Below are 55,564 nucleotides of genomic sequence, written 5' to 3' on the forward strand. Positions count from 1 at the left end.
GGCGCAGCGCGGCGGCTACTTTCTGCGCCACGTCCGTCTTCGGAAAGGCGCGCAGGGTGACCACGACCTTCGCATTCGTCTCGCGCAGGATGGCCGCGATCTGGTCGGCCTCCAGCAGCGGATTGATCGGGTTCGCGATCCCCGCGACGGACCCGGCGAGCAGGACGGTCGCCGCCTCGGTGCAGTTCGGCAGCACGTAGGCCACCGTGTCCGTCTCGCCGACGCCGAGCGACCGGAACAGGTTGGCGCCCTGCGTCACCTGTTCGTGGAACGCGCGCCAGGTCAGGGTCTCGGCGAAGTCCTTCGGGCCGGAGAAGAGTTGGTAGGAGAGGGCCGGCCGGTCGCCGTGGGCGTCCTTCGTCTTCGTCAGGAGTTCATAGAGCGTCTTCGCCGGCTGGACCGTTTCCCAGGGCTCCGCCGCCTCGATGTCGAGGATGTCCTGCTTGGTGACGAATGATGCCATCGTGTCCTCCCCTCGGCTCGAAGCCCCCCGCCCCGAAATTGTCGCGTCACGATGAAGGACGGGCCGCACGCTGACAAGCCGGACGCGGCGTGGTGGTTATTCCGCCGCCAAGCCCTCCGTGAACTGGAGCCGCGCCAGTCGCGCGTAGAGGCCGCCCTGCCCGACCAGTTCCTCGTGCGTGCCCTGCGCGACGATCCGACCGTCCTGCAGCACGACAATCCGGTCGGCCTGCTTCACGGTGGCGAGGCGGTGGGCCACGATGATCGTCGTGCGCCCCTCGGCCAGACGCGCCACCGCGTCCTGCACCAGCCGTTCGCTCTCTGCGTCGAGCGCGGAGGTGGCCTCGTCCAGAAGCAGCACGGGCGCGTCGCGCAGGATCGCGCGGGCGATGGCGATCCGCTGCTTCTGCCCGCCCGAGAGCATCACGCCACGCTCGCCGACATAGGTGTCGTACCCCTCCGGCAGCGCCGTCAGGAAATCGTGCGCGGCGGCGGCACGCGCGGCGCGCTCCACATCGGCGTCGCTGGCCTCCGGGTTGCCGAAGCGAATGTTGTCGCGGGCGGAAGCGGCGAAGATCACCGGGTCCTGCGGCACCAGCGCCATCCGCGCGCGGAACGCATCCCGGTCGAGGTCGCGCAGGTCGATCCCGTCCAGGGTCACGCGTCCGGAACTCGGGTCGTAGAAGCGCTGCAGCAGCTGGATCATCGTGGACTTGCCCGCGCCCGACGGGCCGACGAGCGCCACAGTCTCGCCCGGCTCGACCGTCAGCGTGATGCCGTCGAGCGCCGCCGTGCCGGGCCGGGCCGGGTAGGCGAAGCGCACGTCCTCGAACGCGACCGCCTCGCCGTTCCGTCGTCTCGGGGGCAGCGGCCGGGCCTCGACCGGGTCGCGCACGTCGTCCTCGATCTCGAGAAGCTCCACCAGACGTTCCGTCGCGCCGGCCGCGCGTTGCAACTCGCCCCAGATCTCCGACAGCGCGGCGACGGCGCCCGCCACCATGATCGCGTAGATAAGAAACTGGATCAGCATGCCGATGGTCATGGTCTCGGCCCGCACGTCCCGCGCGCCGATCCACAGGACGCCGACGATGCCGGTGAAGGTCAGCAGGATGACGATCGCCGTCATGATCGCCCGCACCCGGATGCGCGTCCGGGCGCTGCGGAAGCTCTTTTCGGTCACGTCGTCGAACCGCCGCCCGGCCTCGCCCTCGTAGGTATAGGCCTGCACCGTCTGCGCCGAGAGCAGCCATTCCGACGCCCGGCCCGAGGATTCCGCGATCCAGTCCTGGTTCTCCCGACTGAGCTTGCGCAGGCGCCGCCCGAGGACGAGGATCGGCACGACCACCGCCGGAACGATGAGGAGGACAAGCGCGGAGAGCTTGGGCGCCGTCCACAGCATCAGCCCGAGCCCGCCCGCGAATATCAGCACGTTGCGAAGCGCGACGCTGACCGACGATCCGATCACCGATAGAAGCAGCGTCGTGTCCGTGGTGATCCGCGACAGGACCTCGCCCGTCAGGATGTTGTCGTAGAAGGCCGGCGACATCCCGATCATCCGTCGGAACACGGCCTTGCGGATGTCGGCCACGACGCGCTCGCCCAACCGCGTCACGAGGTAGTAGCGAAGCCCCGTTCCGACGGCGAGAAGCCCGGCGATCAGGAGCGCGGCGCCGAAATACTGGTCCAGTAGCTGCGTCTCGCCGGTCTGGAACCCGTCCACGACCCGGCGCACGGCCAGCGGCAGGATCAGCGAAACGCCGGCGGTGAGCACCAGCGCGGCGAGGGCCGCGGCCACCATCAAGCGGTGCGGCCGGAAGAACGGCGCAAGGGCGCGCAAACTGCCGATCCGCTTCGATCTCTCGCGGTCGGCGGCGGCGGAAATGTCGGCCATGGGGGCTCCGGTCTCTGTCCGGGTCAATTATGCGCCGCGGACAGTGGACGCAAGCGAGCGCGGCATGCCGTCGCAATCGTTGCACAAAGCGAAAGGCGCCGTTTCCGGGGTATCGTCATGAGGTCTGACGCATACGTTGCGGCGGGTGCCGGGGGTGCGGCCTCGCCGGCTCTGGCAGCGGAGGCGCACCCCGTCACATCGTCTGGTTGGACACGCTAAGCCTTGGAGCGGGCGACGGGAATCGAACCCGTATCATCAGCTTGGAAGGCTGAGGTCTTACCATTACACAACGCCCGCGTCGGACCGGACGCTATCGCGTCACGCCGCGACAGTGCAAGTCCCGGCAGCGTGCGATTGACAAAAAGCAGGCGAAGTCGCTGTTGACGTCTGCCGTCGCCAGTCCGGATAAAGGCACCTGTCTGCAAGCGCCAAGGTCAGTCATGGCAAAGGATCGTCCCGATTTCCCCCCCGATCCCAATTCGCTGGACCCGTCGGTCCTGCGGATGCTCGAGCAGATCCGCGTCGCGATCTGCGTGACCGATCCCCGTCGGCCCGACAATCCGATCGTCTACGTCAACTCCGCCTTCCTCGTCCTGACCGGCTACGAGGAGGACGAGGTGCTGAACCGCAACTGCCGGTTCCTGCAGGGGCCGGACACCACGCCCGAGAGCGTGGAGGCGATCCGGCGCGCCATTACGGACAACGTCCGCACGACGGTCGAGATCGTGAACTACCGCAAGGACGGAACCAGGTTCATCAACGCGCTGCAGATCGGCCCGATCGAGAACGCCGACGGCGAGACGATCCTGTGCTTCGGCAGCCAGCTCGACGTGACCGAGAGCCGGGCGGCCGAGGAACGAAGGCTGGCCGAGGAGATGGAGGAGCGGGCGCACCGGCTCCGCAACATCGTCAACGTGATGGCCATCGCGGTGCGGGTGACCGCGAAGGAGGCGCTCAGCGTCGTCGAATTCGCCAAGACCGTGACCGAGCGGCTCGACCTGCTCGGCCGCGCCCATTTCTCCACGTTCGAGCGGGCGACGACCATGCCGCTCGGCGATCTGGTCGAGACCGTCCTGCACGCCTACGCGCCGCATGGCGCCCGGCAGGCGCGGGTGGAGGGGCCGATGGTCGAGATGTCGCCGGCGCAACTCACCCCGCTCACCCTCGCGCTGCACGAACTCGCGGCAAATGCCGTCAAGCACGGCGCGCTCGGGACCGGTGACGGGCATGTGGAGGTGACGTGGACCGACATCCGATCCGGAGACGGGCGGTTCCTGCTGAGCTGGCGGGAGGTCGGCGGACCGGCGGTCGCGGCCCCCGATCGGGAAAGCGGCTCCCGCATCATCCGCGACCTGATCGAACGCGCGGGCGGCTCACTGGTGCCGGACTGGCGCTCGGACGGTCTTGCCGTGCGGATCGAGCTGGCCCCCTGACGCCGCCCCGGGGCCCCGCGACACGCCCACCCGATATTGAACCCCGCCCCCGTGGCCTGTAGACCGCGGCCGACAGTTCCGGAGGTTCCATGTCCATCGACCGCGAAACCGCAAGACGGGTGGCCAAGCTCGCCCGGATCGCCGTGCCCGACGACCGGCTGGACGGTCTGGCGAGCGAGTTCAACGCCATCCTCGGCTTCGTCGAACAGCTCGGCGAGGTCGATGTGGAAGGCGTGGACCCGATGGTCTCGGTCACGCCGATGCAGCTCAAGCGCCGCGACGACGTGGTGACCGACGGCAATCAGCAGGACGCGGTCCTCGCCAACGCACCCGATGCGCGCGAGGGGTTCTTCGCCGTGCCGAAGGTGGTCGAATGAGCGCGCTGACCGACCTGACGATCGCCGGGGCCCGCGACGCGCTGCGCGCCGGCGACACGAGCGCCGTGGCCCTCACCGAAGCGCATCTGGAGGCGGCGGAGGCCGCGGGTGCGCTCAATGCCTTCGTCCATCACACGCCCGACCTCGCGCGCGAGCAGGCTCGCGCCGCCGATGCCCGGCTCGAACGCGGCGACGCGCCCGCCATGTGCGGCATCCCGATCGGCGTGAAGGACCTGTTCTGCACGAAAGGCGTGCCGTCGCAGGCCGCCTCGCGCATCCTCGACGGCTTCCGCCCGGAATACGAGAGCACCGTCACCGACAAGCTCTTCACCTCGGGCGCGGTGATGCTGGGCAAGCTCAACATGGACGAGTTCGCGATGGGCTCGTCGAACGAAACCTCGACCTACGGCGCCGCGGTGAACCCGTGGCGCGCCGGCAACTCGGACGCGGCACTGACGCCCGGCGGCTCCTCGGGCGGATCGGCCGCCGCGGTGGCCGCGCGACTCTGCCTCGGCGCGACCGGCACCGACACCGGCGGCTCGATCCGCCAGCCCGCCGCACTGACCGGGACCGTCGGCATCAAGCCGACCTACGGTCGCGTCAGCCGATGGGGCATCGTCGCCTTCGCATCCTCGCTCGACCAGGCCGGGCCGATGACGCGCAATGTCCGCGACGCCGCGATCATGCTCGGGGCGATGGCCGGCCACGACCCGAAGGATTCCACCTCCGCCGAGCTGCCGGTTCCGGACTTCGAGGCGATGCTGACCGGGGACATCCGCGGTCAGGTCATCGGCATCCCGCGCGAATACCGCATCGACGGCATGCCCGACGAGGTGGAGGCGCATTGGCAGGACGGCATCGCCATGCTTCGCGACGCGGGCGCCGAAATCCGCGACATCTCCCTGCCGCACACGAAATACGCCCTGCCCGCCTACTACGTCATCGCCCCGGCCGAGGCGTCCTCCAACCTCGCGCGTTACGACGGCGTCCGCTTCGGCCGTCGCGCCGCGCTTTCCCAGGGCGACGGCGTGACCGAGATGTACGAGAAGACCCGGGCCGAGGGCTTCGGCGCCGAGGTGCAGCGCCGGATCATGGTCGGCACCTACGTCCTCTCCGCGGGCTTCTACGACGCCTATTACAACCGCGCCCGAAAGGTCCGCGCCCTGATCAAGCGCGACTTCGAGGAGGCCTTCGCGAGCGGCATCGACGCCATCCTGACGCCCGCGACCCCCAGCCCGGCCTTCGAGCTTGGCGCGATGGCGGAGGCCGATCCGATCGAGATGTACCTGCAGGACGTGTTCACCGTCACGGTGAACCTCGCCGGCCTGCCGGGCATCGCGCTGCCGACGGGCCAGGACCGGCGCGGCCTGCCCCTTGGGCTGCAACTCATCGGACGACCGTGGGAGGAAGGCGCGCTTCTCAATGCCGCACAATGTCTCGAGGATCGAGCCGGGTTCGTGGCGCAACCGGAGAAATGGTGGTAGCACGTCCGAAACCGAAGCGAGGTTCGAGATGCGCGCGATCCCCATCCTGATCACTTTGCCGACGCTCGTCGCCCTGGCGGCCTGCGCCCCCTCCGTTCCCGAGAGCGCCATCGTCCAGCCGTCGGGCTACCAGGCGGGCTTCGACACGCCGGCCGCCGGCCGGCGGGGCTCCTTCGAGAGAATGTCGCAGGACCCGTTCGGCTTCGACACGCCCGCCACGACCCAGACCGAGGCCGAGCGTCTGGCCGGCGAGACCCGCAACGTGCTGGGCCAGCCACCGCTCGCCGCCAATCCGCTTGGCGACATGGGCCCGGTCTCCGCCCCCGCGCCGCTTCCCGACGCCGCGACCTCGCCGGTCCCCGCGCCCGGCAGCACGGCCCTCACCAATCTCAGCGCATCCTCGCTGAATGTCGGCGATCTGGATCGCGACAATCCGGCGATCAGCAACGAGCAGGATTTCGAGGCCGTGTCGGCCCAGCGCGGCATCGCCGCCGACGCCGAACGGCTCCGCATCGCCCGCGAGCAATACCGGCTCGCGACCCCGACCGAGCTGGAGCGGCCGGACAGCACCGGGCCCAACATCTTCGCCTACGCGCTCGGCCCCGCGCACCCGGTCGGGACGGCCGCCTATCGCCGGGGGCTGCGCGCCTCGGCCACGCGCGCCGCGCAGCAATGCGCCGCCTACAGCAGCCCCGACCTCGCGCAGGAAGCCTTCCTCGAAGCCGGCGGGCCGAGCCGGGATCGTCTCGGTCTCGACCCCGACGGCGACGGGAATGCCTGCGACTGGAACCCGGCCGTCGTGCGGACCCTCGTCCAGTCGAACTGACCCACCTGATGCGGATCGCGGACCGGCCGAGTCCGAACCACGGGCCGCGCCGCGGCGGCGTGACCCGGCCTCACCTGATCGTCCTGCACTACACGGCGATGAGGGGCGGCCCCGGCCCCGCGATCAAGCGGCTCTGCGATCCGGCGACCGAAGTGTCATGCCACTATGTCTTGGGCGAGACCGGCGACGTGAGCCGCCTCGTCCCGGAAGAGCATCGCGCCTGGCACGCCGGTGCCGGCCGATGGGGCCCGTGGGACGACATCAATTCGCGCTCGCTCGGGATCGAGCTCTCGAACGACGCCGTTTCCCCGTTCCCGGCGCCGCAGATGGACGCCCTCGAAGCGTTGCTCGCCGACCTCATGGCGCGTCACGACATCGCGCCGCAGGGCGTCATCGGCCATTCGGATTGCGCCCCCGGCCGCAAGATCGACCCAGGTCTGCGCTTCGACTGGCGCCGCCTTGCGCGAAACGGCCTGGCGGTCTGGCCGAACGTCCGCGAAGCTGCGCCCCCCGCGTTCCGGGACTTTGCCCACGCCTTCGGCTACACGGCCGCGGTCGACGACGCGACCTGCCTCGACGCTTTCCGCCTTCGCTTCCGTCCCGGCGCACGCGGCCCGCTCGACGCGGTCGACGCCGGCCTCGCCGCGGACCTCGCTCACCGTTTTCCCCTCTGAGCCTTCTTCTTGGCGGAAATACTCCCGCCGGAGGCTCCACCGGTTGCGGCGGGCCCCGATGCCCGTTGACGCGCGGACTGGGCCGACCTAACCGCATCGCGTGCGGGGGGCCGGACGGCCGCGGAGCACCTGCTCCGAGGAAAGTCCGGACTCCACGAAGTGACGGTGCCGGGTAACGCCCGGGCGGGGAGACCCGACGGACAGCGCCACAGAGAACAGACCGCCCTGCATGCAGGGCAAGGGTGAAACGGTGGGGCAAGAGCCCACCGGGGGGGCGGCAACGTCCCCCGCATGGCAAGCCCCACCGGGAGCAATGCCGAATAGGGATCGCGCGCCTGCAAGGGCAAGGGTGCTTCGCCCGGCGATCCGGGTTGGCAGCTCGAGGCCGCGAAGCGATTCGCGGTCCAGAGGAATGGTCGTCGCCGCGGGATCCGCGGTACAGAATCCGGCTTACAGGCCCCCCGCACCCGCTGACATGGGCCGGTATCGGCAGGAAACCGCCAATAATGGCGGGCACATCCGGGAACTTCCGTGAATTAACGATCTTTCCCTTGTGCCACCGCCCTTACGCACGCCTGATCTCCGGGCGAAGAGACCGATCACGAGCCCATGACGAGACTTGCCATCCGAGAGATGCCACCGGCCGAAGACGATCGAGGCGATGCAGGGTCGGAGGACGTCCGGACGATCGTCGCCGAGGGGCGGCGAGGGCTTCTGCATCGGGACGGTCGGATCGTGCTCCTCAATCCGGCCTTGCTGCACGAACTCGGCTTCCGCCGGGACGACGATCTGCGCGGCCTCGCCTTCACGAGCTTCTGGAGCTTCGAGGACCGCGACGCCGTCGCGCAGGCCGTGGACGCCGCGGGCGACGATGCGCGGACCCTTCGGCTCGACCTGCGCTATCACAGCGGCAGGGACGAGACCCGCGACGTCGTCTTCCGACGCGCGCCGGTCGAGGCCTATACGCTCGTCGAGTTGCGGGACGGGCCGACAGGCTGACGCCGCCCTGCGGCTTGACACCCGGGGGTCAGCGGCTAGAAGGCGGCTTCCCGGATTTTGCGGCCGGCCCGGCGACCTGCCCCCGGCCGGCAGAAGGAGAGACCAGATGGCGAAACCCACCACGATCAAGATCCGGCTGAATTCCTCGGCCGGCACCGGCCACTTCTACGTCACCAAGAAGAACGCCCGCACCATGACCGAGAAGATGGTCGTGCGGAAGTTCGACCCGGTGGCGCGCAAGCATGTCGAATACAAGGAAGGCAAGATCAAGTAAGGCGCCGCGCCCGAACGATTCTGCCGAGCCGATCAGGGGCCGCGCCGGGGAACAACCCGCGCGGCCCTTCGCATGTCAGGCGAGCAGCCGCGGGTCCGATCCCATTTCGAGACCCGGAAAGATCAGCGTCTCGAGCGCCGTGCGATCCGTGCCGAACAGATCGTGCAGCGCCCAGGCCGCGTAGGCGCGCACGTCGCGCGTCGGCATCAGGTCGCGGCCGTCGAGAAGTTGCGCTTCCGCGAGACCGGGCCAATCGCCCCAGACACGGCCGCCATCCAGCGCGCCCCCGGCCATCAGCATCGTGCCGCCGGTCCCGTGATCGGTGCCCATCGTGCCGTTCTGCGCCGCCGTTCGCCCGAACTCGGTCATGGCGAGCACAATCGTCCGGTCCCAGACCTCGCCCAGATCCTCCCGGAGGCGCAGAAGCCCGCTCGTCACCGTCTCCAGCCCGCGCGCGACCTGCTTCGGCTGGCCGCGATGCGAATCCCAGCCGCCGATCGAGAGCGTGGCGATCCGCGCATCGGCCCGGAGCTGTGCCGCCGAGAAGGCGAAGAGCGCATCGGCCCGGCGCGCATTGCCGACCCCCGTCACACCGGCGAGTTCCAATGCGGCCTCGGCGTTCTCCCGGAACAGGGGATCGTCGTGATAGGTGTGGAGCAGCAGGTCCACCGTCGCCGGTGCGAGGTCGAGCTGCGCGTCGGGCGCCCAACTCGAATAATCCGACGCGCCCCGCAGGATCAGCATCTCGTCGCGCCCGACCGCGAAGGCCGTCCGCCCGGTCGCGCCGGGCATCGTCGCGAGCAGCCGGTTGAGCCATCCGTCGCGCTGGCGTGCGTCCGGCACCTCGCCCGCCGTTCCGGCTTCGAGGATGTCCTGCCCGTCGAAATGGCTGCGCTTGCCCCGGTAGGGCGTGCTGACCGCCTGCGCGAAGCCCAGATCGCCCGCTTTCCACAGCGGAAGGAGGGGCCCCAGCGCGGGATGCAGCGCATGGAAGCCGGTCAGGTCGAATGCCCCCGCCGCCGGCCCGATCGCGAAGCCGGGCCGCAGGCGGGCGAGGTCCGGGTCACCGTAGGGTTGCAGCGCGTCGAGCCCGTCCATCGCCCCGCGCAGGATGACGACGACCAGCCGGTTCTCCCCCGGCGCCGAGGCGAAGGCCATCGGCGTGGCCAGCGGATAGGCCGCGGCGGAGCAGCCCAGAAGGCTCAGGAAACGGCGTCGGTCCATGCTCATCTCCGTTGGAACTCCGGCGAGGACAGGACGAGGCCCACGCCCGCCGTCCGGTCTTCCGCCGCCTTGGCCGCGAAGCGCAGCCGTTCGGTCGCGAGCGGCCCCAGCGCCGTCTCGACCAGTTCGCGCGGATCGGGCGGCGGCGTCCGCCATCCCGCGGCCGACATCGCCCAGTCGAGCCGCGCGGCAAGCCCCTGCGGCGTGATCCAGATCGACGCGTCCTCCGGCCAGCCATTCGGCCCCGGCGGCCGCAGCCACGGTTGCCCCATCCGCTCCATCGGCCGATGCAGGCGCTGCCGCAGCTCCGACAGCTTCGCGCCGTCGATGATCCCCGCCGCATCCGTCGCCCGGATGGCGGCGGCCATGAAGTCCAGCGGCGTGCGGACCTTCGCCAGCACCGGCTCCCACGCGGCGGGGTGGTCGAGCATCGCCGCGTAGACCGCCATCAGGTCTCCGTCCGACCGGATCCAGGCCGCCTCCATGGCGTCGATCAACGCGCCGGGCGGGTTGTCGGAGACGAAATGATGCGCGAGCTTGCCTGAGACGTGGCGCGCCGTCGCCGGATGCACGGCCAGATCGTCGAGCACGGCGTCGATATCCGCGCGCTTCGGCTTGCCGCCGCCGTAACTGCGGCCCAGCACCGTCTCCGCCCCCGGCTCCGCCATGTTCGGCTGGAACCGCGTCTGGCCCTGCTTGTCCTGCGTCAGCCCGGTCAGCAGCTCGGCCAGCTCGCGCACGTCGGTCTGCGTGTAGGCCGTCCCCACGCCCAACGTGTGCAGCTCCAGCACCTCCCGCGCCAGGTTCTCGTTCAGCCCCCCGCCCCGCCGCCCGCGCGGCGAGCCGGGCCCGGTGGAGCGCACCTGGTCGAGATAGTTCAGCATCGCCGGATGCGTGACCGCGGCCTTCAGGAGGGTGGCGAAGTCGCCGGCGACATGCGGCCGGATCGCGTCCTCGACATAGCCCGCCACGGTCCGGCGCAGGATGTTCGCCCCCTCGATGACGGCGAAATGTCCGGTCCAGAACCAGACCAGCCGTTCCCGCATCCCGTCCGACGTCCGCGCGCCGCGCAGGAGCGTGGCGGCCAGGTCCTGCACGTAGAGCCGATCCTCCCCCTGGCGGACCTTCTGGTAGCGCTCGTCGGCGGCCGGATCGTCCCGCTTGGCCTTCCGCAGGCGCGCGATCTCGGCCCGCGTCTCCATCCGCGCGTCCCAGCCGGGGATCGGCACCTCGCCCGCAATCGCGTCCGGCCCCTCGAGCGCGGAAAGAAGCGCCGCCGGCCCGTCCGGGGCGGCAATCGAAGGGCTCAGGCCGGTGCCGAACCGGATCGCGGCGAGGGTCGGGATCATTCTGCCTAGATAGGCGTCCCCCGGGACCTTGGACAGAGGGATGCGGGGCCCGCTACCGAAACAGGGTGTGACACCGCCCCCGGGTCGGCTAGAGGTTGCCTATGACGTCTGACGCGGCAATGGACCTGACCCGATTCCTGGGGGACGACCGCTTCGGCTGCGTCCTCGCCGACCCGCCGTGGCGGTTCGTCAACCGCACCGGCAAGGTCGCGCCGGAGCACAAGCGGCTGGCCCGTTATCCCACGATGGGGGTGGACGAGATTTGCGCGCTCCCGGTGGCCGCGCATCTGGAGGAGCGGGCGCATTGCTACCTCTGGGTGCCGAACGCGCTCCTGCCGGAGGGGCTGCAGGTGCTGCAGGCCTGGGGATTCGCCTACAAGTCGAACGTCGTCTGGCACAAGGTGCGCAAGGACGGCGGCTCGGACGGGCGTGGCGTGGGATTCTACTTCCGCAACGTGACCGAGCTGCTGCTCTTCGGCGTGCGCGGCCGCGACGTGCGCACGCTTCCGCCCGGGCGGCGGCAGGTGAACATGATCCAGACCCGCAAGCGTGAGCATTCCCGCAAGCCCGACGAGCAATACGACCTGATCGAGGACTGCTCCTGGGGTCCCTATCTCGAACTCTTCGGCCGCGGGGTGCGCGACGGCTGGACGGTCTGGGGCAACCAGGCGGATGCCGACTACAAGCCGAGTTGGAAGACCTACGCCTACAACTCGGCGGCGGAGTAGGACCGGCCTGACGACAGGTTCTTTCGGAGTGCGGTGGCTTACGGTTCCGTCCCGCCCGGCGGCACGTAGGGCAGCCCCCGACCGCCCCCCAAGGCGGGAGCTTCGCCCCCACCCGCGGCCGGGCGCCGCCCTTTCCGACCCTCGGGTCGGACGAGCATCAGAGGCCCAGCGGTGCATGTCGCAGGCTCGATGACCGAACCGGGATAGCGCCCTGCCCCCGGGGGCTCACGAAAACAAATCCGGCCCCCGCGTCGCCGCCGGCAACTCGTCCACCACCGACGAGAGCGGCAGACCGACAAGGAGCAGCGGACAGGGATTGCCCACACCGCGCGCCACCCGCGTCGCGAGCTTCTCCCAATGTGTCGTCGCCTGCCCGTACTTGTCGGCCACGAAGCTGCGGGCGAAGGCGCGCGGAAAATCGGCCCCCAGCCGCAGGGCTTGGCCGATCATTCGCCGCTGCCGCGCCGTCCGCTCCTTCATGCCCCAGGCTTCCAGCTCGGCCGCGTCGCCGATTCCCTCGGCGCGCAGCACGCCCTCGACGAGATCGGGCATCGCCTCCTGCAGGGCCGCGCCCCGCGTCACGATGATCCCGAGCGAGATCGCCGATTGCGCGTGCAGCCGCTGGAAGTTCTCGAGATCACGGTCGAAGAACGGGTCCTTGTTGTTCCACTCGATCTCCAGCGCCAGCGTCCCCGCCCGCGCGCGCTTCACGTGGTCGATCTCGTGGCTGATCGCCTCGCGTTGCACGCCGTCGACGATGGTCCGGGTGACGAATTCGTGCTTGGGCCAGCCGTCCCGGTAGAGCGCGTCGCGCAGGCGCATCGTGCTCGCCGCCTGCCCGCCGCCCGAACCGATGATTTCCGCGGCCGTCAGGCGGAACGCGGCCAGCGCCTCGATCAGCCCTGCCACCGCGCCGGGGAAATCTCCCGCCAGGATCGCCTCGGCGTGGTTGCGGGTCTCGATGTCGAACCCGGCGTCGCGCAGCGCGTCGAACATCGCGCCGTCAGCGCCACCGGGCGGGCGGCGTCAGCGACCCCGCCGCATCCGCTTGAACAGCTTCCAGAGCGCGAAGATCTTGAACAGACGAGCCATGGCATATCCCCTTCGTTGTCTCGGGTTTCGACGAGACCAACGCGGCACGCGGCCGGAGGTTCACCGATCCGGTCAGCGCCATGCCGGACTCACCCCTGCGGCAGCTTCCTGAGGCCGAGCTCGGCCAACTGCCCCGGCAAGGGTTCCGACGGCGCGCCCATCATCAGGTCCTCGGCGCGCTGGTTCATCGGGAACAGGATGACCTCGCGGATGTTCGCCTCGTCGGCCAGCAGCATGACGATCCGGTCGATCCCGGCCGCGCAGCCCCCGTGCGGCGGCGCGCCGTACTGGAACGCCTTGACCATGCCGCCGAAGCGCCGGCGCACCTCGTCCTCGTCGTAGCCCGCAAGCCCGAACGCCTTGAACATGATCTCGGGCCGGTGGTTCCGGATCGCGCCGGAAACGAGCTCGTAGCCGTTGCAGGCCAGGTCGTACTGGAAGCCCAGCACCTTCAGCGGATCGCCGTCCAGCGCGTCCATCCCGCCCTGCGGCATCGAGAACGGGTTGTGGCTGAAGTCGATCTTCCCCTCGTCGTCGCGCTCGTACATCGGGAAGTCGACGATCCAGGCGAAGGCGAAGCGGTCCTTTTCGGTCAGCCCCAGCTCCGCGCCGATCACGGTCCGCGCGCGCCCGGCGACCGGCTCGAAATCCGCCGCCCGTCCGCCGAGGAAGAACGCGGCATCGCCCACCCCGAGACCCAGCTGCTGCCGGATCGCCTCGGTCCGCTCGGGTCCGATGTTCTTGGCCAGCGGTCCCGCGGCCTCGAGCCCGTCGGTGCCTTCGCGCCAGAAGATGTAGCCCATCCCCGGCAGCCCCTGCTCCTGCGCGAACTTGTTCATCCGGTCGCAGAACTTCCGGCTGCCGCCGGTCGGCGCGGGGATGGCGCGGATCTCGGTGCCGTCCTTCTCCAGCAGGGACGCGAAGATCGCGAAGCCCGAGCCGCGGAAATGCTCGGAGACGTCCTGCATGCGGATCGGGTTGCGGAGGTCCGGCTTGTCGGTCCCGTACCAGAGCGCCGCGTCCGCGTAGGAGATCTGCGGCCAGTCCGCGTCCACCCGGCGCCCGCCCCCGAACTCCTCGAACAGCCCGGCGATCACCGGCTGGATCGTGTCGAACACGTCCTGCTGGGTGACGAAGCTCATCTCCATGTCGAGCTGGTAGAAATCCGTCGGGCTGCGGTCGGCACGCGGGTCCTCGTCGCGGAAGCAGGGCGCGATCTGGAAGTACTTGTCGAAGCCCGACACCATCAGGAGCTGCTTGAACTGCTGCGGCGCCTGCGGCAGCGCGTAGACACGCCCCGGATGCAGACGGGACGGCACGATGAAGTCCCGCGCCCCCTCCGGGGAGGACGCCGTGATGATCGGCGTCTGGAACTCGTTGAACCCGGTGTCCCACATCCGCTGCCGGATCGAGCGCACGACGTTCGAGCGCAGCACCATGTTGCGCTGCATCGCCTCGCGGCGCAGGTCGAGGAAGCGATACCGCAGCCGCGTCTCCTCGGGATATTCCTGATCGCCGAACACCATCAGCGGCAGCTCGCCCGCCGCGCCCAGCACCTCGATGTCGCGCACGAAAACCTCGACCTCGCCAGTCGGGATCTTCGGGTTCACCAGCTCGGGGTCACGCGCCTTCACCGTCCCGTCGATGCGGATGCACCACTCGGAGCGCACCTTCTCGACCTCGGCGAAGACCGGCGAGTCCGGATCGGCCAGCACCTGCGTCATCCCGTAATGGTCGCGCAGGTCGATGAAGAGGATGCCGCCGTGGTCGCGGATGCGGTGGACCCAGCCGGCCAGGCGGACGGTCTCGCCCACATCCGCCTTCGACAGACCGGCGCAGGTATGGGTGCGATAGGCGTGCATAGGGGCTCTCCGAGCGGCAATTCGGGCGTCGGTCCTATGCGCACACCGTCCGGCGGGGTGTCAACCGCAGCACAGGGACGGGCGCGGTCGCGAATCGTACTGTTGACCCTTTCGGCTTGCATCCCGCGCGACGCCTGCGGTTTCCTGTCGCCGAAAGGCGAACGGACAGGACGGACCAGAGGATGTGGCAGTCGATCGTATTGGCGATGCTGGGGAAACTGATCGTGCGGGGGAAACTCACGGCGATCCTGCCGGACGGAACGACTCATATCTTCGGCACGGGCACGGGCGGCCCCGACGTCACCCTGCGCCTGACCGACGCGACCTGTCTGCGCCGCCTCGTGCGGGACCCCGAGCTCGCGCTGGGCGAGGCCTACATGGATGGCGCCCTGATCCTCGAAGCGGGCGACCTGCGCGACATGCTCACCCTCTTCGCGATCAACGGCGGCCGCGGCCGGATGCCGCCGGTGATCGCGGCCGGCTTCCGCGCCCGCTTCCTGGCCCGTCGGTGGATGCAGGCGAACGACCCGCGCAAGTCCCGGACCAACGTCGCGCATCACTACGATCTGGGCGACGACTTCTACGCCCTCTTCCTCGACGAGGACCGGCAGTATTCCTGCGCCTACTTCGCCGATCCCGCCATGACGCTGGAGGCGGCGCAGGCCGCCAAGAAGGCGCATATCGCGACGAAGCTTCGGATCGAGCCGGGCATGCACGTCCTCGACATCGGCTGCGGCTGGGGCGGCATGGCGCTGACCCTCGCGCGCGATTTCAGCGCCCGCGTCACCGGCGTCACCCTGTCGGAGAACCAGCACGCGACCGCCACCGCCCGCGTGCGGGAGGCCGGGCTGACCGACCGCATCGACATCCGCCTGCAGGATTACCGCGACCTCGCCGGCCCCTTCGACCGGATCGTCTCGGTCGGCATGCTGGAACATGTCGGCGCGCCGCAATACCCGACCTACTTCTCCAGGGTCGCGGACCTGCTCGCCCCCGACGGCGTCGCGCTGATCCACACGATCGGCCGCTGCGCGCCGCCGACGACGACCTCGGGCTGGCTGGCGAAGTACATCTTCCCCGGCGGCTACACGCCCTCGCTGTCGGAACTGCTGATACCGCTGGAGCGCACCGATCTCTGGCAGGACGACATCGAGGTCTGGCGCGGCCATTATGCCGAGACGCTGCGCCGCTGGCAGGACCGCTTCGAGGCCAACGTCGACACGGTCCGCGCGATGTACGACGACCGCTTCATCCGGATGTGGCGGTACTACCTCGTCGCCGCCGAGGTCAGCTTCGACGCCCACCGCCACGTCGTCTACCAGCTGCAACTCTCGAAGACGCGCGACGTGGTGCCGAACACCCGCGACTATCTCTACGCGTCCAACGCGCAAACGATGCGGCGCGCCGCGGAATAGCCGCGCGCCGCATCGCGTCGTCAGAAGGAGATGTAGTCGAACAGGTCGACGCCGCGCCCGTCGAACCCGTCGAGACGGATCGAGTTGTCACCGAACTCGATGACCGTATCGTCGCGGTCGCGCGAGATCTCCAGGTCGCGCTGGTTTCGCGCCGCGGCGATCCGGATCCGGTCGCCATCGCCCGGGTCGAAGTCGTCGATCACGTCCTGCCCGAACCCGCGTCCCCGGAAGATGAACCGGTCCGCGCCGCCCTCGCCCTGCAGCCAGTCGTCGCCGCCCTTGACGATGAAGCGGTCGTTGCCGCCGCGACCCTGATAGGCGTTGTCGGCCCCGCCGTCGATGAACGTGTCCCGGCCGTTCGTGCCCTGCGCGCCCTCGATCGAGACGAGCCTGTCGCGATCGCCGAACCCGTCCCGCGCGAATCCCCTGGCGAGGTTCACGGTCACGCCACGGTCGCCGCCCTGATCCGTGTCCTGGCGGTAGGAGACGAAATCGAACCCGCCGCGCCCGTTGATCGTGTCGTCCCCCATCATGCCCTGGAACTCGTTGTCCCGGCCATCGCCGCGCATCACGTCGTCGAGAAAGGTCCCGCGAACGCCCTCGAACGTCCCCCGCAGGCGATCCACCGCGCCGTCGGGGCCGGTGATCCGTCCCTTGGCCAGATCGGCGTCGATCCCCTGAATGACGTGGGCCGGCTCCCGCCAGAACCATTCCTGATAGGTGACCTGATCGTACCCGCTCCCGCCGATATAGAGGTCCGCGCCGCCCCGGTCCTTGGCGTAGAGGTTGCCGCCGTTCGAGCGGACCACGTCGTCGCCGATCGAGGACATGATGTCGTTGGTGAAATCCTCGGAGCCGATACCGTCGAACGTCGCGCCGTCCTGCAGCATCAACTGGTAGAGATCCCAGCCCTTGTTCACGTCCGGATCCAGGAACGTCCGCACGATCTCCGCGTCGGTCTCGATGCCCGTGGCCCGCGCCAGAACGTCGCCGTCCTCCTCCAGCCAGACCACGTTGCGGACCTCGCTGCCGCGGATGTTGAGGACCACCTGCCACGGCTCCCGCGCCGCGTCGAAGGCACGCCCCATCGCATCCTCCGAAAACGTCAGGACGATCTTGCGCGCCCTGTCGGACGTGACGTCGTAACCCCCCAGCGCGTCCCATCCGAAGACTGAGTGGTCGCCGGCGACCATGTTGAATGTAGGCATGAACAAACCTCCCCTCTAAAACCCTAGTCTGCCCGTCGAAGCGGCCGACGGGCAGGCCCATACGCAGAACGCCGACCGGTCGGGACCAGTCCGGCGCAAGGAAATTACCACAGCCCCCGTCGTCGTCATAACGATTAGTCGCCGCGAACCCGGACGCGCCGGCGGCGCATGGACCGGGCTCCGATCCGGCCTCGCGCCCTTCCCTGCCCCGGCTTGCGCCCGCCCGGCCCCGGCCCTACACGGCGGTCGTTTGCCAGAACCTGCGCGGGGAGCTCACCGATGCCGAAACGGACCGACATCCAGTCGATCATGATCATCGGTGCGGGGCCCATCGTCATCGGGCAGGCCTGCGAGTTCGACTATTCCGGCGCACAGGCCTGCAAGGCGCTGCGCGAGGAGGGCTACCGCGTCATCCTCGTGAATTCGAACCCGGCCACGATCATGACCGATCCGGGGCTGGCCGACGCCACCTATATCGAGCCGATCACCCCCGACGTGGTGGCGAAGATCATCGCCAAGGAAAAACCCGACGCGCTGCTGCCGACGATGGGCGGGCAGACCGGCCTCAACACCGCGCTCGCCCTCGACGACATGGGCGTTCTGGCCGAGCACGGGGTCGAGCTCATCGGCGCCCGGCGCGAAGCCATCGAGATGGCCGAGGACCGCAAGCTCTTCCGCGAGGCGATGGACCGGCTCGGCATCGAGAACCCCAAGGCCACCATCGTCGCCGCGCCGAAGAAGGCGAACGGGAAATACGACATCGCCGCCGGTCTGGCGCAGGCGATGGACGCGATCGAGTTCGTCGGCCTGCCCGCGATCATCCGGCCCGCCTTCACGCTCGGCGGCACCGGCGGCGGCGTGGCCTACAACCGCGCCGATTACGAGCGCATCTGCCGCTCCGGCCTCGAAGCCTCGCCGATGGCGCAGATCCTCGTCGACGAGAGCCTTCTGGGCTGGAAGGAATACGAGATGGAGGTCGTGCGCGACCGCGCCGACAACGCCATCATCGTCTGCGCCATCGAGAACGTCGACCCGATGGGCGTCCATACCGGCGACTCGATCACCGTGGCCCCGGCGCTGACGCTCACCGACCGCGAATACCAGCAGATGCGGACCCATTCGATCAACGTCCTGCGCGAGATCGGCGTGGAGACCGGCGGCTCCAACGTGCAATGGGCGGTGAACCCCGAAGACGGCCGCATGGTCGTGATCGAGATGAACCCGCGCGTCAGCCGCTCCTCGGCGCTGGCCTCCAAGGCCACCGGCTTCCCGATCGCCAAGATCGCCGCCAAGCTCGCCGTGGGCTACACGCTCGACGAGCTCGACAACGACATCACCCGCGTCACCCCCGCCTCCTTCGAGCCGACGATCGACTACGTCGTCACCAAGATCCCGCGCTTCGCCTTCGAGAAGTTCCCGGGCGCCGAGCCGCTCCTGACCACCGCGATGAAGTCGGTGGGCGAGGTCATGGCCATCGGCCGCACCTTCCACGAATCGATGCAGAAGGCGCTGGCCTCGCTGGAGACCGGGCTTACCGGCTTCGACGAGATCGACCTGCCCGACGACCCCGCCGCCATCAAGGCCGCGCTGGGCCGGCAGACGCCCGACCGCATCCGCGTGATCGCGCAGGCCATGCGGCAGGGCCTCTCGGACGACGACATCAACGCCGTCACCCATTACGACCCGTGGTTCCTCGCCCGCATCCGCGAGATCGTGGAGATCGAGGCCGAGGTACGTCAAGGCGGCCTACCCGTGACCGAGCCCGAACTGCGCCGCCTCAAGACCTACGGCTTCACCGACGCCCGCCTCGCTAGGCTCACCGGCCGGACCGAGGACAACGTCCGCCGCGCCCGCCAGAACCTCGGCGTGGTCGCGCAGTTCAAGCGCATCGACACCTGCGCCGCCGAGTTCGAGGCGCAGACCCCCTACATGTACTCGACCTACGAGACCCCGGTCATGGACGAGGCGGAGTGCGAATCCCGCCCCACCGACGCGAAGAAGGTCGTCATCCTCGGCGGCGGCCCCAACCGCATCGGCCAGGGGATCGAGTTCGACTATTGCTGCTGCCACGCCTGCTTCGCGCTCTCCGCGCAGGGCTACGAGACCATCATGGTCAACTGCAACCCGGAGACCGTCTCGACCGATTACGACACCTCCGACCGCCTCTACTTCGAGCCGCTCACCTTCGAGCACGTGATGGAGATCCTCCGCGTCGAGCGGGAGGCCGGCACCCTCCACGGCGTCATCGTCCAGTTCGGCGGCCAGACGCCCCTGAAGCTCGCCAACGCCCTCCACGACGCCGGCATCCCCATCCTCGGCACCACACCCGACGCCATCGACCTGGCCGAGGACCGGGAGCGCTTCTCCGCCCTCGTCCGCCAACTCGGCCTGAAGCAGCCCGCCAACGCCATCGCCCATTCCGACGCCGAGGCCCGCCTGCGCGCGGACGAGCTGGGCTACCCCCTCGTCATCCGCCCCTCCTACGTCCTCGGCGGCCGCGCGATGGAGATCGTCCGCGACGCCGCCCAGCTCGAGCGCTACATCCGCGACGCCGTGATCGTCTCGCCCGGCAGCCCCGTCCTCCTCGACGGCTACCTCTCCGGCGCGATCGAGGTGGATGTCGACGCGCTCTCCGACGGGGAGCAGGTCCACGTCGCCGGCATCATGCAGCATATCGAGGAGGCCGGCGTCCATTCCGGCGACAGCGCCTGCTGCCTGCCGCCGCACACGCTCTCGCGCGACACCATCGCCACCATCCGCGAGCAGACCGAGGCGCTGGCCCGCGCCCTCCGCGTCGTCGGCCTGATGAACGTGCAGTTCGCCGTGAAGGAGGAGGAGGTCTACCTGATCGAGGTGAACCCCCGCGCCTCCCGCACCGTGCCCTTCGTCGCCAAGGCCGTCGACTCCGCCATCGCCTCCATAGCCGCGCGGCTGATGGCGGGCGAGAAGCTCTCCGCCTTCCCGCACCGCGACCCCTATCCCGGCGACGCCAATCCCGACCACGTGCCGATCGGCGACCTGATGACGCTCGCCCATCCCGACACGCCCTGGTTCTCGGTGAAGGAGGCGGTGCTGCCCTTCGCCCGCTTCCCCGGCGTCGACACGCTTCTGGGCCCGGAGATGCGCTCCACCGGGGAGGTCATGGGCTGGGACCGCTCCTTCGCCCGCGCCTTCCTCAAGGCGCAGATGGGCGCGGGCATCGCCCTGCCCGAGGGGGGGACCGTGTTCCTGTCGCTCAGGGACGCCGACAAGGTGCCCCAACTGGCCGAGACGGCGGGCCTCCTCGTCGACATGGGCTTCACCATCCTCGCGACCTCCGGCACCGCCGAGTTCCTCGCCCGCTTCGGCATCGACTCGCGGCACGTGAACAAGGCCTACGAGGGCGGCCGCACCATCGTCGACGTGATGAAGGACGGCGAGATCGCGCTGGTCATGAACACCACCGAGGGCGCCCAGGCCGTCGAGGATTCTCGCTCCATGCGCAACGTCGCCCTGATGGACCGGATTCCGTACTACACCACGCTGGCCGGCGCGCACGCGGCGACGCTGGCGATGCAGGCGCGGGACGAAGGTGCGGTCGAGGTGCGGTCGCTGCAGTAGGGGTGAAGCAGACGGCCCCAAGCCGACTTCAGACGTTGTAACGCGTCGGTAAAGGCTTCGCCTTGATTACAATGTAATCCTAACGCTTCATCGTGGAAGCCGTTTCCCTTACAAGGGCAACAACGCTTAACCCCCAAATCGCTTTCTTCTAATTACTACTTTAAGCACCCAAGTCATCAAGGGAAACAAGTGTGTAGCGCGGGCGACCCTGACCAACCTGAACGACATTAAACTTCACACTCGTTGGCTGGTGAAGCCATTCGCGATTGAGAACATCTGGATCTTCGATGTCTGGCCCCAAGCGACCGCGAATGATCCCGGAGCCGTCGGAAACAACAAACTCAAAATTCCGCCCCTGAGGAAGAAAACCTTGGAATTCTCCAAAATACGTCTCCTCAGTTTCTAAAATATTATCTTTCCGCAGTCTTTCCTCTGAGCTCTTTAGCTCTTCAAGGCTGGCATATTTAAAATAACTATTTCGGAATTCCAATCCACACCATGCACCCTTTTTCGAGATTTCAGACAGAAAATCTGCGACCTTGCGAACCGCCCGTGGATGTATTTCTTCCACAATGTCCGAAATATCATCGTCGGTTCCCTTGGCGGAAACGCGAAGTAGCTCTTTAAGTACTTCGACTGCACTGCCTGCGCTCGCTTGCTCTTCAAAGAACTCTCCTTGAAGGTTTGGCAGTTCCATTTCGAAGCCAAACGAGCCAGTGGCCATCCCTGTTATCATAAGAGGGGCGCTAGCCTTGTCCGGAATAGGGCCGGAGTACTTTAGCGATCCTTTTAACCCAGCGATGATGGCAGAGAACGCGTCCACAAAAGCCGAAGAGGCGCTACCAGCAAAATCAGCTGAAATCGCAGTACTGCCGCGGACTGGCTCTCCCCGAAAGGTCAAAGACAGCCTCTCAGGTTCTTGGATTCGGTCTGGAAGCTGCTCTAGCTCTTCCTTGAGCTCTTTAAGGCGAGACTCGAGGCCAAAGCGATCAATAACGTTCTCGCTCGGGATTCTTTCAAGTATTGTCTCCACCTCACCGATTTCGGAAAGAAGCGCATCCTTTCGTCTAATCATCATGGTTGAAGTCCTGGGCTCTTGGCCGCCAGAATGCTCCTAGCCTGCGGATCGTCTACTGGATCAAGGTCAACCTCAGCGTAACCTTTCCACACCCCATCTCTACGGTGCGACCAAAGGCTGTACCAGTAGCATACATCGCGGATGTCAATCTGTGGAAGAATCTTTACGAAGTGATCTACTTTGTATTTCGACTTGACGGCTGCCTTATCCATGAATGGCAAGATCTTAGGGAAAAAGCTCTGTTGTGTCTCACCTACAGGTAGAAAGGCGTAGGTGACCACATCCACATCGTTTGGCGGCCTGCTTTTGGTGTCTTCAATGTTCTCAAGGAAACTTCCGTCAATCCACTGGAATCCCTGAGTTACACCAATGGAGTGTAGTCCTGATCTCAGGTCTATCAAACCACTGAGTATTTCAAACCGTTCGGAGCTCAAGCAAAATCGGTCTGCAAATTCTCTCAGGGAAACCCTATATGGGGAGCGGTCTTTCCCGGCAGGGTGAGCACCGGGCCTAACGGGCGGCACAACACCTGCCATATTCCAATCAGGGATAGACAAACTGATTTCCTGTATGGTTTTATTTTCTCATATCTCGGCTGAGCCATGATGATCTAAACACCACGTCAGGCTTTCTCGCAAGCGAAGTCGTTTCAACCCTATGGCGCGGCGGTCAACGTTGACGTTCAACAGGTTGCGCACAGTCACACCCTCAACTTAGCACTGTTGCGCAACGCCCCCGGTGGGGTGGGGATGTCGCTGTGGGCCGGACGCTGAACGAATGACTTCCATGCTAGCTACGTCCGCCTCTGCGCACTGCAACCGTTCATGTCGAGCGCAGCTAAGGTCTGGTTCTCCGGCCTTCCGTGTTCTTCGGTCCTATTACAGCGAACGGCCGCTTCACGCCCGATTCTGTCATATAGCTTCCGGCCCTACCCCTTCGACCGCTCGTACATCACGTTGATCACCGAGGCGTCGGGCTTCTGGGTTCCCTCCCAGCCCTCGCGGTATTCCTCGGCGAGGTCCCGGCCCTCGATCAACCCGCCCAGCCGGGCATGGACGAAGGCGCGCAGGATGTCGTTGATCCGGCCGCCCACGTTCGGGCCCATCGAGCGCAGCATCTTCATCACGTCGCGGTCGATGCGCGCCGTGACGTGCTCGCGCTCGGGGCGGCGGCTCTCCCAGATCTCCTGCCATTCGGGCGGGATGCGCCCGGCCCGCGCGACCTGCATGTGCATGTCCCACTCGAAGCGCCGCATCGCCCCGATCATGTCGTTGACATGGCCCTTCTGCGTCCTGGTCAGCTTCTCGCCCGCCATCGCCGCCCTCCTGTCGCGAACCCTCGATTTCGGACGACGCTCGGGCGGAGCGGTGAACGCTTCGTTAACGCGGCCGCGTGCCACGGCCGTAACACAGCCGTAACACAGCCGTAACACGCCCCTCGCGGCCGGTTGACACCGGGCCCCGCGCACCCTCCGGTGCCGTCCGGACCACATGGCTCAGGGAGACCGGGATGAGATTGTTCCTGCATATCGGCATGGCGAAGACCGGCAGCACCGCGCTCCAGAACGCGCTGGCCCGGAGCCGCGATCTGCTCCGGCGACAGGACGCGGCCTATATCGGCAAGAAGCCTGTTTTTGCAGGCAATTCAGGCAAGGACGTCAACAGCTACGTCAAGCTCTCCCGGCAGAGCCACGCGGATCAGGCATCGCTGGCCGAGGCCTGTCACGCCGCCCTCCGGGACCGCCACGACAGGGACGGCCGGACGACCTTCATCGCCTCGCGGGAGGGGATCGTCGAGTGGGATCTGCTCCCCTTCGTCCAGCGCCTGGCCCAGCTCATGGACGTCCGCTGCATCGCCTACGTCCGCGAAGCCCGCCCCTGGGTCTCCTCCGCCTTCATCCAGCGCGCCCTCCGCAACAAGTCCATGTCCGGCCCGATCCCGAGCTTCGACGCGTTCGCCCCGGAACTCATTGGATATTATAGCTTCGTGCGGAACTGGGCCGAGGCCCTCGGCCCCGGTCTCGTGGTCCGGCAATATCGCTCCGACGACATCGTCGCCGACTTCGCCGAGGTCACGGGCCTGAAGCTGCGCAGCGCCGACCGCCGGATCCACTCGACCAGCGAGGATGCCGAGAGCCTGCTGCGGGCCTGGTTCAACAGCCGCTTCGAGGGGTCCAGCGGGCCCGCGATCTTCCAGGAAACCGTGACGCCGCACGGCACGCTTTCCGCGCCGCGGCTCGACGAGATGATCGCGCGCTATCTCGACCATTCCTCGGTCGACGCCCATCTCGCGGGGCAGTCCGAGATCTTCGACTATTTCCGCGACGTCCACGGCATCGACCTCATGCCCGACGCCGCCTCCTCGAGGCCCAAGCCAGACCGCGCGGCATTGCGCGACCGCATGCTCGACATGCTGATCGAGCTCCAGATGCAGAACGCGCAGCGTATCTCGGACCTGGAGAAGCGGCTCGCGAAGGCGGAGGGATCTGCGGATTGACGGTGAGAACCGTCGCCCGTTCCGCCCCCTGAGGCCGCCGCAATCACCCCGCGACGCGCCTGACGGGCCACCGCCTCTGATGGCCCGATCTCCGTCGCAATCCCGTAGAGCCTGCCGCTGTTCGAGATTCCGGATGGCGCCGTCCCGGATTGCGATCCCGTGCATGTCGTGACCGCGCTGGAGCCATCGCACAAAATGCCGGTTCCGCGGTCCGGTCGGATCGCCGCGCTGCGTGACGTTGGTCCTAGCTGCGGCCTGCGAGCTGCAGCTCCAGTTCGAACAGCGCCTGTCGGAGCGTCGCAAGCTCGCCCGGAAGATCGCGGGCCGCCGATGTCGGCGGCGGTGTCGATGCATCCTCCGTGCCCCCGTATTCCGTCAACAGCGCCGTGACGCGCTGCAGTGACGCGCGCACGTCCACCTCGGACCCGACGTTCCGCGCCGCGCGCCCGGCCAGGTCCGCGAGCGCGGACGAGACATGCGGAACGCGCGCGGCGGTTTCGAGCTGTGCCACGGCATCGACCGGCATGAACCGCGCCGCATGCTCCTCGTGCGTGGAATAATAGCGCCCGAGTGTGGCCTTGGACTTGCCGGTGGCGAGGCAGGCCCGCTCCACGCCGACAGCCTTCACGAGCGCCTCGGTCCGACGCTTCAGAAACCGCTCCACATCGCGTGTCATAGACCGTCCCCCTCCGGCAGGTTAGCGATATGTTGCCCTTGGGGAAAGCGCGGAGCGGCATCTTGCACCACGCCGCCGCGACCGGCAGGACGGCGCATATGGCGAAGCTCTACTTCCACTATTCCACGATGAACGCAGGCAAGAGCACGCTGCTTCTGCAGGCGGCCTACAATTACAACGAGCGCGGGATGCAGACCTACCTGTTGACCGCGCGGTTCGACGACCGGGCGGGCGCGGGACGGATCGCCAGCCGGATCGGGATCGAGGCACCGGCGGAGACGTGGGACGCGGGCTCCGATCTCTTCGCGATGATCGCGGCACGGCTCGCCGACGGACCCTGCGGTTGCGTCCTCGTCGATGAGGCGCAGTGGCTGTCGCGCGATCAGGTCTGGCAGCTCGCCCGCGCGGTGGACGACCTCGACGTACCGGTGATGACCTACGGTCTGCGCGTCGACTTCCGGGGCGAGCTGTTCCCGGGCTCAGCCACGCTGCTGGCGCTGGCGGACGAGCTTCGCGAGGTGCGGACGATCTGTCATTGCGGGCGCAAGGCCACGATGGTGGTGCGCCGGGACGCCGAAGGCCGCGCCCTGACCGAGGGCGCGCAGGTCGAGGTGGGCGGCAACGACCGCTACGTGAGCCTCTGCCGCCGGCATTTCCGCGAGGAGACCGGCGACCGCACCCCGACCGAACCGCCGGTCTGAGGCGACCCGAGCCGGGTCCGCTGCGGAAAGATCACGGAGGGAACCGGCCGCCGATCGACGCCGACCGCCCCTGTGCCGTCACGCCAAAAGCTTTGTCACGGCGCGCTCCGCCCGTTCGACCAGGAGCGGAAGGTCCAGCGTCGTGAGCGCACCGTCACGAACGACCTGCCGCCCCTCCACGAACAGGTCGCGCACGCGGCGCGGTCCGGCGAGGAGGAGCGCGGCGCGGTCCCAGCTTCCGGCAGCCTCGATCCCGCGCATGTCCCAGATCGCGACGTCCGCTCGCATTCCGGGCGCGAGTCGCCCGATATCGTCGCGCCCCAGCACCTCGGCGCCGCCCGTCGTGGCCATGCGCAACGCGTCCTGCGAGGCCATCGCATCCGCGCCCCGCGACACCCGCGCGAGCAGCATCGCCTGCCGCGCCTCGGACACGAGCGAGGCCATGTCGTTCGAGGCGGACCCGTCCACGCCCAGCCCGACCGGCACGCCCGCGTCCAGCATGGCCCGCACCGGCGCGATGCCGGAGCCGAGCCGGCAGTTCGAGCAGGGGCAATGCGCCACCCCGGTCCGCGTCCGGGCGAAAAGGTCGATCTCGTCGGCGTCGAGCTTGACGCAATGCGCGTGCCAGACATCCGCACCGGTCCAGCCCAGATCCTCGACGTATTGCCCCGGCCGGCAGCCGAAGGTCGCGAGTGAGTAGCGGACATCCTCGTCGTTCTCCGCGAGGTGCGTATGGAGCCGCACGCCCTTGTCCCGCGCGAGACGGGCTGCGTCGCGCATCAGTTCGCGGCTGACCGAGAAGGGCGAGCAGGGCGCGATGCCGACGCGGCACATCGAACCGGGCGCGGGATCGTGGAAGGCGTCGACCACGCGGACGCAATCGGCGAGCATCGCGGCCTCCCCCTCCACCAGCGCGTCGGGCGGCAGGCCGCCGGCGCTCTCGCCGATCGACATCGCGCCGCGTGTGGGGTGGAAGCGCAGGCCGGTCTCGGCGGCGGCGTGGATCGTGTCGTCGAGCCGGCTGCCGTTCGGGTAGAGATAGAGGTGGTCCGACGACGTGCTGCACCCCGACAGCGCCAGTTCCGCCAGCCCGAGCTGCGTGGCGAGGTGCATGTGGTCGGGCGTGAACCGCGCCCAGATCGGGTAGAGCGTGCGGAGCCAGCCGAAGAGCAGCGCGTCCTGCCCAGCGGGGACCGCGCGGGTCAGCGTCTGGTACAGGTGGTGGTGCGTGTTCACGAGGCCCGGCGTGACGAGGCAGCCCGCCGCGTCCACGACCTCGCCCACGGTCGCCAGCCCCGTTCCGACAGCCGCGATCACGCCGCCGCGGATCAGGATATCGGAGCCGGCCTTGGCCTCGTCCATCGTCAGGACGGCATCGGCGCCGCGGATCAGCGTCTCAGCCATCGAGCAGGCGCATCGCGGCTTCGTGCAGCTCGGGTGTCGCGGCGGCCAGGACGCGCCCGCCGCCATGCGCCGGGCCGCCCGTCCAGTCCGTGACGATGCCACCCGCCGCCTCGATCAGCGCGATGGGCGCGACGATGTCGTAGGGATGCAGCCCCGCCTCGATCACGAGGTCCACATGGCCCGCGGCAAGGAGCGCGTAGGCGTAGCAATCCATTCCGTAGCGCGTCAGCCGGCAGGCTCGCGCGACACGGTGGAACGCCGCGCCCTCCTCCGTGGTCCCGACCTCGGGGAACGTCGTGAAGATCGTCGCCTCCGCGAGCATGGTGGTCCCGCGCACGCGCAGGTCGCGCCGGGCATCGGGGCGCGTCCAGACGGCCCCTTCGGCGCTGCCCTCGAACCGCTCCCCGGTGAAGGGCTGGTCGACGATGCCGTAGATCGGACCGGCCTCGTCCATCAGCCCGATCAGCACGCCCCAGGTCGGCGTGCCGCTGACGAAGCCGCGCGTCCCGTCGATCGGATCGAGCACCCAGGTCAGGCCGCTCGTCCCCGACTTCGGCGCCGCCTCCTCGCCGAGGATCGCGTCCCCGGGACGGAGCCGTGCGAGCAGGTCCCGCATCGCGGCCTCCGTCTCCCGGTCCGCGACCGTCACGGGATCGAAGGCCGTGCCCTTGCTCTCGACGTCGATCGGCAGGCGGAAGTGGCGCAGCGTCGTCGTGCGGGCCGCATCGGCGAGCGCGTGCGCGACGGGGCGGATCGCCGCGACGTCCGCGGCGAAGCTCACGGCCCGGCCTTCAAGGCACGCGCCGATCGGCGGCAAGCGACGTCATTCCGCCGCCGCCCGTCCCCCGGCCGGGCGCTGATCGTTGGCGGCCCGTTCGTCGAACCCTTCGAAGAAATGCGACACCGGCACCCCCGTCGCGGCGGCAATGTCCCACAGGCGCGAGGCAGAGACACGGTTCGCCCCGGTCTCGTATTTCTGGATCTGCTGGAATCGGATCCCGACTTTCTCGGCGAGCTGCTGCTGCGTCATGTCGATCTCCCAGCGGCGTTGTCGGATACGTTGGCCTACATAGAGGTCGACGGGATGCTTCATGTGTTCTCCTGCCCGGCTCGCGACAGGCGCTCGCCGGGATCTTGCCGCACTCATTACGCCGGCACGCGGTCATGGCCGACGATCACTTCATAGCGAAAGGAATTAACGAAAAGAAACCCTGGACCTTGCTGCATCTTGTTCACGCGACGGAAAAGCCGGAGATCGGGACAGGCTGCAAGCCCCCCGGATCATAGCGCCCGTCCGCCCGCATTTGCGGGAACGGGCATCAGGGGGACCGAGAACGTTCCCTCGATCCAAGCGCATGATTCGCGTCCCGTGTCCCGCGGCGGAGTTATTCCTTGGATTCCGGACCATGCCGCCCGTCCATCGAGGCTTCAGTCCATCGAATCGACGCCGGGTGGACCTGGGGTGGATGCCGCCACGCCGGGTCGTTAACGTAATCGGGCCGAGCCCCCTATGAGTGCTTGAAAAACACGGCTCCGAACCCGATATTCGATGACAAGAGGATCCCGGAAGGACCTCATTGCAGAACACGTCACTCGGAGGAGCCAGATGGCACAACTCGACGCCCTGCGGACCGGCCGGATCGCCGGAGCCCGCACCGCGGAAATCGACCAGGGCCTCCGCGCCCACATGAACAAGGTCTACGGCACGATGTCCGTAGGCATGCTGATCACCTTCGCCGCCGCCTGGGCCATTTCGGGCCTGGCCGTGACGTCGGACCCGGCGCAGGCCGTCGGGCAGATCGGTGCGGACAGCTATCTGACCAGCATCGGCGCCGCACTCTACACGTCGCCGCTCAAGTGGGTCGTGATGTTCGCGCCGCTGGCCTTCGTGTTCGGCTTCTCCGCCGGGATCAACCGCATGTCGGCCGCCACCGCGCAGCTGGTGTTCTATGCGTTCGCAGCGGTGATGGGCGTGTCGATCAGCTCGATCTTCCTCGTCTTCACCGGCACCTCGATCGCGCAGACCTTCCTCGTGACCTCGATCGCCTTCGCGAGCCTGTCGCTCTGGGGCTACGTCACAAACAAGGACCTTAGCGGGATGGGCACGTTCCTCCTGATGGGTCTGGTCGGCCTGATCGCGGCGATGATCCTCAACATCTTCATCCAGTCCGAAGGTCTGGCGATGGCGATCCCGTTCATCGGCGTGCTGATCTTCGCGGGCCTCACCGCCTACGACACGCAGCGGATCAAGACCGAGTACATCGCCCATGCCCAGCATGGCGACAGCGAATGGCTCGGCAAGTCGGCGATCATGGGCGCGCTGAGCCTGTATCTCGACTTCATCAACATGTTCATGTTCCTGCTCCAGTTCATGGGCAACCGCGAGTAAGCCGGGGAACGTAGACACGATATTGCAAGAGCCACCCTTCGGGGTGGCTCTTCTCGTTCAGGGCCGTGGGTTCGGGGTCGATCAGTAAATGGCGTTTCGCATTGAGTCTTCGGTCCGGCCCCGCACCTCGTAGCGCTCCGGCAGCATCAGCTTCTGGCCCAGCCGCTCGAGCGGGGCGTCACGCGTGAAGTCCGGCCGATCGGCCGCGTTCTCGAACAGGATGCCACTGCGCGCGCGGAAATAGATTTCACCGAAGCACTCCCGGTCGATCGGTGGCGTCCGGTGCGTATCGGCATCGAGCCAATGTGCTCGTCTTGCGCGCTGTTCGGACTCGTCCGTCACGCGGAAGGCGGCATGGCGAACAGCTTCGGTCCCCTGCCGCTTCTGATTTGGTCCCTCGCGGCGGAAGTAGTCGACGATACGGACCTGCGCCGCGACGGGCATCGCAAGACACCACCCTTCCCTGCCAGCCTCCCGTTCGAAGGCTCTTATCCATCACGTCGGTGAGGAAGGCGACGTTCGTTTGCGGTGGGTCGGAGATCGTAACCCCAAGACGCACGCCCACGATAAGCGATCCGATCATCGGCAATCTTGTTTTCCGAGGACAGCGTCACCGACAGGAGCCCGCAAGTCCTCTTTCACGAAGGCACAGCCTGTCACCGCCGCAGCAGCCGTCCCTCCCCCTGCATACGCGGCCGGTGGACATGCGCGCTCTGCACCAGGCCGAAGGCCAGCATCAGGACGAGCATGGCGGACCCGCCGTAGCTCACCAGCGGCAACGGCACCCCGACGACCGGGGCCATGCCCATCACCATCGACATGTTGACCGCGAAGAACAGGAAGAACGCGACCGCGATGCCGAGGGTGACCAGCGCCGAGAACCGGTCCTTCATCCTGAGCGCCGCGACGACGCAGAACGCGACGATCAGCAGGTAGAGCGTCAGCAGCGAGATGCCCCCGATCAGACCGAACTCCTCGGCCAGGGTGGTGAAGATGAAATCGGTATGCTTCTCCGGCAGGAAATTCAGCCGCGCCTGCGTGCCCTGCATGTAGCCCTTGCCGGTCCAGCCGCCGGAGCCGAGCGCGATCTTGGACTGGGTGATGTGGTAGCCTGCGCCGAGCGGGTCGCTGTCGGGGTCGAGGAACGTGTCGATCCGGCGGAACTGGTAATCCTTGATGAGCTGCCACGGCGTGCCGCGCGATTGCAGCACCGCCGTCACAAGACCCACGCCCGCCGCGATGACGGTCGCGAAATAGGCCCAATGCACGCCGGCGAGGAACATCACCGCCCCGCCCCCGGCGACGAGCAGGATCGACGTGCCGAGGTCGGGCTGCTTGAGGACGAGGAAGGTCGGGATCAGGATGATGGCGAGCGGCACGATCACCCATTGCGGTCGGCTGACCTTCGTGGCCGGAAGCCAGTCGTAATAGGCCGCGAGCATCATCACGAGCGTGACCTTCATCAGCTCCGACGGCTGCAGCCGCATGAAGCCCAGCTCGATCCATCGCTGCGCCCCGCCACCCGTCGATCCGATCAGCTCCACCGCCACCAGAAGCACGAGCGTGAACGCGTAGAACAGCGCCGAAACGTTGCGCCAGAACCAGATCGGCACCATCCCCACGAGGAACATCAGGGCGAGGCCCAGGCAGAAGCGTTGCATCTGCGGCTCGGCCCACCGCCAGTCGCCGCCCGCGACCGAATAGAGCACCAGGAACCCGATCGCGGCGACCGCGGTGATGAGCAGGACAAGCGCCCAGTTCATCGCCAGCACCTTCTGCAACCCCGCCGGCGTGCGCGCGACGTTGTATTCGAGGTAGCTCATGCCTTGCCGGTCCCACCCGTTCGCGCCACGCCGGGATCCAGGTCGAGAGCGGATAGGCGTTCCTCGATCTCGCCGCGCTGTCCGTCGGGATAGGCCTCGAGCGGCGGCAGGCCGCCCGACAGCGCGTAGAGCATGATGTCGCGGGCAACCGGGGCCGCCACGGCGGAGCCACCGCCGCCATGCTCGACCACGACGGAGACGGCGTATTGCGGATCGTCGTAGGGGGCGTAGCCCACGAACAGCGCGTGGTCGCGCCGGTCCCACGGCAGGTCCTCGTTCCGGAACACGCCCCGCGCACGCTCGGCCGCGGTGATGTTGCGGACCTGGCTGGTGCCGGTCTTGCCCGCCCATTTGATGCCGCCGAGATCGAACCTGGATCGGCCGGCCGTGCCGCCCGAGGCGTTGACGACCTGATACATCCCGTTCCGCGCCCCGTCGAGCCAGCTGCGCGGCAGGTCGAGCGGACCCTTCACGCCGGACGGCTGCGCGACCCCGTCGACGGATCGTACGAGACGCGGCGACACGTCGAGGCCGCTCGCTACCCGCGCGGTCATCACCGCGAGCTGCAACGGCGAGGTCAGCACGAAGCCCTGCCCGATCGAGGCGTTCAGGCTGTCGCCGACCATCCATTCCTCGCCCCGGTTCGTACGCTTCCAGTCGCGGTCGGGGATCAGGCCTTCGCTGACCGAGGTCATCTCGATGTCGTGGCGCACGCCGAGGCCGAGCTTGCGCGCCATCGCCGCGATCCGGTCGATGCCCGCACGCTGCGCCATCTCGTAGTAGAACACGTCGCAGCTCTCGCGCAGCGAGCCGGCGATGTCGACGCGGCCGTGGCCGCCGCGCTTCCAGCAATGGAACCGGCGGTTCGAGATCGACGTGTAGCCGCCGCAATAGACGGTCTCGTTCGCCCCGATCTCTCCGGCCTCGAGCGCCGCGAGCAGGGTGACGAGCTTGAAGGTGGAGCCCGGTGGATAGAGCCCCTGCACGATCTTGTTGTGCAGCGGCCGATGGTCGTTGTCGCGCAGCCGGGCGTAATCGGGAACGCTGATCCCCTCGACGAACAGGTTGGGATCGTAGCTCGGGCTGCTGACCGCGGCGAGGATGTCGCCGTTGCGCACGTCCATGACCACGGCCGAGGCGCTTTCCTGCCCCAGCCGCGCCTGCGTGAAGTTCTGCAGGCCCGCATCGAGGGTCAGCTGCACGTCGGCGCCCTTGCCGCTCTCGGTCCGGCCAAGCTCGCGCATGATGCGGCCGGCCGCATTCTGCTCCACCCGTCGGGCCCCGGCGCGACCGCGCAGCACGCTCTCGAGCTGCCGTTCGGCCCCGATCTTGCCGATCTGGAACTGCGGCGTCTGCAGGAGGGGATCGACCTCCACGGCCTCCGCGATGTCGCGCTCGGAGACGCGGCCGACATAGCCGATCACATGGGCGTAGTCGGGGCCGAGCGGATAGACCCGGCTCAGGCCGACCTCGGGCGTGATGCCGGGTAGCGCGGGGACGTTGACCGCGATCGCCGAGAGCTCCTCCCAGGAGAGCCGGTCGGCGAGCGTCACCGCCTGATGCGGGCGTCGGTCCATCTCGCGCAGGGCCCGCTGCAACTCCTCCTCGTCGAGCCGCACTAGGCTGCGCAGGTGGTCGATCACCGCAGGCACGTCGTCGGCATCCTCGCGGATCATGCTGACGCGGTAGATCTGTTCGTTGCCGGCGAGCGGCACGCCGTTGCGGTCGTAGATGACGCCGCGCGCCGGGGCGATGAGGCGGACCTTGATCCGGTTCTCCTCGGCCAGCAACAGGAACTCGTCGGCCTGATCGACCTGCAGGTGCCGCATCCGCGCGAAGAGGAGAGCGCCGAAGGCGAGCTGCCCGCCGCCCGCGATCAGCGCCCGTCGCGAGATGCGGCGGGCCGAGAGGGTCATGTCCTGCGGGCTGCGCTTCATGTCCGTGATCTCCGGGGGCACCGGACCGGGGGGCGGTCAGGCGCGGCTTCCGAGGCTGTCCAGTTCACCGGGGGCGAGCCGGCGAACCCCGACCACCTCCGAAACTAATGCGACTCCGGGGTAAAACACAATCGTTGCCAAGGCGTGCAGGGCTTGGCCGTGGACCGGCGGCGTCTCGGCAAGAAGCAGAACGAGGGCGAGATGGTTGGCCACGAACACGGCCACGATCCCGCCCGCGACGAGGAAGAGCTCGGACCCGAAGGGCAGCGCTTCGGCGTGGTCCACGCGCCGGCGCAGATATTCCGACAGCAGGAGCACGAGCAGCGTCCAGAGCCCCAGCGGCCGCAGCAGGAGCGCGTCGTCCAGCAGCAGCAGCGGCAGGAGCAGCCAGACCGGCACGTAATCCGGCCGCCGCAGCACCCAGGCGGCGGTCAGGCAGACCATCAGCTCCGGTCCCGGCCAGGCCCGCTCGCCCACGCCGAAGGGCACGAGCGCGAAGAACAGGATGCCCGCGGAGAGGACGACGAACGTGACGCGGTAGCCCCAGACCGGACGCGCCGCCATCTCAGCCCCCGTTCGCCGGCGCCGGCGGGCCCTGCGCGGGAGCCGGCGCGGGGACGAGGATCGTGCCGGACGTGTCGATCCCCGGCGCCTCGCGGGTCCTGAGCACGCGCAGGAACTCGAGCCGCGACGTGTCGGCCGCCAGCCGGACGCGCAGCCGGCCGTCCGCCCCGCGCACGACTTGTCCGACCGTCAGGTCGGGGGGAAACACGCCGCCATCGCCCGAGGTCACGATCCGGTCGCCGGCGCGCACGTCCTCGGGGTTCTCCACGAAGTCGAGCGCCGGCGCGGAGGTCGTGTCGCCCGCGAGGATGGCCCGCTTGCCGGCGGGCTCGATCGTGACCGGGATGCGGCTGTTGCCGTCGGTAAGCAGGAGCACGCGCGAGGTCCGCGCACCCACGCCCGAGATCCGCCCGACGAGGCCCAGCCCGTCCATCGCTGCCCAGCCGTCGCGGATGCCGTCCTCGGCGCCGATGTTGAGCAGCACCGAGCGCCGGAACGGCGAGCCGGAATCGGTCAGCACGACGCCCGTGACGTAGGTCAGCTCCGGCGACAGGCGCACCTTGTTGAGGTCGAGGAGCCGGGCATTCTCCTGCTCGAGCTGGATCGCCGCCTCGCGCCAGGACTTCATCTGCTGCAATTCGCGGCGGAGTTCGCGGTTCTGCTCGTAGACCCGCGCGTAGCCTTCGAAATCCTCGATCAGCCGGCCCGCCCAGGTGACCGGGACCAGCGCCCATTCCATGTTGGGCACGACCCGGTCAACGATCGCCGCGCGGATGCCCTCGGCGCGCGGATTGTCGATCCGCCAGAGCAGCACGAGCAGGAGCAGCAGGACGCAGGCGATCGTGACGAACAACCGCCGCAGGGGCCGGGTGTAGACGTCCTCGCTGCGCCCGCGCGCCATCCGGCTCTCAGCTCTCGTAGTCGATGACGTGGCTCAACTGGCGCTCGTATTCCAAAGCCTTGCCGGTCCCGAGAGCCACGCAGTTGAGGCTCTCGTCGGCAACCGAGATCGACAGGCCCGTCTGCTCCCGCAGCGCGAGGTCGAGGTCGCCCAGAAGCGCGCCGCCCCCCGTGAGCATCACGCCGCGGTCGACGATGTCCGCGGCGAGGTCGGGCGGGGTGGATTCGAGCGCGGTCATCACCGACTCGACGATCTGCTGCACCGGCTCGGACAGCGCCTCGGCCACCTGCGCCTGGCTGATCTCGGTCTCCTTGGGCACGCCGTTCAGAAGATCGCGGCCGCGGATCTGCATCGTCAGGCCGCGCCCGTTCTCGGGCATCCGCGCGGTGCCGATCTCCTTCTTGATCCGCTCGGCCGTGGCCTCCCCGATCAGCAGGTTCTGATGGCGCTTGAGGTAGGAGATCAGCGCCTCGTCCATCCGGTCGCCGCCCACCCGGACGGAACGGGCGTAGACGATGTCGGCAAGGCTCAGCACCGCCACCTCGGTCGTGCCGCCGCCGATATCGACCACCATGGAGCCGGTCGGGTCGGTGATCGGCATCCCCGCGCCGATGGCCGCCGCGATCGGCTCCGCGATCAGGCCGGCCTTGCGCGCGCCGGCGCCCAGCACCGACTGGCGGATCGCGCGCTTCTCCACCGGCGTGGCGCCGTGGGGGACGCAGACGATGATCTTCGGCTTGGTGAAGGTGGAGCGCTTGTGGACCTTGCGGATGAAGTGCTTGATCATTTCCTCGGCGGTGTCGAAATCCGCGATCACCCCTTCGCGCATGGGTCGGATCGCCTCGATCGAGCCGGGCGTGCGGCCGAGCATGAGCTTGGCGTCCTCGCCCACGGCCAGCACTTCCTTGCGGCCGTTCTTGGTGTGATAGGCCACGACCGAGGGCTCGTTCAGCACGATCCCCTTGCCCTTCACGTAGACAAGCGTGTTCGCCGTTCCGAGGTCGATGGCCATGTCCGACGAGAAGAAGCTACCGAAGATGTTCATGCCAATCCCTCAAACGGTCCCGCCCCCCTTGTTCGCCGGTCGGGGGTTCGCTGGCGTTTAGCGGCATCCGGGGGGGCGGGTCCAGTGGGGCGATGCAGGCGGAGGTCGGGACGCAGCCACTTTGCCTGCCGCTACGTCACCAAAACATCACGGGACCATCGCGAAGTGCCGGCGCAATCTGTTCAGGTTGCACGACACGTTACCGGGTTGTCCCGGCAGGCGGCTTCCGCGGCCTATCCGCCCCGCTGCGCCGAGACGAGGCATCGGCGTCAACCGTCCTCGCGCCACCCGCGACGGTCCGGACCGTCTGCCCCCTTCGCGCGGATGTCAGCCCACATCCTTGTAGCTGATCTCCCGTCCGTCCGTGCCGCCCTTCTCGCGGCGCATGAGCAGGCGGTTCAACGCGTTCACGTAGGCGCGCACGCTGGCGACCACGGTGTCGGTGTCGGCGGACTGGCCGGTGACGATGCGGCCGTCCTCCTCCATCCGCACGGTCACGGTGGCTTGCGCGTCGGTGCCCTCGGTCACCGCGGAAACCTGGTAGAGCTGCAATCTGGCGCCGTGCGTGACCAGCATCTTGACCGCGTTGAAGGCCGCGTCCACCGGGCCGTCGCCGGTGGCCTGCGCCTCCTGCGGGCTGCCGTCGATGCTCAGGCGCAGCGACGCTTCCTGCGGGCCCTCGGTGCCGCAGACGACGCGCAGGTGCTCGACCCGGATGCGATCCTCCGCCTGCCGCTCCTCGACCTGCATCAGCGCGACGAGGTCCTCGTCGTAGACCTCCTTCTTTCGGTCGGCGAGCGCCTTGAAGCGCACGAACACGTCGGCCATCTGGTTGTCGGCCAGCTCGTAGCCCAGCTCCTTAAGCTTGGAGCGCAGCGCCGCGCGACCCGAATGCTTGCCCAGCACCAGCGAGGTCGCCGTCAGGCCGACATCCTCGGGCCGCATGATCTCGAAGGTCTCGGCGTTCTTCAGCATCCCGTCCTGATGGATGCCGCTCTCGTGGGCGAAGGCGTTCTTGCCGACGATGGCCTTGTTGAACTGCACCGGAAAGCCAGAGACGGAGGCCACGCGCCGCGAGATCGCCATCAACTTCGTGGCGTCGATGCCCGTCGTGAAGGGGATGATGTCGTGGCGGACCTTCATCGCCATCACGACCTCCTCGAGCGCGGTGTTGCCCGCCCGTTCGCCCAGCCCGTTGATCGTGCACTCGATCTGCCGCGCGCCCCCCTCGACGGCGGCCAGGCTGTTGGCCGTCGCCATGCCGAGGTCGTTGTGGCAATGCGTGGCGAAAATCACGTCCCCGGCCCCCGGCACTTCCGCGATCAGGCGGCGTATCAGTTCCGCGCTCTCGTTGGGCGCGGTGTAGCCTACGGTGTCGGGAATGTTGATCGTCGTGGCGCCGGCGCGGATGGCGATCCCGACCACGCGGGCGAGGTAGTCCCACTCGGTCCGCGTCGCGTCCATCGGCGACCATTGGACGTTGTCGCAGAGGTTGCGCGCATGCGTCACCGTCTCGTGGATGCGCTCGGCCATCTCGTCCTGCGTCAAGTTCGGGATGGCGCGATGCAGCGGCGAGGTGCCGATGAAGGTGTGGATGCGGGGCGATCTCGCGTGCCGCACCGCCTCCCAGCAACGGTCGATGTCGCGGAGGTTCGCGCGCGCCAGGCCACAGATCGTGGCCCCTTTGGCGGCCTTCGCGATCTCGGAAACGGCGGCGAAATCGCCTTCGGAGGCGATCGGGAAGCCCGCCTCGATCACGTCCACGCCCATCTCGTCGAGCATGGTGGCGATCTCCAGCTTCTCCTCGTGGGTCATCGTCGCGCCGGGCGATTGCTCGCCGTCGCGCAGCGTCGTGTCGAAGATGATGACGCGGTCGGCGCCGTGGTTCAGTTCGGGATTCGTCATGGCTCTGATCCTTTGTTTCGGTCTTCTTCGGCGCTGCGTCACTCCCGAGCGGTCGCGCCGGATGGCACGCTCAGGAGCGGCTAAGAAGAAGGTCCGTGATCAGGATCGTCGTCATGGGCGGCAGGATAGCCGGATTGCGGATGATGTGAAGGCCCTTTTTCGGAAACCGTCGGGATCGGCGGGGTGCGACGCGGCGGCACCCCCGGCCCCTCTGGACCAGGCGCCCGCCGCGTGCAGTATGGCCGGCATGGACCACGCCATCGTCTTCGGAGCCTCGGGCGGGATCGGCGCCGCGCTCGCCGACCACCTCGCCACCAGCCACGACGTCACGCGGATCAGCCGGCGGGAGGACGGGCTCGACGTGACCGACGAGACATCGGTCGCCTATGTCGTCGGCCGGCTCGACCGGCCCGTGGACCTCGTCTTCGTCGCCACCGGCATTCTCACGCCCGAAGGTCACGCGCCGGAGAAATCACTCGACGCGGTCGGGGCGACGGCGATGGCGCAGACCTTCGCCGTCAACGCCATCGGCCCCGCCCTCCTCCTGCGCCACATCGCGCCGAAGCTGTCGCAGACGGCGCGCGTCGGCGTGCTGACCGCGCGCGTGGGCTCGATCGGCGACAACCGGATCGGCGGCTGGTACAGCTACCGCGCGTCGAAGGCCGCCGCCAATCAGGTCGTGCACGGCGCGGCCATCGAGATCGGGCGCAAGCGCAAGCAGGCGGTCGTGGTCGCCCTCCATCCCGGCACCGTCGAGACGCCCTTCACGGAGGGTTACGTGGCCCCGAAGGTGGCCCCGTCGGAGGCGGCGGAAAACCTCGTGCGCGTCCTGTCCTCGCTCACGCCCGAGCAGACGGGCGGCTTCTTCGATTATGCGGGCCACGCGATCGAATGGTGAGGGACCCGCGGCTCGTTCTCGTCCTGGGCGACCAGCTTTCGGACGACATCGCCGCGCTCCGCGAGGCCGACCGCGACCGCGACGTGGTGGTGATGGCCGAGGTGCAGGCCGAGACGGATTACGTCGCGCACCACCCGAAGAAGATCATCTTCCTGTTCTCGGCCATGCGAAAATTCGCCGCGCATCTGCGCGAGGCCGGCTGGCAGGTCTGCTACACGACGCTCGACGATCCCGACAACACGCAATCCATCCCGGGCGAGCTCCTGCGCGCGGCCGATGCCGTGGGCGCGTCGGAGGCGATCGGGACCGAGCCCGGGGAGTTCCGCCTGATCTCCGCGCTCGAGGACGGGCCGATCCCGGTCCATCTGTTCCCCGACGACCGGTTCCTGTGCACGCACGCCGAGTTCGAGGCCTGGGCCGAGGGGCGGAAGGAGCTTCGCATGGAGTGGTTCTACCGCGACATGCGCCGTCGCACCGGCCTGATGATGGAGGGGGACAAGCCGGCGGGCGGCAAGTGGAACTACGACCACGACAACCGCAAGCCGCCGAAGACGGGGCTCGACGCGCCCGAGCCGCTGCGCTTCGCCCCCGACGCGACGGTGGCGGCGGTGACCGACCTCGCCCGCGCGCGCTTCGGCAACCGCTACGGCAGCCTCGACGACTTCTGGTTCGCCACCGATGCGGACGGCGCCCGGCAAGCGCTCGCCCATTTCGTCGAGCGTTCCCTGCCCGAGTTCGGCACCTATCAGGACGCGATGGTGACGGGCGCGCCCTTCATGTTCCATGCGATCCTGTCGGTCTACATGAATGCGGGGCTCCTGGGCTGGCGCGAGGTCTGCGAGGCGGCGGAGCGGGCCTGGAAGGACGGCGCCGTCCCGATCAACGCGGCCGAGGGCTTCATCCGCCAGATCATCGGCTGGCGGGAATTCATCCGCGGCGTCTATTTCCTGCAGGGACCGGACTACACCTCGCGCAACGCGCTCGGGCACACCCGCGACCTGCCGGACTTCTACTGGTCGGCGGAGACCGACATGGCCTGCGTCGCGGAATGCGTCACCGCCACGATGCAGGAGGCCTATGCCCACCACATCCAGCGCCTGATGGTGACGGGGAACTTCGCGCTGCTGGCCGGGCTCGACCCGCATCAGGTCCACGAATGGTACCTGATCGTCTACGCCGACGCCTACGAATGGGTGGAGAGCCCGAACGTCATCGGCATGAGCCAGTTCGCCGACGGGGGCGTGGTCGCGTCGAAGCCCTACGTCTCGGGCGGGAACTACATCAACCGGATGTCGGATTACTGCCGCCATTGCAGCTACTCGGTGACGAAGAAGTCCGGCACGGGCGCCTGCCCGTTCAACCTGCTCTACTGGCACTTCCTCGACCGGCATCGCGAACGGTTCAAGTCGAACACGAGGATCAGCCGGATGTATGCGTCCTGGGACCGGATGGACGAGGACCATCGGACGACCGTGCTCGCGGAGGCCGAGGCGGTTCTCGCGAAGCTCGACGCGGGCGAGCGGGTCTAGGGTTCTCGCCCCTGTTCCTTGCCGAAGCCAGCGTTCGCAGAGATGCGAGGCCGGCGGGCTCCGTCCGCGGCTGGGGTGAAGTTCCCACCGTCGTGCCGGGAGCGCGCCTTCTGCGTGAAGAGGGCTCTCGAGGATTACCCGGTACGCCGCCGGGCGGAACGGTCACAGACCGGAATCCGGTGATACAATTTCTGCCCCCCTGCGAGGCTCCGGACGACTACCCGCCACTCGCCGGTGCGTCCGGACCCACGGCATCCTCTTCGACGCCGCCCGTATCCGCTGCCCCGTCCGTCTCGCCGGGTGCGGTCTGCGTCGCGGCGTCCGGTGCCTCCGCCGGTGTGTCGGGCGCCTCGCCGGCCCCCGACCCCGCGCCGCCTTCGCCCAAGGCGCCGCCGTCCCAGTCGCCCTCCTCGACCTGACCCGAGGCGTAGCGCATCGTGCCCGGCCCCTCGCGGCGGCCGGCGACGAAGGACCCCTCGTAGACGTCCCCGTTGGCATAGGTCGCAACGCCCTGGCCCTCGATCTCGCCGTTGGCCCATTCGCCCTCGTAGGTGAACCCGTCGGGCATGGTGATGACCCCCTCGCCCGCGCGCTGCCCCTGCACGAAGCCGCCCTCGTAGACGGTCCCGTCGGCATAGGTCGCCCGGCCCTCGCCGTGGCGCAGCCCCTCGGCCCATTCGCCCGCGTAGCGATAGCCGTCCTCGGCGGTCATGACACCGTAGCCGTGATTCTGCGCGTTGACGAAAGCGCCCTCGTAGACGAGCCCGTTCGGATAGACCGCGCGCCCCTCGCCCTCGATCACGCCGTCGGCCCAGTCGCCTTCGTAGGTGGCGCCGTCGGCATAGGTGATCTTGCCCGACCCGTCGGCGAGGTCGTTGGCGAACTGCCCGACATAGACCGACCCGTCGGGATAGGTCACCGTCCCCTCGCCCTCGATCCGCCCTTCGGACCATTCGCCCTCGTAGACGTAGCCGTCGGTGCCGGTGAACGTGCCCTGCCCCTGGCGACGGTCGTCGACGAAGCCGCCCTCGTAGACGGAGCCGTCCGCGTAGGTCACCGTGCCCTGCCCCTCGCGTCGCCCGTCGACGAGCTCGCCCTCGTAGATGTCGCCGTTGGCCTGGGTCAGGGTGCCGGTGCCGTTGATCTGGCCGTCCGCCCATTCGCCCTCGTAGGTCAGCCCGTCCGGCGTCGTCAGAGTGCCTTCGCCGGAACGCACGCCGCCCGACATCCCGCCCTCGTAGGTGGAGCCGTCGGGATAGGTGATCTGCCCCTGCCCGTCCTTCAGCCCGTTCGACCAGCCGCCGACATAGCGGTAGCCGTTCTCCGCCTCGAGCGTGCCCTCCCCGTGATGGACGGCGTTCTGGAACCCGCCGGTATAGGTGCTGCCGTTGGCGTATTCGGCCACGCCCTGCCCCTCGATCCGGCCCTCGACCCACGCGCCGGTATAGGTCGCGCCGTCGGCGAAGGTGATCGTGCCCTCGCCGGCCGGCTCGCCGGCCGCGAAGGTGCCCTCGTAGACGGAACCGTCGGCGAAGGTGGCGCGGCCCTGACCCTGGATCTCGCCCTCGGCCCATTCGCCCGTATAGGTGTAGCCCGAGGGCAGCGTGTAGGTGCCGGTCCCGTGCTGCCTGCCGTTGAGGAACGTGCCCTCGTAGACGCCGCCGCCGTCGTATTCCTTGGTGATGACGTCCTGCGCGGCGGCCGCGCTCGCGACCATCGCCAGAAGCGCCGCTCCGATCACCCGTCTCATCTCGCTCGTCCCTCCCGGCCGTTCGACGGCGAAGCTAGGCAAACGGCGCGCAAACGGCAACGGGCGATCCGGTCCGCACGGCATCGGCGCTTCCCCCCCGGCGCAGGGCGCGGTAGGTGACGGCCGACCCGCCGCGCGAGGACCCGGAGCCTGCGATGTCCGACACTTTCCGCCTGACGCTGGCGCAGCTCGACGCCACGACAGGCGACCTTTCGGGCAATGCCGCGAAGGCCCGCACCGCCTGGGAGGTGGCCCGCGACGCCGGAGCGGACATGGTGGCGTTGCCCGAAATGTTCCTCACCGGCCATACGCCCCGGGGCCTTAGCCGAAGGCCCGGCGTCGTCGCCGAGGCCCGCCGCCATCTCGACGATTTGATCGCCGCCTGCGCCGACGGCCCCGCCCTCGGCATCGGCGCGCCCACCCGTCCCGGGGATGCGGAGAAGCCTCGCAACACCTGGATCGTGGCCCATCGGGGCCGGATCGTGGCCGAGGTGCACAAGCACCACGGGTCGCGCGACGCAGCCTTCGAGACCCGGAGCCTCGCCGCGGGCGACGTCTCCGGCCCCTACGCGATCGGCCCGGTCCGGATCGGCAGCTTGATCGGCGCGGATGCCTGGTCCGAGGACGTGGCCGAGACGCTGGCCGAGACCGGGGCGGAGATCCTGATCGTGCCCACCGGCTCGCCCTATTCCCGCGGCGGACAGGACGTCCGTTACGGCCACATGGTCGCCCGGGTCGTCGAGACCGGCCTGCCGCTCGTCTGGCTGAACCTGACCGGCGGACAGGACGATCTGGTCTTCGATGGGGCGAGCTTCGCGCTGAACCCCGGCGGCGCGCTGACCCACCACCTGCCGTCCTTCGAGGACACGATCGTGCATGTCGATTTCGACCGCACCGCGGACGGCTGGCGCGCGCGGCCGGGCATCCGCGTGCCGCAGCCGGAGGGCCCGGAGGCCGATTACCGCGCGATGGTGCGCGGGCTGCGCGACCACATGGGCAAGTCCGGGGCCACGACGGCCCTGCTCGGGCTTTCCGGCGACACGGCGTCCGCCCTCGTCGCGGCCATCGCCGCCGACGCGATCGGACCCGCAAACCTGCGATGCGTCACGCTGCATTCGGACGACACCGCAAGGGAGAACGCGCGGGGCCTGGCAAAGCGGCTGGGTTGCCGGCTCGATATCCTGCCCATCGACGCAAGCCACACGGCCGTGACGAAAACTGTCGCGCAGCTTTCCGACGCCCCCCTGACCGACATCGCCGGGGCGAACTTGCGATCCCGCCTGCGCGGGCTGCTGCTCGCGTCGCTGGCCGAGACGTTCGGGGCGATGCTGCTGACCCCCGCCACCCGGTCCGAGCTCGCCATCGGCGGCGTCACGATCCTCGGCGACGCAACCATGGGCTACGATCCGGTGAAGGGTCTCTACAGGTCGGCCCTCCCCGACCTCTGCCGCTGGCGGAACGCGCATAGTGTCGAGGGCTTTCTCGGTCCCGCGCGCGAGGTCGTGCCCACCCATTTTATCGACACTCCGCCAGCGACGGAGCCGGGGGCGGACTTGACAGGTTTGGCACAACTGCCGCCCTATCCGGCCCTCGACGACATCCTCGAACGCCTGATCGACCGCGAGCAATCCGTGGAGGAAATCGCCCTCGCCGGCCACGACAGGGACGCCGTGAAACGCGTCGAGCATCGCGTCGACGCCATCGCATCGACGCCTATCCGATCCCCGGGCCTTTGCCTGTCCGGGCGAACCGCCCGGCTCGACCGGCACGACCCGTCCGTCGAGGCCTGATCCCTTGGCCACGTTCCTCTTCGTCGTCCCGCGGTTCCACACGAACCTGTTCTTCGCGACCCGCGCCCTGATCGCCGCGGGCCACCACGTCGAGGTTGCCGTCGCCAAGATCGCCGGCACCGAGGATCACAGCCACGCCACGCCAGTGGAGATCGGGGCGGAGCCGGCGCGGGTCGTGCTGAACGATCTCGTCCGCCGTATCCGGCCCGACCTGATGATCGTCCGCGGCAGCAACCGCCTGCTCGGCCGGGCGGGGATCGCCGGCCGTCGCTACGGCGCGCGCGTGCTGACCTACAACCTCCGCCCCACGACCCGCGTCACGCCGCCAGGCCGCCGTCTCCGCAGCCTTCTGATAGGCCGCCCTTGGAAGCGGATCACTCCGGTGCCGGGCCTCGATGCGTCCGCGCGGCAGGACCCGGCGGCCATCCTGGTGCCGTTCCCCGTCGCCGCCATGCCCCATACCGTGTCACTGCAACCGCCCGGCGACCCCGTCCGCATCCTCTGCGTCGGCAAGCTGGCACAGCGGCGGAAGAACCAGCATCTCGTCATCGACGCGCTGCGCCGCCTCGCCGGGTTCGGACGCGCCGTCCGCCTCACCATCGTCGGCAGCAGCGGTCGCTCGGTCAGCGGCGCCGACGAGGGGCATTACGATTACCAGATGGATGCCGCGCGGGACACCGACTGGATCGACATCCGCGCGGACCTGCCCTTTGCGGAGATGGCAAGCGTCTACGCGGCGCACGACATCTGCGTCCTGCCCTCCGTGGGCGAGCCGCTCGGCGCCGCGCCCATCGAGGGGATGGCCTACGGCACAATCCCGGTGATCTCGACCGGCGCCGGTGCCGCCGGCCTGATCGTGGACGGCGAGACCGGGTTCCGCGTGGACGTCACGGAACCTGGCGCGCTCGAACAGGCCTTCCGCCGCCTGATCGACGAACCCGACCTGCGTGCGCGCATGTCCGAGGCCGCGCGCCGCGTCACGGCGACCGAACTCTCGCCCGAGACCTACGTCGCCCGGATGGAGGCGCTGCTGCCGCGGCGTGCCGGGGGCGGTCGCGCTGTTCCGAGAACCGAGACCAATCGATAGGACGCATCCATGAGCATCTTCCACCTCGCCTACAATGTCGGCGACCTCGACACCGCCCGTACCTTCTATGGCGATCTGCTCGGCTGCACCGAGGGGCGGTCGACCGGGACCTGGGTCGACTTCGACTTCTTCGGCCACCAGATCAGCCTGCATCTGGGCACGCCCTTCGTGCACGAGCCCACGGGCAAGGTCGGCGACCACATGGTGCCGATGCCGCATCTGGGCGTGCTGCTGCAGATGGACCAGTGGCGCGTGCTGGCCGACCGGCTGGAGGCGGCGGGACAGGATTTCGTGATCGCCCCCACCCTGCGCTTCGAGGGACAGCCGGGGGAGCAGGCGACGATGTTCCTGCTCGACCCGTTCGGCAACCCCATCGAGTTCAAGGGGATGCGCGACCTCGCAGGGGCCTTCGCGACGTGAGCGGCGCCGCGACCCGCATCCTCTTCGCCGCCAAGCCCGAGACCCGGGACGCTTACCGCACGCATCTGCCCGCAGCCCTCGACGAGGCCGGAATTGCCGCCGAGATCGTCGCGCCGGAGGACGAGTCCGACCCGGCCGGCATCGACTGGATCGTCTATGGCCCGTCCCCGGCGACGGCGCTCTCGGACTTCGCGCCCTACACGAACCTCAAGGGCTGCCTGAGCCTCTGGGCCGGGGTCGAGACGGTCGAGGGCAACCGCACGCTCGCCGCGCCGCTCACCCGGATGGTGGATGACGGGCTCACGCAGGGCATGGTCGAATGGGTGACGGGCCACGTGCTGCGCCACCATCTGGGCATGGACGCGCATATCTCGAACCCCGACCGGCACTGGACCCCCGAGGTCCCGCCGCTTGCCCGCGACCGCGCCGTCGCGGTACTGGGTCTGGGCGTGCTCGGCACGGCCTGCGCGCAGGCGCTCTCGGGGCTCGGCTTCGACGTCACCGGCTGGTCGCGCGGGGCGAAGGACATCGAGGGCGTGCGGGCGCTGCACGGTGCGGACGGGCTCGAGATCGCGCTCCGCGCGGCCGAGATCGTCATCCTGCTGTTGCCGCATACGCGCTCGACCGAGGGGCTGATGAACGCGGACCGCTTCGCCCTGATGCGCCCCGGCGCGGTGCTCCTCAACCCGGGACGCGGCGCGCTGGTGGACGAGGATGCGCTTCTGGGCGCGCTCGACGGCGGACTGGGCCACGCCACGCTCGACACGTTCCGAACCGAGCCGCTGCCGCGGGAGCATCCGTTCTGGACGCATCCGAAGGTCACCGTGACCCCGCATATCGCCTCGGCCACCCGGCCCGCCTCCGCCGCCCGTGTCATCGCCGAGAACGTTCGCCGCGGCGAGGCCGGTCTGCCGCTTCTCCACCTCGTCGACCGCAGCGAGGCGCTGGCATGAGACTGACCCCGCTGGCCGAGAGCCTGCCCGCCTCCGTCCCGTTCGTCGGCCCCGAGGCGCAGGAACGCGCCCGCGGCGCGTCCTTCGCGGCCCGGCTCGGCGCCAACGAGAGCGTGTTCGGCCCCTCCCCCCGTGCGCTCGCCGCGATGCGCGACGCCGCGGCCGACGGCTGGATGTACGGCGACCCGGAAGCGCGCGAGCTTCGCGAGGCCATCGCCGCGCATCATGGCATCCCTCTCGAAAGCGTGGTCGCCGGCGAGGGGATCGACGGCCTGCTCGGCTATCTCGTGCGCCTGCTGGTCGCGCCCGGCGACGCGGTCGTGACCTCGGCGGGCGCCTACCCGACCCTCAACTACCACGTCGCGGGCTTCGGCGGCGCGCTGCACACCGTCCCCTACCGCGACGACCGCGAGGACCCGGAAGCGCTCGCGGCGAAGGCGGCGGAGGTCGGCGCGAAGCTCGTCTACCTCGCCAATCCGGACAACCCGATGGGAAGCTGGCACGACGCGGCGCGGACCTCGTCCCTGATCGACGCGCTGCCGGAGGGGACGGTGCTCTGCCTCGACGAGGCCTATGCCGAGTTCGCCCTGCCCGAGGCGATCCCGCCGCTCGACCCCGGCGATGCGCGCGTGATCCGGATGCGGACCTTTTCCAAGGCCCACGGCATGGCCGGGCTGCGCGTCGGCTACGCGATCGGCCATCCCGACCTGATCCGCGCCTTCGAGAAGGTGCGCAACCATTTCGGCCTGAACCGCGTGGCGCAGACCGGGGCGGTGGCGGCGCTCGGCGACCCGGACTGGCTGATGGAGGTGCGGGCGCGGGTACTGCAATCGCGCGACGCCATCGCCGCCATCGCACGGACGAACGGGCTCGAGCCGCTGCCGTCGGGGGCGAACTTCGTCGCGGTCGATTGCGGACGCGACGGGGACTTCGCGCGCCGCGTCCTGGCCGGGCTTCTGGAGCGTGGCGTCTTCGTGCGGATGCCGGGGGTCGCGCCCCTCGACCGGTGCATCCGCATCTCCTGCGGTACGCAGGCCGACATGGAGGCGCTCGGCGCGGCCTTGCCCGATGCGCTCGCGGCGGCACGATCCTGACTTCCACCGACGCGAATCCGCGCTAGTCTCGGCGGCGGGAGGACGCAGGATGGACGACGATCGCCACGGCCGGGTCGAGGATTACACGAACGCGTTCCTCGCGACGTTCTACCTGATCCTCGTCATGGCGCTCGTCCTGATCTGGGGCGTCTGGGGCTACCTCGTCGCGCTCGGCCTCTGCGCCGCGCTGCACTGGGCGATCCGCACGCTCGGCCTGCGCCGGGCTCGGGCGGAGGCCGAACGGGACGCCCGCGTCGCCGCAATCCTCGCCCGCCGCCGCTGACGTTCCGGGCTCCGTCCGCGCGGACGCACTGGCCCGAGCCGAACCCCTCCCCGACGGAGTTTCGGTCGCGCACTGGACATCCCGCCGATCCGCCCGAGGTCTAGGCCGATGAACGGCACGGTGCAGGAGGGATGACCATGAAAGACGGACGCAGGACGTTCGAGGCGATCATCTTCGATCTCGACGGAACCCTCATCGACAGCGCCCCCGGCCTGCACGCGGCGATCGGGGCGATGCTGGCCGAACGCGGCCTGCCGGAGCCGGACCTCGAGACGGTGATCGGCCATATCGGCCGCGGGGCCCCGACCCTCGTGGAACGCAGCCTGCGCTGGGCCGGCGCGGACCCGGCGGACCATCCCGACGCCTACGCGCGCTTCCGCGATCTCTACGGCGCCGACCCGCTTTCGGGCACGACGGTCTATCCCGGCGCGCGGGAGGTGCTCGCCACGCTGCACGACGCGGGCCTAAAGCTCGGCCTATGCACCAACAAGGGGGAGGCGCCCACCCGGGATCTGCTCGCGACGCTGCCGCTGGGTCCGTTCGACGCGGTGGCGGGCGGCGACAGCCTGCCCGAACGCAAGCCCGACCCGGCGCCGCTGCTCCATGTCGCGGAGATGCTGGGCACCGCGCCGCAAGACGTCCTCTATGTCGGCGATTCCGAAACCGACTGGGAGACGGCCCGTGCCGCGGAAATCGCCTACGCGCATGTCGAGGGCGGCTACCAGCGCCGGCCGATCGCCGACTTCTCGCCCTATCTGACGCTGGAGCGGATCGGCGACCTGCCCGCGGCGATTAAGGATTCGTGATCGGAATTTGTCATAGAACCCGGGATATGGCATGCTCAACCTGGGCGAGCGTGCCGCAGAAGGCTCGGAACGGGTGCCGCACGCGCGAAGGTATTGACCGATGGCGAACGAACGACAGCAAGTTGCAGCGATGCCGCTGCGCTGGAACAAGAATTCCGTCGAGGTCCTGATGATCACGTCCCGTGACACGGGACGCTGGATCGTGCCGAAGGGATGGACGATGAAGGGCAAGAAGCCCTGGGCCGCCGCTGCCATCGAAGCGCTCGAGGAGGCCGGCGCCAAGGGCCATGTCGCACGCGACGTGTTCGGCACCTACAGCTACAAGAAGATGCTCGACGACGGCACCGCCCTGCCCTGCAACGTCCAGGTCTACCCGATGGTCGTGGAACGGCTGAAATCCGATTGGAAGGAGCGCGGCGAGCGGATCCGGAAGTGGTTTCCGCTGAAGAAGGCCGCGAAACTGGTGGACGAGCCCGAGCTGGCCGACATGATGAGCCGCCTGACCGTCAAGCCGAAGAAGGTTCCGGTGGCCGGCCCGCTGCTTCGGAAGGCCGCGTCCTAGCTCGGCATCGCGCCACGTGCCGTATCGGGCCTAGCGGCGACGCCCCTCGTCGCGCACCGGGATCGGGATCGCGTCCGGCTGCGGCGCGAGCGACCCCAGAAGGTCCGACAGTCTGTCCCTGACGGCATCGGCCAGCTTCTCGATCGTACCCTTCGGCATCTCGCAATCCTCCGTGTCCGAAGACATGGATCCCGGGTGGCGGGCCTTCAAGTCCGAATGACGGAGATCGCGAAAACTTGCCGCACTTTGCGCGGCATTAACCGGTGCAGCCGAAGATCTCGACCGCGCCTCGGTCCCCGATCACCGTGATCCGCAGACGCGACCGGTCGACCGACAGGCCGGCGCGCCCGCGCGCGATCACCTCGGCCCGCGCCTCGAGCCGCCGGCCCTGGCGCGCCACGTGGGCATCGGTGATCCAGACCGACGGGTCCGGCAGTTCGAAGACGACGGCCTCCGCCCGGCCCTGCGGCGCGACGTCGAGATCGCCGGTGAGGGTCAGTCCGTCGGCACCGGGCGACAGCCTACACCGGGCCGGTGCCTCCACCCGCCGCGGACGGTCGGCCAAAGCCGCCGCGATCACCGGGTCGTGCCGCCCGGCCGCCGGGAGTTGGGCCCGCACCGTCACGCGCGCCGGCAGACAGATATCCGCGCAGACGCCGAGGTCGAGGATTCCGCGCAGCTGGACCGGCCCCGGTCCCGTCGCGACGATCTCCAGCGGCAGGACGAAATCGGACGTATAGCCGATCGAGCGCGCCTCCGCCGGGCCGAACAGCGTCGGTGTCGGCCAGAGCGGCGTGACCGAGCGCAGGCCGCGCGATCCGCGCCAGTCCATCTGCGGCGCGATCCCCGTCGCGCCGGCATTGCGCCAGTAGGTCTTCCAGCCGGGCCGAAGCTGCACGCGCAGCCCCGCCAGATGCCGCCCGTCCGCCTCCCGCCAACCGGGCAGGACCTCGACGGAGAGGACGTCCGACACCGCGACCGGCTGCGCGCGCAGCGGGGCGGCGAGCAGGAGCAGGACGAGGATCGCGAGGAGGCGGGGCATCGCGCTCCCTTAGGCCAGCACGCACGCGAACGGGAGTCACGCCTGCGCGATCCGGGGGGCGGCGGCGCGGCGCAGCCGGTCGTTGATCGCGCGGCCGAGCCCCGACTCGGGCACCGGCGCCAGGTCGATCCGCGCCTTCCCCTCCGCCCGCGCGCGCGCATCCGCGACGTGCAACAGGTCGAACAGGTTCGCGGCCGCCTCGACAAGGTCGCCCGTCGCCGAAAGCGTCACGTCGCCGGCCACCGGCCCGAAGCCGATCAGGATCGCGTCCGGATCGTGCCCGGTCACGTCCAGCCGGACCGGGATCGAGGGCGCGTAATGCGAGGCGAGCTGGCCCGGCGCCTGCACCCGGCCCGGCGTCTCGTCGCGCGGCAGGGGGCGGCCGAGCCGCGCCTCGATCGTCTCCGCCGCGAGCCCGCCCGCGCGCAGCAGCGCCAGCGGCGAGGTCCGCAGGATCGTCGATTCCAGACCCACCGCGCAGGGACCGCCATCGAGCACCGCGTCCACAGCGTCGCCCAGCCCTGCGCGCACATGCGCCGCCCGCGTGGGCGAGATGCGGCCCGACGGGTTCGCCGATGGCGCGGCCACCGGGCGCCCGACCGAACGCAGCAGGGCGCGTGCAATTTCGCCCGACGGGACGCGCAGGCCCACCGTGTCGAGCCCGGCGGTGACCAGCGGGGACAGCCCGTGCCCCTCGCGCAGCGGCAACACCAGCGTCAGCGGCCCCGGCCAGAACGCCGCGGCCAGCGTCTCCGCCACCGGGTCGAACACCGCGATCCGCCGGGCCGCGTCCGCGTCCGGCACGTGGACGATCAGCGGATTGAAGGACGGCCGCCCCTTCGCCGCGAAGATCCGCGCCACCGCCCGCCCGTCCGTGGCATCGGCGCCGAGGCCGTAGACCGTCTCGGTCGGGAAGGCGACGAGGCCGCCGGCGCGGAGGATCTCTGCCGCCTCCGCAATCCCGGGATGACGCGGTGTTCCGGTTGCTGGCATCGCGACACTCGCCCTAGATTGCGGTCATGCTCTGGCGCGCCCTACTACGGCGGCGCCCCGAATGGGAGGTTCCCGATGCCCTACCGTGCGCCCGTCGCCGAGATCCGCTTCGTCCTCGACCGGGTGGTCGGCTTCGACCGGGTCGCGGCGACCGAGACCTTCGCGGACGCGACACCCGACACGGTGACGGCGATCCTGACCGAGGCGGGCCGCATGTCCGAGGACGTGCTCGCGCCGCTCAACCGGCAGGGCGACCTGCATCCCGCGCATCTCGAGAACGGCGTGGTCCGCACCTCGCCCGGCTTTGCCGAGGGCTTCCGCGCCATCGCCGAGGGCGGCTGGCTCGGCATGTCGGCCGACCCTGCCCATGGCGGCATGGGCCTGCCGCTCGCGCTGACGACGGCGGTGAACGAGATGATGGGCTCCGCCTGTCTCGCCCTGCAACTCAACCCGCTGCTGACCCAGGGCCAGATCGAGGCGCTGCAGGTCCACGCCTCCGCGGAGATGCAGGCGCTCTACGTCCCGAAGCTCGTCTCCGGGGAATGGTCCGGCACGATGAACCTGACCGAGCCGCAGGCCGGCTCCGACGTGGGCGCCATCCGCACCAAGGCCGAGCCGGCGGGGGACGGCGCCTACCGGATCACCGGGCAGAAGATCTACATCTCCTGGGCCGACAACGACTTCACCGAGAATGTCTGCCACCTCGTCCTCGCCCGCCTGCCCGACGCGGCGGAGGGGACGCAGGGCATCAGCCTCTTCATGGTCCCGAAGCGCCTGCCCGATGCGGACGGACGGGCCGGACGGGCCAACGACCTCAAGGTCGTCTCGCTCGAGCACAAGCTCGGCCTCCACGGATCGCCCACCGCGGTGATGCAATACGACGGCGCGACCGGCTGGCTCGTGGGCGAACCGCACCGGGGCATGGCCGCGATGTTCACGATGATGAACAACGCCCGCCTCGGCGTGGGCGTGCAGGGGCTCTCGGTCGCGGAGGCAGCGTTGCAGCATGCGACGGGCTACGCGCTCGAACGCAGGCAGGGCCGCACGCATCACGGCGAGGGCACGATCCTCGCCCATGCCGACGTGCGCCGCATGGTCCTTTCGATGAAGGCCGAGACCTTCGCCGCCCGTGCCATCGCGCTCGACTGCGCGGTCTCGCTCGACATGGCGCGCGCCACGGGCGACGCCGCCTGGCACGCCCGGGCCGCGTTCCTGACGCCGATCGCCAAGGCCTACGGCACCGAGACCGGCATCAAGGTCGCCTCCGAGGGCGTGCAGGTCCACGGCGGCATGGGCGTCATCGAGGAGACGGGCGCGGCGCAGTTCGTACGCGACGTGCGCGTGACCTCCATCTACGAGGGGACGAACGGCATCCAGGCCATGGATCTCGTCGGCCGGAAACTGGCAGACGGGGGCGCGGCCGCCTATGGCCTGCTGGACGAGATCGAGGCATTCGAGAACGACGCCCTGCGCGCCGCCGCCTCGCATCTGCGGGCCACGACGGGGTTCCTGCTGGAATGCGACATGCAGGACCGCTTCGCCGGGGCGGTCGCCTATCTCGGCGCCTTCGCCCGTGTGCTGGGCGCGTGGTATCACCTGAAGGCCGCCGCTGCAGACCCCGCGCGCCAGCCCCTCGCCCGGTTCGCGATCGGATGCTTCCTGCCCGAGGCGCTGGCCGAGATCGCGAAGGCCCGGACCGGCGCGGAGGAGCTTTACGCGGTGACGGACGACATGATCGCCGCCTGATGCCGGACGATGCGGAGGACACCGCGTTGCCGGACGGCAATGCCGGGCTGAGCTTTCCCTGGCCCGAGGCCCCGGCGGAGGGCGAGGTCGTGGAGGTGGCGTCCGGCGTGCTCTGGGCCCGGCTGCCGCTGCCGATGGCGCTCGACCACGTCAATGTCTACTTCCTGCGCGAGGGCGACGGCTGGGCGATGGTCGATACCGGCTTCGACACGAAGCGGACCCGCGCGCTGCTGGGCAAGCTCCGCATCGGCCCGCTCGGCGGCGACCCGGTCCGCCGCCTGCTGGTGACGCATCACCACCCCGACCATATCGGCCTCGCAGGCTGGCTCCAGTCCGACGGGACGGAGCTTCTGACCACCCGCACCGCATGGCTAATGGCGCGGATGCTGCAACTCGACCGGCAGACGGAGATGGTCTCGGGGACGATCGCGTTCTGCCGCCGCTGGGGGATGGATCCCGCCATACTGGAGCGCCGCGCGAAGGAGCGGCCGTTCAACTTCGTCGACGTCGTCTCCGAGATGCCGCTGGGTTATACCCGCATCCGGGCCGGCGACGAGATCTTCCTCGGTGGCCGGCGCTGGGTCGTGGCGCAGGGCGACGGTCACGCGCCGGAGCACGCCGTCCTCTACGAGCGGGACGGCGATCTCGTCCTGGGCGGCGATCAGCTTCTGCCCGGCATCTCGCCCAATCTCGGCCTCTACCCGACGGAGCCGGGCGCGGACCCGGTGGGCGACTGGCTCGCCGCCTGCGACCGGCTCGCGCCGCTCGCCCGGCCCGACCAACTCGTCCTGCCGGGCCACAAGCTGCCCTATCGCGGCCTGCCCCGGCGGATGGCGACGCTGCGGCAGAACCACGTCGCCGCGCTGAACCGTCTGCACGCGCATCTGACGGAGCCGCGCACAGGCGGCGCGTGCTTCGCGCCGCTGTTCAGGCGCAAGGTGGACAAGAAGATCTACGGCCTCGCCTTCTTCGAGGCGATCGCGCATCTGCAGCATCTGCACCTCACCGGCCGCGCCCGGCGTATCGAACGCGACGACGGCGTCTGGCTGTTCGAGGCGGCCTGAGCCGTCAGCCGCCCGGCCAGGTATCCGAGAGCCGGTAGCCGCCGGGCCAGGGATCGTCGGGGTCGAGCATGTGCTGATGCGTCCCGGTGATCCACGCCCGCCCGGCGATCTCCGGCCGGATCGCGGGAAGATCCCCTACCTGCGCGGAGCCGAGGATGCGGCCCTCGAAGGTGGAGCCGATGATCGAGACGCCGGTGAAGACGTCGCCCGCCCCCATCTCGCCGCGGGCGTGCAGCAGCGCCATTCGCGCGGACACCGCCGTGCCGGTCGGGGAGCGGTCGATCTTGCCCGGCCGGATCGCGACGACCGAACGGGCCCGCAGCGCGTGCCCCTCCCGCGTGACCGCGCCGGCGAAGAGGCAGAAGGCGTGATGCGTCCAGTCCGGTCGCTCGGGGTGGACGAACGGCATCTGCGCGTCGGCGGCCGCGGTGATCCGCACGCCGAGCGCCGCCAGTTCGCGCGCCGCCTCCCGTTCGAGCGTCAGGCCGAGCGCGGCGGGGTCCACCACGACGAAGCTGTCCCCGCCCCAGGCCGTGTCCACGGTGAGCGTGCCCACCCCCTCGACCTCCAGCGGCACCGCCATGCGATGCGCGAAGGCCGGCACGTTCCCGACCGCGATCCGCTCCGCCTTTCCCGCCCGGCATTCGGCGCGCACCCGGATGAGGCCGCCCGGCGCCTCCAGCACCATCTCCGTCACCGGCGCCCGCATCTCCACGATCCCGGTCTCCAGCAGCACGGTCGCCACGCAGATCGCGTTCGAGCCCGACATCGGCGGCGTGTCGGCGGGCTCCATGACGATGAAGGCGGCCACCGCCGCCGGATGCGTCGGCGGCACCAGCAGATTCACGTGCCGGAACACCCCGCCCCGCGGCTCGTTCAGGACGAAGGCGCGCAGCGTCCCGTCCTCGGCGATCCAGCGCCGTTGCTCCCAGAGCGTTTCGCCCGGCGGCGGGGCGACGCCGCCCACGATCACGTCGCCCACTTCCCCCTCGGCATGGGCGGAGACGACATGGACGACCTTGCTGCTGCGCATTGGCACGCTCCCCCCGGCTTCACGCGAGGGGATATCGTCACGGCACCGGACGCAAGTCACGTGAACCGATTGCGTGACGACGTTGCGCCGGCCCGCCGCCTGCGCCACTCTGCCCGCCATGACCGAACCCCAGACGACCGCCGAGGCCATGGAGGCCGCCGCCCTGCCCCGCGCGGCGGAGCTTCGTGCCGACGGCCGCGACCATGCCGTGCCCGTGCCGAAGGCGCTGACCACCGGTGCGAACAGGAGCCCGGCCGAATGGGCCTACCTGCGGGTGATCTTCTACCTGAAGACCTTCGAGGACAGCCTCGATTCCGATCAGGAAGCGGCGATGGGCTTCACCGGCGGCGCCGCCGGGATGATCCGGATTCAGGGCGTCGGCTTTCACGCGCCCGACATCCTGACCTTCTCCGGCCTCGACGAATCCGGCCTGCGCACCCAGTCCATCCAGCATGTGAGCCAGCTCAACATCCTGCTCCGCGCCGTCCCGAAGCCCGATCATCAGGCCGAGCCCGCGCGAATCGGCTTCAGGCTCGTCCGCGCCCTCGAAGAGGCGGATGACAGCGCCGCGGACATCGGCTAGACGGGCGCCCGACGATCAGCAGGCCCACAAGAAACAGCAGGAGAGCGCCGACATGGCCGACGAGCACAAGCCCGGCACGATGGACATCACCGAGCAGGAGAAGACCTTCGCCGG

General features: G+C 69.1%; 52 protein-coding genes, 1 tRNA gene, 1 other RNA gene and 1 pseudogene (2 of these 55 cut by a window edge). 28 read left to right on the plus strand and 27 right to left on the minus strand.

Going from position 1 to position 55,564, the window contains the following annotated elements; genetic code table 11:
• From Q1A87_RS00580 to Q1A87_RS00590, 3 genes are all read right to left on the minus strand, one after another.
• On the minus strand, positions 1 to 463 hold the beginning of the coding sequence (locus Q1A87_RS00580; RefSeq protein ID WP_299645981.1) for an acyl-CoA synthetase. It extends 1,442 nt beyond the left edge of the window; the window shows 463 of its 1,905 coding nt (coding positions 1–463); its start codon is at positions 461 to 463; its stop codon lies off the left edge, out of view.
• 96 nt (positions 464 to 559) lie between these two features.
• Positions 560 to 2,353, minus strand: a complete 1,794-nt coding sequence (locus Q1A87_RS00585) for an ABC transporter transmembrane domain-containing protein (protein ID WP_299645983.1) — start codon at positions 2,351 to 2,353, stop codon at positions 560 to 562.
• 223 nt (positions 2,354 to 2,576) lie between these two features.
• Positions 2,577 to 2,650, minus strand: a tRNA-Gly gene (locus Q1A87_RS00590).
• A 143-nt stretch (positions 2,651 to 2,793) separates the two neighbouring features.
• Here Q1A87_RS00590 and Q1A87_RS00595 point away from each other — a divergent pair.
• From Q1A87_RS00595 to rpmG, 8 genes are all read left to right on the plus strand, one after another.
• Complete coding sequence (locus tag Q1A87_RS00595) at positions 2,794 to 3,786, plus strand: PAS domain-containing protein (RefSeq protein ID WP_299645985.1); 993 nt, start codon at positions 2,794 to 2,796, stop codon at positions 3,784 to 3,786.
• A gap of 89 nt (positions 3,787 to 3,875) precedes the next feature.
• A complete protein-coding gene (gatC, locus tag Q1A87_RS00600) occupies positions 3,876 to 4,163 on the plus strand; it encodes an Asp-tRNA(Asn)/Glu-tRNA(Gln) amidotransferase subunit GatC (RefSeq protein ID WP_299645987.1) in 288 nt (95 codons plus the stop codon).
• Entirely contained in the window at positions 4,160 to 5,647 is a 1,488-nt protein-coding gene (gatA, locus tag Q1A87_RS00605) for an Asp-tRNA(Asn)/Glu-tRNA(Gln) amidotransferase subunit GatA (protein WP_299645989.1), read from the plus strand. Before gatC ends, gatA begins: the two co-directional genes overlap by 4 nt.
• A gap of 28 nt (positions 5,648 to 5,675) precedes the next feature.
• Positions 5,676 to 6,473, plus strand: coding sequence for a hypothetical protein (locus Q1A87_RS00610; protein WP_299645991.1), 798 nt, complete (start codon positions 5,676 to 5,678; stop codon positions 6,471 to 6,473).
• Positions 6,474 to 6,481: 8 nt separating this feature from the next.
• The gene (locus Q1A87_RS00615) at positions 6,482 to 7,147 is read left to right on the plus strand and encodes an N-acetylmuramoyl-L-alanine amidase (protein WP_299645993.1); all 666 of its coding nucleotides are present in this window, start codon (positions 6,482 to 6,484) and stop codon (positions 7,145 to 7,147) included.
• Positions 7,148 to 7,249: 102 nt separating this feature from the next.
• Positions 7,250 to 7,616: RNase P RNA component class A (gene rnpB / locus Q1A87_RS00620), an RNA gene on the plus strand.
• A gap of 140 nt (positions 7,617 to 7,756) precedes the next feature.
• Complete coding sequence (locus Q1A87_RS00625; RefSeq protein WP_299645995.1) at positions 7,757 to 8,146, plus strand: PAS domain-containing protein; 390 nt, start codon at positions 7,757 to 7,759, stop codon at positions 8,144 to 8,146.
• 106 nt (positions 8,147 to 8,252) lie between these two features.
• Positions 8,253 to 8,420 (plus strand): 50S ribosomal protein L33, encoded by a 168-nt coding sequence (gene rpmG / locus Q1A87_RS00630; protein WP_055661766.1) that lies wholly within the window; start codon positions 8,253 to 8,255, stop codon positions 8,418 to 8,420.
• Positions 8,421 to 8,495: 75 nt separating this feature from the next.
• Here the strand turns inward: rpmG and Q1A87_RS00635 are convergent, their stop codons facing one another.
• Positions 8,496 to 9,644: a DUF1501 domain-containing protein gene (locus tag Q1A87_RS00635; protein ID WP_299645997.1), complete on the minus strand. Its 1,149-nt coding sequence runs from the start codon at positions 9,642 to 9,644 to the stop codon at positions 8,496 to 8,498.
• Between the two features lie 2 nt (positions 9,645 to 9,646).
• Complete coding sequence (locus tag Q1A87_RS00640; protein WP_299645999.1) at positions 9,647 to 10,993, minus strand: DUF1800 domain-containing protein; 1,347 nt, start codon at positions 10,991 to 10,993, stop codon at positions 9,647 to 9,649.
• Between the two features lie 101 nt (positions 10,994 to 11,094).
• On the opposite strand from Q1A87_RS00640, the gene Q1A87_RS00645 reads away from it, so the two are divergent.
• Positions 11,095 to 11,721 (plus strand): MT-A70 family methyltransferase, encoded by a 627-nt coding sequence (locus Q1A87_RS00645; RefSeq protein WP_299646001.1) that lies wholly within the window; start codon positions 11,095 to 11,097, stop codon positions 11,719 to 11,721.
• 225 nt (positions 11,722 to 11,946) lie between these two features.
• On the opposite strand, the gene Q1A87_RS00650 is transcribed toward Q1A87_RS00645, so the two are convergent.
• Together Q1A87_RS00650 and aspS are read right to left on the minus strand one after the other, a co-directional pair.
• On the minus strand, positions 11,947 to 12,717 hold the full coding sequence (locus tag Q1A87_RS00650; RefSeq protein ID WP_299646003.1) for a BglII/BstYI family type II restriction endonuclease: 771 nt from the start codon (positions 12,715 to 12,717) through the stop codon (positions 11,947 to 11,949).
• Positions 12,718 to 12,902: 185 nt separating this feature from the next.
• Positions 12,903 to 14,675, minus strand: coding sequence for an aspartate--tRNA ligase (gene aspS, locus Q1A87_RS00655; RefSeq protein WP_299646005.1), 1,773 nt, complete (start codon positions 14,673 to 14,675; stop codon positions 12,903 to 12,905).
• 182 nt (positions 14,676 to 14,857) lie between these two features.
• Between aspS and Q1A87_RS00660 the strand changes: the two genes are divergently transcribed.
• Positions 14,858 to 16,090 (plus strand): cyclopropane-fatty-acyl-phospholipid synthase family protein, encoded by a 1,233-nt coding sequence (locus tag Q1A87_RS00660; RefSeq protein WP_299646007.1) that lies wholly within the window; start codon positions 14,858 to 14,860, stop codon positions 16,088 to 16,090.
• A gap of 20 nt (positions 16,091 to 16,110) precedes the next feature.
• On the opposite strand, the gene Q1A87_RS00665 is transcribed toward Q1A87_RS00660, so the two are convergent.
• Complete coding sequence (locus tag Q1A87_RS00665; RefSeq protein ID WP_299646009.1) at positions 16,111 to 17,298, minus strand: hypothetical protein; 1,188 nt, start codon at positions 17,296 to 17,298, stop codon at positions 16,111 to 16,113.
• A gap of 279 nt (positions 17,299 to 17,577) precedes the next feature.
• Here Q1A87_RS00665 and carB point away from each other — a divergent pair, with 279 nt between their 5' ends.
• The gene (carB, locus tag Q1A87_RS00670) at positions 17,578 to 20,898 is read left to right on the plus strand and encodes a carbamoyl-phosphate synthase large subunit (RefSeq protein ID WP_299646011.1); all 3,321 of its coding nucleotides are present in this window, start codon (positions 17,578 to 17,580) and stop codon (positions 20,896 to 20,898) included.
• A 160-nt stretch (positions 20,899 to 21,058) separates the two neighbouring features.
• Here carB and Q1A87_RS00675 read toward each other — a convergent pair whose 3' ends face one another.
• The 3 genes from Q1A87_RS00675 to Q1A87_RS00685 all read right to left on the minus strand — a co-directional run bounded on the left by Q1A87_RS00675 (position 21,059) and on the right by Q1A87_RS00685 (position 23,291).
• Entirely contained in the window at positions 21,059 to 21,976 is a 918-nt protein-coding gene (locus tag Q1A87_RS00675) for a hypothetical protein (RefSeq protein WP_299646013.1), read from the minus strand.
• Positions 21,973 to 22,533 (minus strand): hypothetical protein, encoded by a 561-nt coding sequence (locus Q1A87_RS00680; protein ID WP_299646015.1) that lies wholly within the window; start codon positions 22,531 to 22,533, stop codon positions 21,973 to 21,975. Before Q1A87_RS00680 ends, Q1A87_RS00675 begins: the two co-directional genes overlap by 4 nt.
• A 371-nt stretch (positions 22,534 to 22,904) precedes the next feature.
• A complete protein-coding gene (locus tag Q1A87_RS00685) occupies positions 22,905 to 23,291 on the minus strand; it encodes a BrnA antitoxin family protein (RefSeq protein ID WP_299646017.1) in 387 nt (128 codons plus the stop codon).
• Between the two features lie 194 nt (positions 23,292 to 23,485).
• Here Q1A87_RS00685 and Q1A87_RS00690 point away from each other — a divergent pair, with 194 nt between their 5' ends.
• Entirely contained in the window at positions 23,486 to 24,472 is a 987-nt protein-coding gene (locus tag Q1A87_RS00690) for a hypothetical protein (RefSeq protein WP_299646019.1), read from the plus strand.
• A gap of 244 nt (positions 24,473 to 24,716) precedes the next feature.
• On the opposite strand, the gene Q1A87_RS00695 is transcribed toward Q1A87_RS00690, so the two are convergent.
• The gene (locus Q1A87_RS00695; RefSeq protein ID WP_299646021.1) at positions 24,717 to 25,148 is read right to left on the minus strand and encodes a hypothetical protein; all 432 of its coding nucleotides are present in this window, start codon (positions 25,146 to 25,148) and stop codon (positions 24,717 to 24,719) included.
• 98 nt (positions 25,149 to 25,246) lie between these two features.
• Between Q1A87_RS00695 and Q1A87_RS00700 the strand changes: the two genes are divergently transcribed.
• Positions 25,247 to 25,849 carry a thymidine kinase gene (locus tag Q1A87_RS00700; RefSeq protein WP_299646023.1) on the plus strand — a complete coding sequence of 201 codons (603 nt, stop codon included), beginning with the start codon at positions 25,247 to 25,249 and terminating at the stop codon, positions 25,847 to 25,849.
• A gap of 78 nt (positions 25,850 to 25,927) precedes the next feature.
• Here Q1A87_RS00700 and Q1A87_RS00705 read toward each other — a convergent pair whose 3' ends face one another.
• The 3 genes and pseudogenes from Q1A87_RS00705 to Q1A87_RS00715 form a co-directional block, all read right to left on the minus strand.
• Positions 25,928 to 27,253, minus strand: coding sequence for an 8-oxoguanine deaminase (locus Q1A87_RS00705; protein WP_299646025.1), 1,326 nt, complete (start codon positions 27,251 to 27,253; stop codon positions 25,928 to 25,930).
• Complete coding sequence (gene hisN / locus Q1A87_RS00710; RefSeq protein WP_299646027.1) at positions 27,246 to 28,034, minus strand: histidinol-phosphatase; 789 nt, start codon at positions 28,032 to 28,034, stop codon at positions 27,246 to 27,248. The genes Q1A87_RS00705 and hisN overlap by 8 nt, the downstream gene beginning before the upstream one ends.
• A gap of 93 nt (positions 28,035 to 28,127) precedes the next feature.
• Positions 28,128 to 28,346, minus strand: a pseudogene (locus Q1A87_RS00715) (helix-turn-helix transcriptional regulator); the annotation flags it as partial.
• 513 nt (positions 28,347 to 28,859) lie between these two features.
• Here Q1A87_RS00715 and Q1A87_RS00720 point away from each other — a divergent pair.
• Complete coding sequence (locus Q1A87_RS00720) at positions 28,860 to 29,642, plus strand: Bax inhibitor-1/YccA family protein (RefSeq protein WP_299646029.1); 783 nt, start codon at positions 28,860 to 28,862, stop codon at positions 29,640 to 29,642.
• Between the two features lie 81 nt (positions 29,643 to 29,723).
• Here Q1A87_RS00720 and Q1A87_RS00725 read toward each other — a convergent pair whose 3' ends face one another.
• From Q1A87_RS00725 to Q1A87_RS00755, 7 genes are all read right to left on the minus strand, one after another.
• Entirely contained in the window at positions 29,724 to 30,086 is a 363-nt protein-coding gene (locus Q1A87_RS00725; RefSeq protein ID WP_299646031.1) for a VOC family protein, read from the minus strand.
• Positions 30,087 to 30,298: 212 nt separating this feature from the next.
• On the minus strand, positions 30,299 to 31,465 hold the full coding sequence (rodA, locus tag Q1A87_RS00730; protein ID WP_299646033.1) for a rod shape-determining protein RodA: 1,167 nt from the start codon (positions 31,463 to 31,465) through the stop codon (positions 30,299 to 30,301).
• Positions 31,462 to 33,402 (minus strand): penicillin-binding protein 2, encoded by a 1,941-nt coding sequence (gene mrdA, locus Q1A87_RS00735; RefSeq protein ID WP_299646035.1) that lies wholly within the window; start codon positions 33,400 to 33,402, stop codon positions 31,462 to 31,464. Before mrdA ends, rodA begins: the two co-directional genes overlap by 4 nt.
• A gap of 36 nt (positions 33,403 to 33,438) precedes the next feature.
• Complete coding sequence (locus tag Q1A87_RS00740; protein WP_299646037.1) at positions 33,439 to 33,966, minus strand: rod shape-determining protein MreD; 528 nt, start codon at positions 33,964 to 33,966, stop codon at positions 33,439 to 33,441.
• Between the two features lies 1 nt (position 33,967).
• The gene (gene mreC, locus Q1A87_RS00745) at positions 33,968 to 34,867 is read right to left on the minus strand and encodes a rod shape-determining protein MreC (protein WP_299646039.1); all 900 of its coding nucleotides are present in this window, start codon (positions 34,865 to 34,867) and stop codon (positions 33,968 to 33,970) included.
• Between the two features lie 7 nt (positions 34,868 to 34,874).
• Positions 34,875 to 35,912 carry a rod shape-determining protein gene (locus Q1A87_RS00750; RefSeq protein WP_299646041.1) on the minus strand — a complete coding sequence of 346 codons (1,038 nt, stop codon included), beginning with the start codon at positions 35,910 to 35,912 and terminating at the stop codon, positions 34,875 to 34,877.
• A gap of 327 nt (positions 35,913 to 36,239) precedes the next feature.
• On the minus strand, positions 36,240 to 37,817 hold the full coding sequence (locus Q1A87_RS00755; protein WP_299646043.1) for a 2-isopropylmalate synthase: 1,578 nt from the start codon (positions 37,815 to 37,817) through the stop codon (positions 36,240 to 36,242).
• A gap of 247 nt (positions 37,818 to 38,064) precedes the next feature.
• Here Q1A87_RS00755 and Q1A87_RS00760 point away from each other — a divergent pair, with 247 nt between their 5' ends.
• Both Q1A87_RS00760 and Q1A87_RS00765 read left to right on the plus strand, forming a co-directional pair.
• Positions 38,065 to 38,715, plus strand: coding sequence for an SDR family NAD(P)-dependent oxidoreductase (locus Q1A87_RS00760; RefSeq protein WP_299646045.1), 651 nt, complete (start codon positions 38,065 to 38,067; stop codon positions 38,713 to 38,715).
• Complete coding sequence (locus tag Q1A87_RS00765; protein WP_299646047.1) at positions 38,709 to 40,244, plus strand: cryptochrome/photolyase family protein; 1,536 nt, start codon at positions 38,709 to 38,711, stop codon at positions 40,242 to 40,244. The genes Q1A87_RS00760 and Q1A87_RS00765 overlap by 7 nt, the downstream gene beginning before the upstream one ends.
• A 217-nt stretch (positions 40,245 to 40,461) precedes the next feature.
• On the opposite strand, the gene Q1A87_RS00770 is transcribed toward Q1A87_RS00765, so the two are convergent.
• Entirely contained in the window at positions 40,462 to 41,994 is a 1,533-nt protein-coding gene (locus Q1A87_RS00770; protein WP_299646049.1) for a 2-isopropylmalate synthase, read from the minus strand.
• 155 nt (positions 41,995 to 42,149) lie between these two features.
• Between Q1A87_RS00770 and nadE the strand changes: the two genes are divergently transcribed.
• The 8 genes from nadE to Q1A87_RS00810 all read left to right on the plus strand — a co-directional run bounded on the left by nadE (position 42,150) and on the right by Q1A87_RS00810 (position 48,989).
• Positions 42,150 to 43,784 carry an NAD(+) synthase gene (gene nadE / locus Q1A87_RS00775; RefSeq protein WP_299646051.1) on the plus strand — a complete coding sequence of 545 codons (1,635 nt, stop codon included), beginning with the start codon at positions 42,150 to 42,152 and terminating at the stop codon, positions 43,782 to 43,784.
• Between the two features lie 4 nt (positions 43,785 to 43,788).
• A complete protein-coding gene (locus Q1A87_RS00780; protein WP_299646053.1) occupies positions 43,789 to 44,871 on the plus strand; it encodes a glycosyltransferase family 4 protein in 1,083 nt (360 codons plus the stop codon).
• 9 nt (positions 44,872 to 44,880) lie between these two features.
• Positions 44,881 to 45,291, plus strand: coding sequence for a VOC family protein (locus Q1A87_RS00785; protein WP_299646055.1), 411 nt, complete (start codon positions 44,881 to 44,883; stop codon positions 45,289 to 45,291).
• The gene (locus tag Q1A87_RS00790; protein WP_299646057.1) at positions 45,288 to 46,244 is read left to right on the plus strand and encodes a glyoxylate/hydroxypyruvate reductase A; all 957 of its coding nucleotides are present in this window, start codon (positions 45,288 to 45,290) and stop codon (positions 46,242 to 46,244) included. The genes Q1A87_RS00785 and Q1A87_RS00790 overlap by 4 nt, the downstream gene beginning before the upstream one ends.
• Complete coding sequence (locus tag Q1A87_RS00795) at positions 46,241 to 47,338, plus strand: pyridoxal phosphate-dependent aminotransferase (protein ID WP_299646059.1); 1,098 nt, start codon at positions 46,241 to 46,243, stop codon at positions 47,336 to 47,338. The genes Q1A87_RS00790 and Q1A87_RS00795 overlap by 4 nt, the downstream gene beginning before the upstream one ends.
• A gap of 49 nt (positions 47,339 to 47,387) precedes the next feature.
• A complete protein-coding gene (locus tag Q1A87_RS00800; RefSeq protein WP_299646061.1) occupies positions 47,388 to 47,621 on the plus strand; it encodes a hypothetical protein in 234 nt (77 codons plus the stop codon).
• A 137-nt stretch (positions 47,622 to 47,758) separates the two neighbouring features.
• The gene (gene gph, locus Q1A87_RS00805) at positions 47,759 to 48,427 is read left to right on the plus strand and encodes a phosphoglycolate phosphatase (RefSeq protein WP_299646063.1); all 669 of its coding nucleotides are present in this window, start codon (positions 47,759 to 47,761) and stop codon (positions 48,425 to 48,427) included.
• Positions 48,428 to 48,527: 100 nt separating this feature from the next.
• A complete protein-coding gene (locus Q1A87_RS00810; protein WP_299646065.1) occupies positions 48,528 to 48,989 on the plus strand; it encodes an NUDIX hydrolase in 462 nt (153 codons plus the stop codon).
• Between the two features lie 30 nt (positions 48,990 to 49,019).
• Here the strand turns inward: Q1A87_RS00810 and Q1A87_RS00815 are convergent, their stop codons facing one another.
• From Q1A87_RS00815 to Q1A87_RS00825, 3 genes are all read right to left on the minus strand, one after another.
• A complete protein-coding gene (locus tag Q1A87_RS00815; protein ID WP_299646067.1) occupies positions 49,020 to 49,148 on the minus strand; it encodes a hypothetical protein in 129 nt (42 codons plus the stop codon).
• A 97-nt stretch (positions 49,149 to 49,245) separates the two neighbouring features.
• A complete protein-coding gene (locus tag Q1A87_RS00820) occupies positions 49,246 to 50,031 on the minus strand; it encodes a protein-disulfide reductase DsbD domain-containing protein (RefSeq protein ID WP_299646069.1) in 786 nt (261 codons plus the stop codon).
• Positions 50,032 to 50,067: 36 nt separating this feature from the next.
• Positions 50,068 to 51,024 (minus strand): L-threonylcarbamoyladenylate synthase, encoded by a 957-nt coding sequence (locus tag Q1A87_RS00825; protein WP_299646071.1) that lies wholly within the window; start codon positions 51,022 to 51,024, stop codon positions 50,068 to 50,070.
• 75 nt (positions 51,025 to 51,099) lie between these two features.
• Between Q1A87_RS00825 and Q1A87_RS00830 the strand changes: the two genes are divergently transcribed.
• On the plus strand, positions 51,100 to 52,770 hold the full coding sequence (locus Q1A87_RS00830) for an acyl-CoA dehydrogenase (protein ID WP_299646073.1): 1,671 nt from the start codon (positions 51,100 to 51,102) through the stop codon (positions 52,768 to 52,770).
• Complete coding sequence (locus Q1A87_RS00835) at positions 52,770 to 53,834, plus strand: MBL fold metallo-hydrolase (protein WP_299646075.1); 1,065 nt, start codon at positions 52,770 to 52,772, stop codon at positions 53,832 to 53,834. Before Q1A87_RS00830 ends, Q1A87_RS00835 begins: the two co-directional genes overlap by 1 nt.
• Positions 53,835 to 53,838: 4 nt before the next feature.
• Here Q1A87_RS00835 and Q1A87_RS00840 read toward each other — a convergent pair whose 3' ends face one another.
• A complete protein-coding gene (locus tag Q1A87_RS00840; protein WP_299646077.1) occupies positions 53,839 to 54,867 on the minus strand; it encodes a proline racemase family protein in 1,029 nt (342 codons plus the stop codon).
• A gap of 73 nt (positions 54,868 to 54,940) precedes the next feature.
• Here Q1A87_RS00840 and Q1A87_RS00845 point away from each other — a divergent pair, with 73 nt between their 5' ends.
• Both Q1A87_RS00845 and Q1A87_RS00850 read left to right on the plus strand, forming a co-directional pair.
• Entirely contained in the window at positions 54,941 to 55,450 is a 510-nt protein-coding gene (locus Q1A87_RS00845; protein WP_363322935.1) for a hypothetical protein, read from the plus strand.
• A 52-nt stretch (positions 55,451 to 55,502) separates the two neighbouring features.
• Positions 55,503 to 55,564, plus strand: partial view of an aa3-type cytochrome c oxidase subunit IV gene (locus Q1A87_RS00850; protein WP_299646079.1) — the beginning only. 76 nt of this gene lie beyond the right edge of the window; 62 of the gene's 138 nt are visible here — the first part of the coding sequence; its start codon is at positions 55,503 to 55,505; its stop codon lies off the right edge, out of view.

The organism is uncultured Jannaschia sp., from assembly GCF_947494055.1.
GTDB lineage: Bacteria > Pseudomonadota > Alphaproteobacteria > Rhodobacterales > Rhodobacteraceae > Jannaschia.

Excerpts from the sequence above, each read along its gene's own strand:
- Q1A87_RS00585 (WP_299645983.1), bottom strand. The coding sequence starts at position 2,353 with ATGGCCGACATTTCCGCCGCCGCCGACCGCGAGAGATCGAAGCGGATC.
- Q1A87_RS00595 (WP_299645985.1), top strand. The coding sequence starts at position 2,794 with ATGGCAAAGGATCGTCCCGATTTCCCCCCCGATCCCAATTCGCTGGAC.
- gatC (WP_299645987.1), top strand. The coding sequence starts at position 3,876 with ATGTCCATCGACCGCGAAACCGCAAGACGGGTGGCCAAGCTCGCCCGG.
- gatA (WP_299645989.1), top strand. The coding sequence starts at position 4,160 with ATGAGCGCGCTGACCGACCTGACGATCGCCGGGGCCCGCGACGCGCTG.
- Q1A87_RS00610 (WP_299645991.1), top strand. The coding sequence starts at position 5,676 with ATGCGCGCGATCCCCATCCTGATCACTTTGCCGACGCTCGTCGCCCTG.
- Q1A87_RS00615 (WP_299645993.1), top strand. The coding sequence starts at position 6,482 with ATGCGGATCGCGGACCGGCCGAGTCCGAACCACGGGCCGCGCCGCGGC.
- Q1A87_RS00625 (WP_299645995.1), top strand. The coding sequence starts at position 7,757 with ATGACGAGACTTGCCATCCGAGAGATGCCACCGGCCGAAGACGATCGA.
- rpmG (WP_055661766.1), top strand. The coding sequence starts at position 8,253 with ATGGCGAAACCCACCACGATCAAGATCCGGCTGAATTCCTCGGCCGGC.
- Q1A87_RS00635 (WP_299645997.1), bottom strand. The coding sequence starts at position 9,644 with ATGGACCGACGCCGTTTCCTGAGCCTTCTGGGCTGCTCCGCCGCGGCC.
- Q1A87_RS00640 (WP_299645999.1), bottom strand. The coding sequence starts at position 10,993 with ATGATCCCGACCCTCGCCGCGATCCGGTTCGGCACCGGCCTGAGCCCT.
- Q1A87_RS00645 (WP_299646001.1), top strand. The coding sequence starts at position 11,095 with ATGACGTCTGACGCGGCAATGGACCTGACCCGATTCCTGGGGGACGAC.
- Q1A87_RS00650 (WP_299646003.1), bottom strand. The coding sequence starts at position 12,717 with ATGTTCGACGCGCTGCGCGACGCCGGGTTCGACATCGAGACCCGCAAC.
- aspS (WP_299646005.1), bottom strand. The coding sequence starts at position 14,675 with ATGCACGCCTATCGCACCCATACCTGCGCCGGTCTGTCGAAGGCGGAT.
- Q1A87_RS00660 (WP_299646007.1), top strand. The coding sequence starts at position 14,858 with ATGTGGCAGTCGATCGTATTGGCGATGCTGGGGAAACTGATCGTGCGG.
- Q1A87_RS00665 (WP_299646009.1), bottom strand. The coding sequence starts at position 17,298 with ATGCCTACATTCAACATGGTCGCCGGCGACCACTCAGTCTTCGGATGG.
- carB (WP_299646011.1), top strand. The coding sequence starts at position 17,578 with ATGCCGAAACGGACCGACATCCAGTCGATCATGATCATCGGTGCGGGG.
- Q1A87_RS00675 (WP_299646013.1), bottom strand. The coding sequence starts at position 21,976 with ATGATGATTAGACGAAAGGATGCGCTTCTTTCCGAAATCGGTGAGGTG.
- Q1A87_RS00685 (WP_299646017.1), bottom strand. The coding sequence starts at position 23,291 with ATGGCGGGCGAGAAGCTGACCAGGACGCAGAAGGGCCATGTCAACGAC.
- Q1A87_RS00690 (WP_299646019.1), top strand. The coding sequence starts at position 23,486 with ATGAGATTGTTCCTGCATATCGGCATGGCGAAGACCGGCAGCACCGCG.
- Q1A87_RS00695 (WP_299646021.1), bottom strand. The coding sequence starts at position 25,148 with ATGACACGCGATGTGGAGCGGTTTCTGAAGCGTCGGACCGAGGCGCTC.
- Q1A87_RS00700 (WP_299646023.1), top strand. The coding sequence starts at position 25,247 with ATGGCGAAGCTCTACTTCCACTATTCCACGATGAACGCAGGCAAGAGC.
- Q1A87_RS00705 (WP_299646025.1), bottom strand. The coding sequence starts at position 27,253 with ATGGCTGAGACGCTGATCCGCGGCGCCGATGCCGTCCTGACGATGGAC.
- Q1A87_RS00720 (WP_299646029.1), top strand. The coding sequence starts at position 28,860 with ATGGCACAACTCGACGCCCTGCGGACCGGCCGGATCGCCGGAGCCCGC.
- Q1A87_RS00725 (WP_299646031.1), bottom strand. The coding sequence starts at position 30,086 with ATGCCCGTCGCGGCGCAGGTCCGTATCGTCGACTACTTCCGCCGCGAG.
- rodA (WP_299646033.1), bottom strand. The coding sequence starts at position 31,465 with ATGAGCTACCTCGAATACAACGTCGCGCGCACGCCGGCGGGGTTGCAG.
- mrdA (WP_299646035.1), bottom strand. The coding sequence starts at position 33,402 with ATGAAGCGCAGCCCGCAGGACATGACCCTCTCGGCCCGCCGCATCTCG.
- Q1A87_RS00740 (WP_299646037.1), bottom strand. The coding sequence starts at position 33,966 with ATGGCGGCGCGTCCGGTCTGGGGCTACCGCGTCACGTTCGTCGTCCTC.
- mreC (WP_299646039.1), bottom strand. The coding sequence starts at position 34,867 with ATGGCGCGCGGGCGCAGCGAGGACGTCTACACCCGGCCCCTGCGGCGG.
- Q1A87_RS00750 (WP_299646041.1), bottom strand. The coding sequence starts at position 35,912 with ATGAACATCTTCGGTAGCTTCTTCTCGTCGGACATGGCCATCGACCTC.
- Q1A87_RS00755 (WP_299646043.1), bottom strand. The coding sequence starts at position 37,817 with ATGACGAATCCCGAACTGAACCACGGCGCCGACCGCGTCATCATCTTC.
- Q1A87_RS00760 (WP_299646045.1), top strand. The coding sequence starts at position 38,065 with ATGGACCACGCCATCGTCTTCGGAGCCTCGGGCGGGATCGGCGCCGCG.
- Q1A87_RS00765 (WP_299646047.1), top strand. The coding sequence starts at position 38,709 with ATGGTGAGGGACCCGCGGCTCGTTCTCGTCCTGGGCGACCAGCTTTCG.
- Q1A87_RS00770 (WP_299646049.1), bottom strand. The coding sequence starts at position 41,994 with ATGAGACGGGTGATCGGAGCGGCGCTTCTGGCGATGGTCGCGAGCGCG.
- nadE (WP_299646051.1), top strand. The coding sequence starts at position 42,150 with ATGTCCGACACTTTCCGCCTGACGCTGGCGCAGCTCGACGCCACGACA.
- Q1A87_RS00785 (WP_299646055.1), top strand. The coding sequence starts at position 44,881 with ATGAGCATCTTCCACCTCGCCTACAATGTCGGCGACCTCGACACCGCC.
- Q1A87_RS00795 (WP_299646059.1), top strand. The coding sequence starts at position 46,241 with ATGAGACTGACCCCGCTGGCCGAGAGCCTGCCCGCCTCCGTCCCGTTC.
- Q1A87_RS00800 (WP_299646061.1), top strand. The coding sequence starts at position 47,388 with ATGGACGACGATCGCCACGGCCGGGTCGAGGATTACACGAACGCGTTC.
- gph (WP_299646063.1), top strand. The coding sequence starts at position 47,759 with ATGAAAGACGGACGCAGGACGTTCGAGGCGATCATCTTCGATCTCGAC.
- Q1A87_RS00810 (WP_299646065.1), top strand. The coding sequence starts at position 48,528 with ATGGCGAACGAACGACAGCAAGTTGCAGCGATGCCGCTGCGCTGGAAC.
- Q1A87_RS00815 (WP_299646067.1), bottom strand. The coding sequence starts at position 49,148 with ATGCCGAAGGGTACGATCGAGAAGCTGGCCGATGCCGTCAGGGACAGA.
- Q1A87_RS00820 (WP_299646069.1), bottom strand. The coding sequence starts at position 50,031 with ATGCCCCGCCTCCTCGCGATCCTCGTCCTGCTCCTGCTCGCCGCCCCG.
- Q1A87_RS00825 (WP_299646071.1), bottom strand. The coding sequence starts at position 51,024 with ATGCCAGCAACCGGAACACCGCGTCATCCCGGGATTGCGGAGGCGGCA.
- Q1A87_RS00830 (WP_299646073.1), top strand. The coding sequence starts at position 51,100 with ATGCCCTACCGTGCGCCCGTCGCCGAGATCCGCTTCGTCCTCGACCGG.
- Q1A87_RS00835 (WP_299646075.1), top strand. The coding sequence starts at position 52,770 with ATGCCGGACGATGCGGAGGACACCGCGTTGCCGGACGGCAATGCCGGG.
- Q1A87_RS00840 (WP_299646077.1), bottom strand. The coding sequence starts at position 54,867 with ATGCGCAGCAGCAAGGTCGTCCATGTCGTCTCCGCCCATGCCGAGGGG.